The following is a 57,671-nucleotide window of genomic DNA, read 5'->3' on the forward strand; positions in this document are numbered from 1 at the left end:
CCTGTTACTCCGGTCGAGCCTGTTATTCCAGTTGAACCCGTTCCTCCGGTTGGGCCAGTTATTCCCGTCGAGCCTGTTGCTCCTATTGGACCGGTTATTCCCGTCGAGCCTGTTGCTCCAGTTAGACCAGTTATTCCTGTCGAACCAGTTACTCCTGTCGTGCCCGTTATTCCCGTCGGGCCAGTTATTCCTGTCGTGCCCGTTATTCCCGTCGAACCGGTTATTCCCGTCGAGCCCGTTATTCCAGTTGGACCAGTTGCTCCCGTTGTGCCAGTTATTCCCGTCGAACCAGTTTCTCCTGTTGAACCTGTTACTCCCGTCGAACCTGTTATTCCTGTCGAACCAGTTACCCCTGTCGGGCCGGTTACTCCCGTCGAACCTGTTATTCCTGTCGAGCCCGTTATTCCCGTCGGGCCAATTTCTCCCGTCGGACCTGTTACCCCAGTCGAGCCAGTTATTCCAGTTGGACCGGTTGCTCCCGTTGTGCCAGTTATTCCCGTCGAACCAGTTTCCCCTGTTGAACCTGTTACTCCGGTCGAGCCAGTTACTCCCGTCGAACCTGTTACTCCTGTCGATCCTGTTACCCCTGTTTCACCTGTTATTCCAGTTGAACCTGTTACTCCCGTAGGACCGGTTATTCCTGTCGAGCCGCTTATCCCTGTTGGACCGGTTGCTCCAGTCGGGCCCGTTATTCCCGCCGAACCGGTTGCTCCAGTCACTCCAGTAGAACCAGTTGGGCCAGTTATTCCTGTTACACCCGTTACGCCAGTGGGACCTGTGGGACCAGTTTTTTTAATCCCATTACAGGATAAACCATTACAAGAAAAACTATTACAGCAACTACATCTATTCGAATTAGAGTTTATTCCATTTAAATACGAATATAAAATTCCATTTTCTACTTTATTATTCACATTAAAAAACATGATTTTTCCTCATTTCATTACATAGTATCGTTCATTCAAAAAGTCATGAATAATACTATTTAGATAAAATGAAATATTACATTGAATATCTAACAGTAATACAAAACTCTCCTTCAACAGAGCCAGGTAATCCAGTAGTATCGACTTGAATTTCATCAAATAATTTTTCTGAAAATCCGACGCTGCTTTGCGGAGGAACATTTAGAGTGTCAATTACTGTTCCTCCTCTTAAAAAATTCACAACGATAATGTCTGTTCCAGTATCATTTTTAACATAACCAGTTGCTGATACGATTGAAGCTATGTTATTTGTATAAATCGTAATTACCCCTGGTGTATTAACTTGCCAGGTAGTACATACTTTATCTTGAAATATATTTTTAGTTGAACAACAACTTAAACCGTTACACATTTGCTTATCCCCTCATTTTCTTCATTTAAACTGAATAACGTGTCGTTATACAAAATTCACCTTGAAACAGAATATCTGCTCCAATAGGTATAATGGCTTGTATTACATCGAATCTTCTTATTGTAAACGCTAAGCTTGAACCTAATGTTACAGTTTCAGTATTAATCGTGCCCCCTGCAGAATTTAAAAAAACAATTTGTATTGGTAGCGTAGCTGAGCCAACCTCATACTTAACAAACCCAGTTCCAATAATATTTTGATTAATATTATTTTGAAATAAAGGAATGGTAACTGCCGTAGCGTCTCCAACTGCTTGCCATGGAGTACATACTTGGTCTTGTACAAAAATCTTTTCTGGACAGCAACTTAAAGTTGTTGTTGAACAATTACATGATGACATATATATTTAACTCCTCACTCTTTATTAAAAAAACATTATCTACATATATTAATCAGAAAGATATTAACCTGCTTGTACATTTGTCATCAAAAAAAGAATCTACCACTTTAAATTAAGTGATAGATTCCTTTTTTATATTTATTGATCTATCAACTCATCGATAGCCTTATATTACTTCGCCCATTTAGAACTGGTTTCCCCTATGAGGTCATTATTGAGATGGATCTAAAACAAAGTTTTACTAAAAAAATTCATACCTTAATAAAAAATGACGGAATTTATACTAAAAAACAAAATTCTAATTATATAATTGGATATACTTTAACTATAACTTACATACAAATTGTTTCATCAAACGGTGAATTCTAGTATAATAGATAGGATGTAAAAATTTTATTATGATCTTTGATTTAGAAAGGACTTTATAATAGATGGCAAATAAAGAATTAATGAATGAAGTTGCTAAGCGCCGTATTTTCGGAATTATTTCTCACCCGGATGCAGGTAAAACAACTTTAACTGAAAAATTACTACTTCACGGTGGAGCAATTCGTGAAGCTGGAACTGTAAAAGCTCAAAAAAATTCAAAATATGCAAAGTCTGACTGGATGGAAATCGAAAAGCAACGTGGAATTTCTGTAACATCTTCAGTTATGCAGTTTGAATACGATGAAAAAATGGTATCAATTATGGATACTCCTGGTCACAATGATTTTGGTGAAGATACATATCGTGTACTAACTTCTGTTGACTCTGCGGTAATGGTAATTGACGCTGCAAAAGGTATTGAAGCACAGACTAAAAAGCTTTTCCAAGTTTGTCGTATGCGTGGTATTCCTATTTTTACTTTTATGAATAAATTAGATCGCCAAGCTAAAGACCCTTTAGAATTAATGGAAGAATTAGAAGAAGTTCTAGGTATGCCTTCTGTAGCAGTTACTTGGCCAATTGGTAGTGGTATGCAATTTGAAGGAGTATATGATCGTCTAGAAAACGAAGTTCATCTTTTCCGTAAAGACGAAGTCATTAAACTAGGTTCAGAAGGCGTTCATGGTCCGGAATTAGAAGCTCGTTTAGAGCAATCCAATTTAGAAAATTTACGTGATGAAGTTGATTTATTAGAAGGTGCTGGTAATGAATTTAATTTAGATTTGGTTCAAGCTGGTGAATTGACTCCTGTGTTCTTTGGAACAGCATTAGTTGATTTTGGAGTTACACCATTTTTAAATCACTTCTTAGATATGTCACCATCTCCAGGACCACGTAAAACTGTAAACGGTGAAGTAAATCCGACTGATGAAGTATTTAGTGGATTTATTTTCAAGATTCAAGCTAATATGAATCCAGCGCATCGTGACCGTATTGCATTTTTACGAATTTGTTCAGGTGTATTTGAACGAGGTATGAACGTAACGCTTTCTCGTACAGGAAAACAAATTAAATTAAGTCAATCAACACAATTAATGGCAAATGATCGAGAAACAATCGACCGTGCATATGCTGGTGATGTAATCGGTATTTATGATTCTGGTACTTACCAAATTGGAGATACAATTACATCAGGTAAACAAAAATTATTCTTTGAACCATTACCAACTTTCCCACCTGAGCTTTTCTTACGTGTTAGCCCAGTTAACTCATTAAAATCTAAGCACTTCCATAAAGGCGTTGAGCAATTAGCCCAAGAAGGTGCGATTCAAGTTTATAAAAATGAATTTAATGAAGTTATTTTAGGTGCAGTTGGACAGCTTCAATTTGAAGTTTTCGAGTACCGTTTAAAAAATGAATATGGTTCTGATATCCGTAAAGACCATGTAGACTATAATATTGCTCGTTGGGTTAAAACTGATGATGTAAAAGGTCTAAAGAAATACCAAGATATGCGAAACATGCTAGTATACGACCGTTTCGAACGTCCTCTATTCTTATTTGCAAATGAATTTACTTTCAACCGCTTTAAAGAACGTCATGAGGAATTAGAATTAGTTGAAGCTCTTGATGTTAATAATGAGATACAAGTTGATTAATGTTATTTGAGGGTTAAAATACAGGGAGACAGGGGATAATTCCTCTGTCTTTTTTCTATAATTATTTCATACTTCCTTTTCACTTTATAAAATCGTTATGTAACTACCGCATTGCATTAGTTGAATTAGCATTAAAAAAATTGATTTCACCAAACAGTCTTTTTAGTACGCAAAAATCAATATTTTAGTTTAACAGAGCCATATTAAAAAAAAGAAACCCATAAGATGCGGTTTCTCTTTTTCATTTATTCTTTAATTTCTCCTGTTTTAATGCCTAAATCAATTAAATTCTTATTCATTTTATCAAAGTACGTTGATACATCTTTTATATTATTTTTACCCGTAGCGTCAGTCATTAATATAAAGTTATCATTCCATTCACTCACATACTTTTCTTGTTTCATACCTTTTACACTGTTAGCTAGTTCAAGATAGTGACTTGAAGCTTTGTTTTCTTTGTCTAATAATTTGGTATAGTCGTCTGGTGTTATTTCCTCATTGTTTGATTCTTTTACCATTAATTTTAGTATGGAAATTTTAATATCCTGCATGGCTTTATCCATTTCACTATAATTTTGATGAATTTTTTCCTTAGTTTCCGCAGTTACTTTGCCTTTATTATCATTTACACTCTGACAACCAGCTAGACCAGTTAACATTGCTATTGCTGAAATTGACACAATTAATTTTTTCAATTGGAATAACTCCTTTTAACATATCGTTTCTTAATAATGAATGGGCAATCGCTATTGCTTAGAAATAAACATGAAACCTCACCTTAAATCAAATGAATATTTTATACTCTAAAACAAATACTCTATAATGTAGGTCTTGCTTATTACAACCAATCTCTAGTATACCTCTACGACCTACCTATGTACACTCAACACCTGTCTTACTGACAGGTGTTTTTAATTTTAGACTATTTATTTATAAAATACACAGACTACGATAAGATGAGCCAGCTCTGCTCCTTTACTATCATCCCTGCAGAATAAATAACTCAACTATTTTTTCCCATAGTTAAAGATAAAACTTTTTTATACATCCTTCTTTTTTGAACTATTTTCCATTTCAGCAGACTTCATCGAATCCTTGTAGAGTAGTTTCACTAAGAATCGATACCTATCAACTATCCAGACTTCAATATACTTTTCCATAATTAACCCTCCCATTTAGTGTCCAGACATCTTGATATAATCTTGTATTCTCCCTCTCACCCCTAGTCCCCACTGTGTTTAATGGGTCGATATATGTGTAACATGTTAGTATATGACCGTTTCGAATGCCCTCTATTCCTATTTGCAAATGACTTTACTTTTAATCGTTTTAATGAACGTCATGAGGAATTAGAATTGGTTGAAGCTCTTGATGAGAATAATGAAAAACAAGTTGATTAATCAAAAAGCGAATGTTTTTACATCCACTTTTTTATATTGTTGAAAAAAATTTATAGGTGTTTAAAAACTCAAAAAAGCCGACTCTACTAAAATTAGTAAGTCGACTTTCTCCTAAATAATCTTAAAAGTTTTATTAGATTACATGTTTTTCTGAACTGATTTTATCATTTTTTTTGCTTGAAAATAAATTAGCTAATGCTTCTGGTAAGGCGATCATAGCCGGTAGGAAGATTGGTAGTAAAATAAAGCAAAGTACTACTAGACCTGTTATTACCGCTATAGCTAGTTCAAACAATAATAAAATCCCAGAAGGCATAAGTGTTGCAAATGTACCACCAAGTATGATTACTGCTGATATAATTACCCCACCTGTATGCTTAGACGCTAATACGATCGCTTCTTTTGCAGGCATATCACCATACTCTTTAAATCTCATCATTAAGAATATGCTGTAGTCTACTCCTAAAGCAACGATAATGATGAACGAGAAGAATGGGACAAATGAAGATATTCCTTCATAGCCTAGTAAGTTTATGAAAATATAATTAATCATAAACATTGCAGTATAGTATGCACCTAAAAGTGATGCTGTAATAAATACTGGTGTCCAGAATGATTTTATTACTAAGAACAATACAAGTAATACGCCAATAATTACAATTGTTGTTGTTTTATTTAGATCACTACTTAAAATATTGTTCATATCGTTTGTAGTTGCACTTGGTCCTGCAACTCCTGACTTAGCATGAGAAAGCTCTGTGCCCTTTAGTCCAGTTGAAACAGCTGTATCTATTTTCGTAATTGTATTCAAAGCTTTTTTAGAGTATGGGTCGTCTTTTAAAACGACAGTAAGCTTTGTGATTGTTCTATCTTTTGACATAAACATATCAAGTGATTGCTTAAAGTTCTTATCAGTCAATGCTTCTTTTGGAATAAAGAACGTTTTATTTGAGTTAAATTGTGTTAAGAAATCGTTTGTTTTCCCTAATCCATCAGAAATTTTTTGTAAGCCACCGTTTACATCAGACAGTTTTTGTCCAAAAGTACTAAAACCATTAATGCCAGCTACAAGTTGCTGCTGACCAGATTTCATTTGACCAAGTCCATCTGATACTTTATTCATATTTGTTACAATTTTTCCTAAACCTGATGAAGCATCACCTAAGCCACTTTCAATTCTTTTTAATCCATTAGACATTTGAGCTAAACCAGTGCTCATACTAGAAAGATTTTTGTTTGCAGTAGCAAAGCCTGAAGTGACAGCATTGTAGTTAGTATTTAATGCTTTTATCCCTTCTGGTGTGATTTGATTTAAAGCTGCAATTGTTTGATCAAGTGTTTGCTTCAATGCTTGATAATTACTGTCACTATTTGAATTAGCGTAACTAGTTCCTAATGCAGTTACCATTGATTGCATTTGTGAAAGTGCACCTTTCATACCAAGTAGCGCTTGAGCTACTTCTTGATAATGAGATCCAATTTCTTTATAACCTGCCTGCATTTTTTCGTAATTACTTGCTAATAGTGAAATACCATTACTCATTTTTAATAGATTCGTATCGATTGTCGCTAAACCATTGCTGATCGTTTGTGATTTACTTGAACCATCGTCGATCCCTGCTTGTATTTGTTTAATACCGCTACTTAAAGCTGTTACACCATTTTGTAGTTCAGTAGTACCATCTACCATCTGATTAACTTTTGAAAAATCTGCTGATCCAAGTTTATCTTGAGCTAAGCTTAATCCATCATGTATTTCGTTCACACCATCTTGTGTTTTCGAAATTCCATCTGTAACACTTCCCATTTGGCTATCAACATAAAAACTATCTATTTGCTTACCTTCTGGTTGTGTTACGGAAGAAACTTGCTTAACTCCTTTTATAGTTTTAAGCCTCTCAGTAACATTATCAATTACTGCAAGTGATTGATTGTTATCAAGTGCTTTGTTATTCTCAATGACAACTGTAGCAGGCATTGCCTGACCTTTACCAAAATGATCTGCTACTATATTGAAACCTTTTGATGAAGGATATTTATTTCCAAGTTCTCCAATGGTATCAAAGTTTAGTTTTTCTTTATGAAAATAAACCATAGGAGATAATATCAGTAAAATAACAAAAACCGTTATAATCGGTTTCTTAATAGCAAACGCAGACGAATTTCCAAAAAACTTGTTTTCCTTATGTCCGCCAACATTTTTAGAAGGCCAGAAAAGTTTTTTTCCTAAAACCTTCATGATAAAGGGTGTTAAAGTTAAAATTTCTAGTAATAATATACATACACCAATTACAACTACAACACCTGATTTATAAATTGGAGATTCAGCAAAAACAAGTGCAAGGAACGCGATAAATACAGTAAGAATACTATATGCGATCGTTTTACCTGCTGTTTTATATGTGTTTACAATTGAATCATCAACTGAATTACCTAGTGAAAGCTCTTCTCTAAAACGATTAAAAAGAAGGATATTATAATCCGTACCAACACCAAAAAGAATTAGTATTAATAGCATTTGAGTAAGACTAGTGATTGGAAATCCAGCTTTATCAATTAATTGAGCTGCAATCCCCATTGAGCAAAGATAAGAAAATGCAACTGCTATTAATGATACAAACGGTGTAACAATTGATCTAAACGCAATAATTAATACAACTAAAATAAATATAACTGTAAGTGCAGCACTTTTTTCTACACCTGATTGTGAAGCTTTTAAATAATCATTATTGATAAAGTCTTCACCGCTAAGATAATATTTAACCGGAACATTACTTAGCTTTTGATCTAGTTGTTTTTGGATATCATCTATTTCTCTTCCGTTTTTATCAAGTTTATAACTCACCATTAACGTTTTACCGTCTTTTGAAATTAATGAACTTTTTGCATTCGGAATACTAAATGGATCAATAATTTCCGATATTCTTAGTTCTTTACTACTATCGCGTACTGCTTTAACAGCATCGCCGATTTTTTCCATTTCATCATTGGAAATCTTGTTTTTATCATAAAAAACAATTAAGTTATTCGTCCCTTTTGTTGTATCCATTTTTTTAAGGATATTATCTGCCATAACGGAAGGAGAATTACTATTTGCCCCTTCTTGCCCTTTATTCCGTAGTATTGCATTAATGTCAGGCTGAATGACAGTCAGTACTACAGTCGCAATTAACCAGATTGAAAAAATGATCCAGCGACCTTTTATTATTTTTCGCATTTAATCCCCGCCCAATCTCTTTTTAACTTAACGATCTTTTTTTCCTTTTTCCTCATCAAGAAAATACAACACATCAAAGAATTCATAATTATCCATTCCATCTGATTCCATCTTTTTCTTAACAGCTGTAACTAATAATTTTAATCCCTGTTCTACAATTTCCTGATCACTCGTCTCCAAAAGACCTAATGCACTATTTATTGACTTGTTTGCAATTTCTGAAATACTGCCATTAATTTCATCTGCAATACCCTCAGGTAAGGAGATTTCAACAGATCGTTTATCGTTTGGATTTGGTGTTTTTAATAATAGTCCCTTTGTCGTTAACCGTTCAACAATATCCGAAACCGTACTTTGTGTCATTTTTAAATTTTTAGAAAGCTGTTTTATACTCATTGTTTTATGAGCATAAACTTCCCCAATTACTCTTGCTTGCGGAATTGTAACACCATGCTCTTCTGAATGTTTCTGTAGACTTTTCATTAAAAATCGTTGTAAAAAATCTATCGATTCACGAATAAATTCGGCTCTTTCTACCATTTAATCCCTCCTTTTAAATACTTCCCAAAAAATACATCTTATACGATGTATCGCATAAGATTTATATTAAAAGTCAGAGTCCAAATTGTCAATTTATATAATAGAAGATTCATGAAAAATATTGTTCTTTTAATCCTAAATGTTCACTTTTAAGATAAAAAATAAGGATGCCTAATTAGACATCCTTTTCCAAATTTGCAATTATCCTAAATTATGTAACGTTCGCTAGCGTTATTCTCTTAAACTCGAATCATTCTTTTTTTGATTTTTAAATTGTCTCCAACACATAATTGAGAAAGCACAACATCCAATAAAAAAAAATTAGCCACTAAACCAATTTTTATACTCATTTGGTATCATGTCGAGATATGGAATTGAAGGACTGAACTTAAAATAATCTATTACAAAGTGCCTTTTAATGATTTTATATAACGAAATGAGTAACCACCCAACAATTGTGGTAATTAAACTATCTCTAGTGATCGCGATGGAAATCTTGTAACCGTTGCCCTTATATATCTTCTCAAATAATTGCCGGGTTGAGTACAAAATAACAAAAACAAGAAACAAATGCATAAAATTATTATTTAGAAAATTAGATAGAGTCACATTCTCACACCTTTTTTAATTGTCTTACTAAAAATTATACCCACATAACTAGTATTTGTAATTTGGGGGAATTTCACCTTTTTTAAAGATTTTCAATTTTTATTTAGCTAGACTGCTTTTGACGAACGAAGTCTATCCCATAAATGCATCTGCAACCAGATTACTGAATTCCCTTAAATAATGGAGATAATTATTTCCACCATAGTTATATCTTTTGTTATACATTTTAGCAACAACAACATTATATTTAGGGATTACGAGAATAGTTGGACCTGTTATCCCTAATATTTGGTATGAACCTCGTGGTACTCGATCACCAATTTCACTATTTATTCTCGGAAAATCTTGAACATACCAAAACAATCCATTTTGTGGTAAATCTATATTCTTATTGTTAAAATTTTGAACTTGAGTTGCTATTTCAATAACTTCCTTCGGGAGAATCTGTTTTCCATTGATATTTCCTTTATTCAAATGAAGATTACCCCAATATGCAAATTCTCTTGTAGTGACATGTAAGTTAGACTCAGAACCATCACTTGAATATCCCAATTTAAATGATGCTTCTTTGTCCGGATTATCAATTACTTTCACTAAACGTTCATTTTCTTTCGTTTCCCAACTAGTTTCTTGTAATCCTAATGGTATCAAGACCCTTTCTTTTAGGAGTTCTGGAAAGCTTTTGTTATACAGATTTTTCATGAGATTTGTCATCATTAATATGTTAATACCGCGATATGCCCATCCTCGCCCTGGTTCAAATTCTCTATAAACGCTTCCGTTATCTGTCTCATTCAAACCATGGGAATGTGTAACTAAATGTCTTATAGTTGTTTTTCCAAGTAAACCTTCATCTAGTTCATCAAAATAATCAATTGCATAATCATCAAGGCTTTTAATTTTCCCTTCATATAATGCAAATGCAACTGCTAATCCTAAATAGCTTTTTCTTGAAGAGGCAACATTGAACTTTGAAGTACGGGTTACTGGTATAGAAATAGGAGAATTACAATGAAAACCATTATAATTTTCTAGTACAATCTTATTATCTTTCATGATTAGTAAAGCTGAAGCAGAACTTTGATTTCGAACTTTTATATCCTCTACCCAGTTTATTATTTCTTTAAATCGATTACTCATTTACTTTATCCACCTATATTTCTTTTTTTATCTATAAATTCAACAAATAATTAAGAGTCCCTTGTAAATTACATTTTATTCACTGATAATCATCTAATTTCCCAATGTGACATTGATTATTGATATAAACTCCATCTTTTTTACCAGCAAAATAAACTTCAATAAATCTATACACAAAGTTTACTAGGTTTTAATATTCAGATGATATGATTGGTTTAACTTCAAATGAGGGGGCAGAATAAATGAATGTACGTGCAGTTTTTATTGATATGGATGGGACCCTGCTAACAGTCTCAAACAACATTTCTCGCCGAAATATGGAAGCTATTAATAAACTCATTGATCAGGGAATTATGGTTTTTCTAGCAACTGGTCGACATTATGAGGTAACCGCTCCTTATCATAAAGAAATTGGATTAAAAACTCCGATGATCTGTTTGAACGGTGCGGCCATTCATGATGGAGAGACAGGAAGAATGCTTCAAAAGAATACAGTCAACGTGGATGAAGAATTACTCCATCATCTGACTGCTGAAAACCCTTGTAATGTTATTATCCATACAGCTAATGGACTTTACTGTAAGGAAATAAATGAAGAAATTGATTATTGGACAAAAATTGGGCAAATTCCACCAAGATACACTGGTGATTTAAGACAAGTTAATTATAGTGATGTTCTTAAATACAGTGTTCGAACAGGTGTACAAAATACTGAACTATCTTCTTTATTTAAAAAAGAAGCTGAAGTCATCGATTGGAACGACGGTTTTGAAATGGTAGCTCCAAATGTATCAAAATGGTCCGCAATCAAAAACTTACTTCATGCATATCAAATTAATCCAACTGAAGTCGTAGCAATCGGAGACGGACCAAATGATATTGAAATGCTTCGTCACGTTGGTACCGGTGTCGCTATGGGGAACGCTAGAGAAGAAGTTAAAGCAGTTGCTGACTTTGTAACTGGACATCATGAAAATGATGGATTAGCTGAATTTTTAGAACGTTATCTGCTTACATCAAAAGAAACATTTGCGATTTAGTAAGTAGGAGTAAATTCTAATTCCTCAATTAAAACAAAGGCTCAGAATAAACTCTGGGCCTTATTGGCATATTCGCATAATCCTTACTTATAAAAATAATTTTTATCACATTTTATTTACATGTTTCTGTTAAGCAATAAACTCATATATTAATTGACCATAAACTCTGAGTAATTTAAATTACACTCTTGATTGATTTCGTATTCTATCTCATTCCTTGATCTTCATCCACTTGGAGCAATAGTTTGTTCCCCTACTATTCATTCGTATTTTGATCATCAGACTACTTTCATACAATAAGAATGTTTTTTTATGCTTAATAATTACCAGACAGGTCTTAATCTCGCTGGTAATTTACCTCCATTTGCTTCATAAATTAATTTTGTTAAATCTTCTTTGAGTATTTGCATTCGTTTAGAACCTATGTTTTCCATCCAACGTTGCTCAATTTCAGTTAGTATTTCATCTTTTGCTTTCATTGCTGACCAACCGCGTTCGGTCAAAACAATAATTTTCCCTCTCTTATCAAAGGGATGATTTTGGCGTATTACATAACCACTTTTCTCCAGAAAATCCACCATTTTACTCACTGCTTGCTTTGTAATTCCTAAATAATCGGCTAGTTCTATACCTGTTGCTCCATCAGGAATAATACGTTTAAACAAAAAACCATGTGCAGATCGAATATCTCCAAATCCTAATTCACTCATTCTGTCATTTAGTTCATTAACCAATGTACTAAATGACATTGACAAAAGTGTTGTAAGATCCATTTCACTATTTTCTTGGTGATTCATATAGATAACCCTCTCTAGAAAAGTCAACCTAGTTGACTTTATTTTATACACATTGTACTATTTATTATATAGTCAATCAAGTTGACTTTATTTAAGTTCCGTTTTACCATGCATAATATAGTCAACCAAGTTGATTAAATTCCCTAATATTATAAGGAAATGAGATACCCATTTTTAATTAGTAAATAAAGAATATTATAAGAATAACTAGCAGGAGGAGAACAGAATGACAACAGTTTTATTTATAAAAGCAAACAATCGACCAGCAGACCAATCAGTGAGTGTTAAATTACATGAGGCTTTTTTAACGAGTTATAAAGAATCACATCCAAACGATACAGTTGTAAACCTTGATTTATATAACGAAGAATTGCCTTATGTAGGAGTAGATATGATTAACGGTACTTTTAAGGCTAGTAGGGGTCTTGATTTAACAGAAAAGGAAGCAGAAGCAGTAGCCATTTCTGATAAATATTTAGATCAATTCCTTGCAGCTGATAAAGTTGTATTTGGTTTCCCTTTATGGAATTTAACAATCCCAGCTGTACTACACACATATATTGATTACTTAAACCGAGCGGGCAAAACATTTAAATATACATCAGAAGGTCCAGTAGGTCTTATTGGAGATAAGAAAATTGTATTATTAAACGCAAGTGGCGGTGTATATTCTGAAGGCCCAAAAGCTGAAGTAGAAATGGCCGTTAAATATGTAGAATCTATGATGAGTTTCTTTGGTGCAAAAAACATCGAGAAAATAGTGATTGAAGGACACAATCAATTCCCAGATAAAGCAGAAGAACTTATTGCTGCGGGACTTGAAACGGCGGTTAACGTAGCAAGTAAGTTTTAATTAACAAGATATATTTCGTTATTACTTTGGAACCCTGGACCTAGTCTAGGGTTTTTGTTTCTACAAAAAAGCGATGCCTTTTATATGCATCGCCAAAATTATTTGAACTTATGATACTAGTAAATAAAGACACTGAATTTTTTTCACTGAAACCCTTTAATCTCCTCATTCTATTACATTTTCTACGGCCACCACAACCATCAAATCTTTGGATTTTGTATCATACAAAAATCAATCTTAAGTTTCATGCTTTTTTAGAGTCATATTGAAAAGTCGTTTTCTGTTTTGGTTCTTTTATAGATAAATAAACCGCAATAACAATAATAATACTTCCGACGAAAAAAGAAGGTTTAATTTCTTCATTTAATAAAAAGTAGCCAAAAATCGTACCAATCAATGGTTGTAAAAAGAAAAAGAGAGATCCCGTAGACGTGTCAATATATTCAAATCCTTTATTCCATAGATAAAATGCTCCAGCTGTAGAAATCGTTCCTAAAAATACTACCCCAAGCCAAATCCATAGATTAGTAGGTAAATCAGTCATGTGTTTCGATTGTTCTATTATTGAAATAGGTAAAGTAAAAACTACTCCAAAAACAGTTGCCCATGTTGTTACGGTTAAAGAAGAATATTTATTAGTCTGAACTTTACTTAAAACTGTATATAATGCCCAAGTTATTGCTGCACCTACTAAAATAAGATTTCCAAAATATGCTCCTATATTTGAATCACCTTTTGGAAAACCAATTACAACAACTACTCCAATAGTAGCTAATAATAATGAAATGATTTTACGACTATTAATCTTTTCTTTTAAGATAAAAAATGCAAAAAGAGATATTAATGCAGGTGAAGCTGATGTGATTAATGAGCCCATCGCCGCTCCAGATAGTTTAGTTCCAACAAATTGTAGTCCAATTGAGCCGGTGTAGCCTACCAATGCTATAATTGCCATTGGAAATAGATCTTTCTTACTTATTTTCCAGCTCTTTTGAAAAAAGCTAATGATTCCTAATGTTACTAGTGCTAGTAAAAATCTTATTTCTAATAATAGCCAAGGAGAAATGCTATCTAATACTACTTTACTGACGACATATGTCATCCCCCAAATACTAGCAGCTAACGATAAATATATTGCTCCTTTAAAGAAATTCAATTATTACTCATCTCCTAAATCATTCCATTCATTTTTTGAAAGTTCAAATATGATATCAGTTATATATCTCCCTTTAAAATAAGAGTTTTCAATTGTTCCAACCTGTTTAAAACCTAATTTCTTTATTAATTTAATTGAAGATGTATTTTGTTCGATTGCTGTTGCACTTATTTGCTCTTTATTTAATTCATTGAACAAATAAGCTAAAAGTGCTTTTAATGCTTCAGTAGCATAGCCCTTATTTTGAAACTCCGGCTCTAAAGTAAAGCCGATTTCAACTTGATTTGATTCAGTTAATGTATGTACTCCGATGTCACCTATTAATTCACCAGATTTTTTATTTTCAATCGCTACTTGAACCCATGAATCTGGAATATTCATAACAGCACATTTTTGTTTTTCTATAAAATCAGTTGCCTGCTCAACTGTATACTTTTCCCAACCTTGATAAATAGCCACATCCGGATTCGAACGATATTTATAAAAGTTGTTTAAGTCTTCATCTTTAAACCTTCTAAGCCTTAACCGACTCGTTTCAATCTCAAAAAATTTTGCTCTACTCATATTACACCTCAACTATTCACATATTACTAAATGTCTTACTATTATACTTTGAAATTTCAAAATAAACATAATTTTTTTCACTTGAATTTCTAATAGTGCATTGAATCAACTTGCTAAAACAATAAGTTTAATGCTCAAAAAAAGACAACTAAATAATCTATCAAGTCTTCCGTTATCAGATAAAAGTATTTCATTTTAATGATTGCGAAAAAAAATGATCCCAATGACTACAATTATTAATATCCAAGAAATTGGATTCGCCCAGTTAACCGTCCATCCTATTCCAAATGCTTTAGGTATTAAAAAATTAGAATCTTCCTTGTTAAAATAAAAGAAAGCTCCATTTTTCTTTCTATACTCATCTATTTCAGCAGTTGTCCACTTTCTCTTACTCAAAACCGCTCACATCCTATAAAGTTTATGTTTTTTTGTAAATTTCTTCTCACTATTTATTCATTTAATGAGAAATGCTGGTGACTAAATAAATTAACCAGCATCCTTCGATAATATCACAACATTTCCCTTCATTTTTTTATCAAATCTAATACGTGTTTTGTCTTTTAAACTAATGTAACATAATTTAAAGCAGAATCTTCAAGTTGAAGTTTTTCACAAAATAATTGATTAAATATAAGCTGATTGTTGATTTTCTTTTAAATGGCTGTTTAATGCAAAAAGAATTGTCTGAAATTCTACGTTAAAATTGCAAATTCCCCCAAGTTACTAATTACGACTAAGTTGGTAAAATTAAATTGTTATTCCTTTCAAAACTAAAGAACGCAATTATGGATTATGGCACTAATTCAATTTTTATGGTGCCAACACCGTTTTTTTTATATTGTATGTTATACTATTTCGAAGAATTGATATTAATAGGAGGTAAGCATTATGGCTGTTAAAAAACTCGAACATGTAGGGATACAAGTAAGAGATATAGATACATCGATTGAATTTTATACTAGAGTTGTAGGGTTAGTGTTTTTGGAAAAACAGGACCATTTCGATCCAAAAATTAAATTGGCGTTCTTAGGATTTGAGGATTCAATGGAACCGATTGTAGAATTAATTTCTGGTTATAACCCAGATTTACCAGCTGAAGGAAAAGTTCACCACCTTGCATTTGCAGTAGATAATATTGAAGCGGAGATCGCACGTGTTAAGGACCATCATGTAACATTTGTAGACGAGTCAGTCGCAACATTACCAAGTGGATCAAAATATATCTTCTTTTATGGACCAGACGGAGAGTGGATTGAATTTTTCCAGTCTTAATAATTAAAGTCTAACTTTTAGGATTTAATAACAATAAAACTAACATTTAAATATAACAGACCCAAAATAAAAAAGAGTGTAGAGAACTATTAAGGTTTCTCTACACTCTTTACGTCGAAAATATTAGCTAGTTTAAAAATATTAATATTGACTCAATTTATTTAATGGCGTTTGAATAATAAGCGGTTTTTTTGCGGGATCTAACCATTTTAAAATTGATACTACATTCGTTTTTGAAGTAGCTGTGCATCCAGCAGTATAGCCTGAAGTTCCTGCTATATGGAAAAATATTGCACTTCCTTTTCCTGGCGTTCTCGCTTGATTATAATTTATAACAAATCCATAATCATATTGTGAAATGTTCATTTTCTCTGCAGTTTTCCATCTACCATTATTAGCTGATGCTGATTGCCAAGTATTATACAATTTACTATTCGAATCATCGACCCATACATCATTGGACGTGATTTTTCGATACGTCATTTTAGTTCCTGGATTTGTATTTCTTCCAAAAGCTGTCGTTATTGTATATTTTCCTTCCGGTGTTTCGTAGTCACCTTCATGTTTATTACTAATCATGCCATTTTTACCGATCACACCTGTGTATGTATGTAACTTCTTCCACGTAGATCCACTTTTTTCAAAAGTCTCTATTAAAGCATTTCTCGTACTTTCATTGCTAGCTGAAACAACGATTAATTGTTTTGATGTACCTAAAGTTTTCATTTTGTTCACAGTCGCTGTCGAAACTGTTGTAGCGGATTTTTTTATGTATTTACTTGAAACCCATCCAGTCTTGCTTCCGCTAGTAATTTTATACCAAGTTCCACTTGTACTCGTAATTGAAACTTTTGCACCTTTTTTAAGTGTTCCAACAATTTTATTGCTCGTGCTCGGACCACTTCTAACATTTAATACAGTTGCAGTTACTGTACCATTAACTGTAGCAGCTTCCACTGTTTTAATCGCATTTGGAGTAATATTACTATAGAATAAACCTCCAGTTAAAATTGAAAGCGCCAAAGTTGTTTTGCAAATACTTTTAATCATTTAATCAGCTCCATTGTAAAGTAAATCGATCTTCATGAGCCTCTATTATACAGAACTAACCTTTACATAATAAGGACATTTTTATTACAATTCAACTTGTATTATAACATTTCTATAAAAATTGTAGAAACTATTAAAATTTGTCCGATTAGTACTAAATTATTTAATTTAGACTCACTGTTATACTATTTTTTTGATTTTTAAAAAGTTATTATGGATTATTTCAAAATTAAGTTCCCATATGATCGGCAATAAAATTTAAAAAAGCTAATAAAAAAACAGAAGCCATACTATTTCTAGGCTTCTGTTTTTAATTTATTAATGTCCTACCATCATTGAAGATTTTGATTCGTCAAGTTCAGCTTGAGACGCATCTGAGTCTTTCAATTTCGGTTTACGTAATATGATTGCTAATAATGCACCTGCTAATGCGATCCCTGCAGCAAGTAAGAATGTATCACCAAATGCTGAAATCATTGCATTTAAAGGATTCTTTGCTGTTGCCATATAATCTTTTGTGCTAGATGTTAAGAATCCAGCCATACCAGCTACAGCAAATGAAACCATAACTTGCTGTGCAGCAGCAGTTAAAGGCGTTACACGACTTACTAAATGTCTAGGTGCTGATTGTAATACATGTGTATTAATTGGCATCATTGATAAGCCCATTCCAGCGCCCATCATTGCAAGAGTTAACATGATGAATGCATTTGATGAATCAACTGAAATCTTAGAGAAAATGAAAAGTGCAGATGTAATGATTGTTAAACCAACTAGTGCCATCGGTCTAGCACCAACTTTATCATACATTTTACCACCGATTGGCATCATTAAAGCAGATGCTAAAGCTTGTGGTAACATGATTAAGCCTGTTTCAAACGCTCCATATTGCTTAACTGTTTGTAAAAATAATGGAACGATTAAGAACGAACCAAATAACGCAATTTGCATGATCCATGTGATTAAAATACTTCTAACAAAATCAGATGATTTAAATACACGTAATTCAAGTAGCGGTTGTTTTTGACGAAGCTCAACTACGATGAAAAGTAATAGTGCTACTCCACCAACGATTAAGCCTGTTAATGTTCCTTTAGAAGTCCAACTAGTTGCACTTTGGCTAACTCCGTATGCTAACATTGAAAAAGCGATTGGAGCAATAATAATCCCTAATCCATCAAGAGATGGTACTGATTTCGTTTCAAAATTCGGTAAGAATTTAAATCCGATGATCATCGCAATAATACCGATTGGTAGATTAATTAAGAAAATCCAGTGCCATGTAGAATATTCTACAAACCATCCTGAAATAACTGGACCTAATGCCGGAGCAAGTAACATTGGAATTCCTAGCATTCCCATAATTGATCCGATTTTTTCTGGAGGAGCTAATCTAAAGATGATTGCCATACCGATTGGAGCAACCATTCCTCCGCCTATTCCTTGAATAACACGGAATAAAATTAACTGTTCTGGTGTTTGTGCAACTGAGCAAAGTACTGAACCGATCGTGAAAAATAGAATCGTTAAAATGAAAATTCTCTTTGCACCAAATCGATCAGACATCCATCCTGCAAGTGGAATAACTGCTGATAATGCTAAAGTATATCCGGTAATCGTCCACTGCATTTTTGTTAAGTCAGACTTAAAGTATTCCGTAATCCCTGGTAATGCCACGTTTACTACGGTACTGTCTAAAATAACCATGATCATCCCTACGATTACTGCCATCATAGGACCGATAATCGTTTTTACGCTAAACGGCTTCTCAGCCGTATCATGCTGATTATTCATATTTTATCCCCATTTCTTCTATATATATTTTGAAAAACTTGTTCAAAATGCTCAAAAATTTAGTAGTCCAATAATCAAAAAATAATAACGGTGCAATTTGAACAGAATGTTTATCATACAAAAAACTAAACAAAATGTAAATGGTAAATGTTTCTACTTTAGAAACAGTATTCACAATAAGTACAGTATATTTGATGTTTTAGTCCATTTCAAGTTTAATTTTCATTAATATTTGTAGATTTTGTGTAAACAGAAAAAACTTCTAACGCAAAAAAAATAGCCTTTATGATTTTATTCACAAGGCTATTTTTTAATTACACTAATTTAGTTATTTGTTTTTAACGTACTTCATCATTAAGCCCGCAATAGTATGTTGCTCTTGTTCATCTGCAACATTCCAAAGGTCTTTTAAGATTTGTTCTTCTGCATTTTTAGGCTCTACTTCATTTGCTAAATAATTTCCTAAGCGAAAAGCCATTTCATTAATAGCGCCTTCTCCAACACCTTTTTCGCCCGTTGCATCTAAACGATCACCTAAAAAATCTTTCCATTGATCCCAGTTATCTAAAATTGACATTGCTTTCACCTCATAAAATTAAAGTTGAAGATTACATAAATACTATTTACTTCTTTCAAAGAAATTATGTATCAAAATTATCCTGGTATTACTTTTAGATGAATTAAAAAAAGAGCTATCTTCACCTTTATAATGAAATTTAGCTCTAATTTTATCTTATTGTTTGTTTTCATTCATAAAAAATATAGCCAATGTACCTGGACCTGCATGAGCACCAATTGCTGATCCAATTGAATTAATGACAAATTCCTTACATCCAAACGCTTCGGCCACTGCATTTTTTACCTCGATGGCTTTATCTAAATCGTCCCCATGAGATATACCAATAATTTGACCAGATAAATTTGTTCCTCTTGATTCCATAATTTCAAGAATTCTTTTCAACACTTTTTTAGAACCTCTAATTTTTTCAAGTGGAATTAGTTTCCCACCTTCAACGTGTAAGATCGGTTTAATATTTAATAAATTCCCAACAAATCCTGCAACTTTACTTAAGCGACCTCCACGCACTAAATACTGTAAGTCATCGACAGTGAAAATATGCTCAATATGTTGAATATTATTTTTTATATTCAAAACAACTTCTTCTTTCGTTGCACCGTTATTCGCTAGTTTTGCAGCATTAACAGCAATTAACCCTTGTCCAATCGAAGCACCTTTTGTATCATAAATCTCTAAATCAAAGTCAGGAAATTCTTCCTTCAGCTCATTTTTTACCATTACAGTTGATTGATATGTACCTGAAAGTTCAGACGAAAAAGCGATATATATACACGACGTATTTTCTTTTGCATATTTAATAAACGTATTATAAATATACTCATATGAAGGAAGTGAAGTTTTAAATACTTTTCCATTGCGCATTTCATTAAATAAAGTTTTTGAATCTAATGTTACACCATCAAAATATTCTTTTTCATCTTCCGAATAAACTCTTAGAGGAATCACATCAATATTGTATTCCTCAATTATTTCTTTAGGCAAATCAGCCGCACTATCTGTTATTATTTTTACATTCATATATTCTTACCTCGGTTTCAAAAATTAATTTATTCTATTTTCTCATATAATGTTATTACAGAAAAACAAAATGTTTTAATTTACTTTTAATAATTAGTAATTAGCTATTAAAAATAATATACCTTCTTTTTTTCATATTCTTCACAAAAAATTTATATATACCATTCAATTTTTTTATTTGGATAATATCCGTATCTATGTTCTGAATGATTTTCTTCTTCTTCTTTTTGCCTCTTTTTATTCGTCAGTGCATAAACAATTAATATTGCTCCAAAGACTTGAACCCAGCTTCCTACAAGTAAAAGTTGGTCTCCTAATATAGCTTTATCATTTAATAATGCCACATTCCCTACTCCATCAATTAGCGCTCCTAATCCAATTAATTCATTACCATAAGCTTCGATATTGGTTAGAAAAGTACCTTCCTCTAATGCACCAGTTGTTTCAATCTGAGCACCAATTGCTTGTATAATACTTCCAACTGTATTTAGCTTATGTCCTTCTACTTCTAAACCTTCACGTTCTATATTTGTGGCAATTGTATTTGTTATGTTACCTGCCGCTTGAGACCAAGCGCCAACCATTATTAATAACTCTGTTTGGTCTTGTTCCTTTTTATATAATTTTTCTCGTCCTATCGCTTGCAGGGAGTTGCCAAATGCTTCGATTGCATTTCCTTTTGCAAATAAGTCTCTTCCGAAATCTTCACTAACAATTTTTTTACTTGAAACGCCAACAGCAGAAGTTAATGTACCAAATATTAAAAAGTATCCACCGATCAAAACCAAATCTTCACCCGGATCGTTCATCTTGGCACCTCCCATTTTATTTGCATTTAAATCATTTTATTCAATTTTAATTTTAATTGACAATTATTATTGTTTTAATTAATATAATAACAATAAATATTTCGACATTTAAAAGCCATGAAGAGCAAAGTAGTAAAGCTAACATTATTTACAGAGAACTCCGGTAGCTGAAAAGGAGTAATAATATGCTTTATGAAAAAAAGACTTGGAGCTTCGTATGGAACTAAAGATTACTCTTTAGGGATGGTACGACGGGATCTCCCGTTATAGAGATAGGGTATAAGCATTATGCCGTACCCGATAAGATTGATATGGTAACGTATCAATAAACTGAGGTGGTACCACGAAGTTGACAAACTCTCGTCCTCAAGATGAATAATCTTGGGGGTGGGAGTTTTTTTTATTTTCTTTTTTTATTGATTCAACTAAATAAAACAAAAACTTTGAGGTGAAAAAACATGCATTGGGCATATAAAATCGCAAATGAAATAATTGAAAAATATCCAAATAAAGAAACCTATGTTTGTGCATCTGGCATTAGCCCATCTGGTTCCGTTCACATTGGAAATTTTCGTGAGATCATTACATCCTATTTTGTCGTTAAAGCATTAAAAAATTTAGGTAAAAAAACAAGATTTATCTTTTCTTGGGATGACTTTGATCGATTCAGAAAAGTCCCAAATAATATTGATCCCTCTTTTAGTAAATATATCGGACAATCGTATTCAAGTATTCCTGATCCATATGGGTGTCACTCTTCTTTTGCTGAACACTTTGAGAAAGAATTTGAAAATGCTTTGATTGATTTTGGAATTGAGATTGAGTTTATATACCAAAGTAAAGAATACAGTTCTGGGCGATATAAAGATGAAATTATTCACGCACTTGAAACAAGAAAAGAAATCTATGATATTTTAATGAAGTTCAAAACAAATGCTCCAACTGAACAAGAACGAAGTGAATTTTATCCAATCACACTTTATTGTGAAAATTGCGAGAAAGATGACACGAAGATTACTAACTATAATAGTAAAAGCAAAATTTTATCTTATTCATGTAGCTGTAGTTATTCAAATCTTTTAAATGTAAATGATGCACGGAATATTAAATTAAACTGGAAAATTGATTGGGCAATGAGATGGATGAAAGAAGATGTCGTTTTTGAACCCGGTGGTAGGGATCATTCGTCTGAGACGGGTAGCTATAATGTATCCAATGAAATAGCGAAAACAATTTTTAATTTTGACGCCCCCCACTATGCTCCTTACGAATTTATTGGCATTAAAGGGCAAAATAAAAAAATGTCAAGTTCGACTGGGAATCTGATTACACCAGCTGAATTGATGAAAGTTTATTTACCTGAAATAATCCTATTTATGTTTGCAAGATACAAACCAACTGCATCATTCAATATAGGACTTGATGAAGATGTTATTAAAAACTATTCTGAATTTGAAAGATATAAAGCGAATTTTATGAATCACACTTTACACGACCAAGATCTTCTTCAGTCCATTGAATTTGCACATAATAGTGCGATTGAGACCGAGCTACCTAAATTTAATCACATTGCAAGTATTCTACCTTTAGTGAATTATAATGTAGATTTATTACAAAATATTTTTGAAAATAATGGTGAACCTTATCCAATTGAAAAAATTCGTAAAATTAGTCAACGGGCTGAATATTGGATAAAAAAATATTATCCTCAAAAACATATTATTGTTAATCAACAACAAGAAACGGAATACTATCATTCTTTAACTAAACAACAACAAAATTGGTTAACTGTTTTATGTGATCAAATTTTTAAAAATGAAAGCACTGAGAATTTAATGAAAGAATTATATTCAATTTGCTACCATGAAGATAAAAAATTAATGAAAACAAACCAAAAACATTTTTTCACAATGATCTATCAATTAGTTTTAAATAGACCTAGCGGACCACCAATCCCTTTGTTATTTGAGGCAGTAAGTAAAAATGAACTAATTACTTTACTAAAATTTCATTAAGGTTAAATAATTAAAAATGGGACTCAAATTGATTATCTGAGTCCCATTTAATTATTCTATTGAATTCGATTTTTAAAAGCTTCTTCTGTTACGATATAATCTTCTTCACGATCTTCATGTTTACGGTCTTCTGGAGCAACTACTGACCCTTTCGGACTAGTTGGCGCATGACCTTTTTTCTTATGATTAAAGCTTTTCCCTCTTGCCATTTAAAATCCTCCTTAAACAAATCATCATTAATAATATGAGTATTTCAACTTTATCTTATAGATGGTAGATTATTACAAAGAGTTCATTTTTTAATTCTATTTTTGATGATATGATAAATGTAAACCAACTTAAAAAACAGAGGTATATGTATGAAGAAAGAATTTGCAATTGGCATTTCAAATCATATTAAAAACTGGATGGAGTTCAATCATTCGTTATTTGAAATAGAGGAAATTCCAACGACTTTCAATACTTTACAAAATTTTCAACAATGGGCAAATGGAAAACCGATCATTTCAGCTTTTCATTTAAAAAAAATAGAAGAAGAAAGCTACTATTTATTATTTATCGATTGGCATCGAAATGAGAATTATTATTTAGTAATATATGTTGAAAATAAATCAACAACTGCTGCTGAAATAAGGGAGCTTAAAGAAATTGATGGTAAATTTTCATTAGTATGGAAATATAACCCATTAAAGCGTGATGGAAAGAATGCCGAGCGTAAAGCTTATTTCAAACAGGTATTCGGATCTCTTCAAGTAGAAATACAAATACCTAGCACTTCTAATGAAGTTGAAGAGTTTTTTAATAATCTATACAAGCTTTGTAGAAATCGCCAAACAGCTGATCGAATAATTGATGTATTTGATTATTAAATCAATCTACATTTATTTAATTAAACAAAATAAAGGCTGCCGATTTTTTCGACAGCCAAACTTTTTAGTCAATATGAGGCTTTTCACCTTTTAACTCATCATAACAAATAACACAATTTTTCCCGGTTTGTTTCCCTACATACATTGCTTGATCTGCGCGACTGATACTTTCTGATACCCCTTTTTGCCGATCAAACTTTGATAATCCGAAAGTCATAGTTACGTGGATAGCATAATTCTCATAGTGATATTCAAATTCATCAATTGCATGTCTCAGTCTTTCTGCAATTTCCTTTGATTGATTGTATGGCGTGTTTGGTAATACAATTAAAAACTCTTCTCCACCCCAACGTCCAATATAGTCATTAGAACGAATTAATTCCTTAATAATTTTAGCACTTTGGCTTAATACAAAATCTCCCACATTATGGCCGTAATTATCATTTATTTTTTTAAATGAATCAATATCAAATAATAAAAATGAACAGTTATTTTCTGATGTTTTTATTTTTTCGAGGTCAGAAAGGATCAATTTGTGTAACCCTCTTCGATTTAATACCCCAGTTAACGGATCATTTAAAGAAAGCTCTTCTAATTCATTTTTCTTGTATTCTAAATCAATTACTAAATTTTTCAATTTTTTTTCAGCATCCATTCGTTTTTCGGCTATCCACGAAATCCATATTAAAAGAATTGTAATAAAGATTATTGGTAATATTTTTCCGCCAATTAACGAAATTTTATCTGAAGTTGGTAAAAAGTAATAAAACGTCCAATTTGTACCTGGTATTTCTCTTTTTATCGTATACATTCCATTGAGTATTTTAAGTTTATCTTTCGGTATCGTGTTCAATTGTTGAAGAATATTTCTAGAATAAGTTTTTCCAAGTATACTCATCTTAGTAATTTTATCATTCGATTGAAATTTTGCATTTGAGGAGGCAATAATATTTCCATTAGCATCTGCTAATACTGCATCAAAATCTTTATTTAACTTTTTACTTAAGTTTTTAAAGGTAATATCAATCGAAACTGAACCCACATACTTATTTTGAAAATCCACTGGAGAGGATACCGTAACCATCATCCCTTTTCCTGCACGGTCTAAATAAGGATGGCTCCAATACGATTTACGACTTGGATTTTTTTCAAATGTTCCAAGCGTTGTACTCTCTTCTTTTAAAACATCATTTGAAAATTTAAATTTATCTGAAGGAACAAAAGGATACAAATTATTAAATCCAGAGTTACTCGTGTAATAGATCCAAGAAATTTCTGGATAAGCATTGTACATTTCAGAGAAATAATTATTTAAGCAATCCGATAACAATATCTCTTTAAATTTAGTTGGATTATCGTTTGGCTTACCGACACCTGAAATATTGCCTTTATTAGTTTCTTGCAAATTCGCCTTGAGTGAATCACTGTTAAAGGTGTTGGTTTTAGCATCATAATGAATATAACTTAGATCTCCATTTCCATTCGTTACTTTGTCAGCTAAATATTCATTTGAATAGATTCTTAATATATCAGTGAATTCAGAGCCTACTTTTGAATAATCTTTAATTTTTTGATAGTCAATATCAAAACTATTTTCAAATTTTGTTTTTTCAGTTTTAGTAAAATAATATAAGGTGCTTCCTACAAATATGATTGAAACAATAATGACCAACAATAAACGAATACGTTTCAAAATCCTCCACTCCCGTTAAACCTTAGTTTTTTAGTTGGTCATGAAACTTCTTATCTAAATCTTCCACAGGTAAAGGTTTACTATAATAATATCCTTGTGCATATTTACAATTTTGAATTTGTAAAAATTCAACTTGAGTTTCAGTTTCAACACCTTCAGCAACCATGTCATATCCAAGCTTATTGCCTAAATCAATAATCGCGCTAACAATTGCTACTGAATTCGAAGATGCATTAATTTCATCAATAAATGCTTTATCAATTTTTAACTTATCAAATGGAAATTGTTGTAAATAACTAAAAGATGAATAACCAGTACCAAAGTCATCTATTGATAATCTAATCCCTAAAGCTTTTAGCTCGTTCATAATTTTAGTAGCTTCTATAATTTCTTGAGTGACACTTTCTGTAATTTCTAAGTCAAGATAGCTTGGTTCAAGGTTTGATTCGATTAAAGTTTGGTTAACAATATCGACAAACTCTTTATCTCTAAACTGTACACCAGACACATTGACTGCAATACTTTTAAGTGGAATCCCTTCATTTAACCAGTTCTTAAATTGATGGCACGCTGTTTTTAAAACCCATTTGCCTAATAAGTTAATTAGACCTGTTTCTTCCGCAACTGGTATAAACTCAATTGGCGGAATAAAACCATATTTAGGATGCTGCCATCTAATTAGTGCTTCTAACCCAATGATTTGATTAGATTCGAGATCGATTTGTGGTTGGTAGTGTATACTAAATTCATCATTTTCTAAAGCTTTACGAATCCCAATTTCAAGTTCCATTTTTCTGTCATTTGCTAACTTAACCTGTTCTGAGTAAAAATTATAACCATTTTTACCAGTTTCTTTTACTGTATTCATTGCCGTATCTGCATTTTGAAATAAAACTTCTACGGTTTCTCCATCGACTGGATACATACTAATACCAATACTGAAGGTAACATGTATATTGCGTTCATCAATCATTAATGATTTCGAAAACGATTCGTGAATCTTTTTTACTAATTCTCTAGGTTTTTTACTATCTGAGTTTTTTAATATAATGACAAAGCTATCTCCGTCAAAACGGAATAATTCACATTGATTACCAACTGAAAGCTTTAATCTTTCCGTTACTTTTTGAAGCATTTTATCACCAAAGCTATGACCGAACGTATCATTAATATTTTTAAAACGATCAAGGTCCATAAACATAATTGACATACTTTGATTTAATTCGTTACTTTCCCTCAAGGCAATATCAATTTGCTTGTATAATGCATTTTGATTCCCTATACCAGTTAATTGATCGTAATATGCAAGATATTCAAGCTTTTCAGCAGTTCTTTTTCGCTCTGTAATATCTCTTGCTACGACTTGTAAAGCATCTATACCTTGGAAAACTGTTAAATATGATAAGGCTTCTGTAAATATAATTGTCCCATCTTGTTTGAATAAACTATATTCATTCTCAATGATTTCTCCAGCTATTACTTTTTCTATATCTTTTTGCGCAGTTTCAATCGATTCTTTTGTTAAAAACTCAAAAACATATTTTCCAACTACTTGGTTTATGTTGTTTGAACCAACTAATTTTAATCCTGCACTATTGATATAAAGTATTTTTCCATCTAACCCATAAATTAAAGTAGTTTCTGGAGAATATTTAACTAATTTTTGATATCGTTCTTCACTTTCCATCAGTTTTCGTTCAGAGTGAGTTTGTAATGTAATATCTTGTGCAAAATACATTAAACGCTGAACTTCACCTTGATCATCTACGATTGGAATGCATTTGCTTTCTAAAACGACTTTATAACCATTTTTATGTTCAAATCTCACTTTAAACTGCGAAGTATCTTTAAATGTTTTCCGATTATGAAACTCTTCTTTCATTAATGAGACATCTTCTTCTAAAAATTCAAAGATTGATTTCCCTTCATATTCTGATTGCTCATACCCTAATAGTAGATGAACTGAAGGTGAGGTATATTCAATTACGCCTGAAAGATCTACAATGACTAAAATATCAGACGAATTCTCAACAAACATTCTATATCGGTCCTCTACAGAAGTAACCACTTTATTTTTTTTAATTAGGCTGTAATAAAAAAACATTGCAATAATGATGATAAAAATTAAACCTTTTAATATTACAACGCTAGAATCAATTCTACCCTTATAATGTTCAATTAACGAATCCGATAAAAAAATCCAAATAGTACTGAACAAGAGATAATAAAAAACTGCGTAAAACGATATTTTCTGCTGTCTTCCCCAGTTTTTTTGCATTCACAACACCTTTCTTATTTACATTCCACTTATTTGTTATTTTGAAATAGTAAACTTAACCTTATTCTAGCGTCGAGCTATACGATTCTCAACCTTTAAAATTTGGAAATAATAATTGAATCAACGTTAACTCTTAACTAATTTTCAAACAAAAAAACCTAGCTCAACTGAACTAGGTTTTTTTTATAAGTAACTTTATATGTAATTTAAACATTGACTGAATTTTGAAAGCTTGAGGCTTTATTTAACACGATAGGTGTTATTATAAAGCCAATAATCAGTCCTGATAAGTGGCCGGTTAGACTTGTCGATGGAATGATTAATGAAGAAAGTAATCCAATTCCTAAAAAAGTAATGACAAACTTGCGATCATCTGTAAATAGCATGTTTTTTCGAAATAAAGTAATAAATAAATACATTCCTAAAAACGCATATCCAACGCCAGATGCGCCAGTTTCAACTGTATTTGGCGTATAGAAAAAATTAATAATAAGACCCGTAATAATGACGGATGTTAAATAAAAAAGTAAAAACTTTACAGATCCTAATGCTCTTTCCAGTGGTCTGCCTAATATAATCATAAAAGTCATATTCATAAAAAAATGTGCGTAGCTACCGTGCATAAACGCATATGTAAAAAGTCGCCAAATTTCACCTTGCTCAACTAATTCGTGCTCATATCCACCTAAATTGATGATGTTTTGAATCGTATATCCTCCTGTAAGTGTCGTAATGATTACCAATATAGAACATATGCCAACCATAACTGTTGTTATTGGATATTTCTTAATAAATGTTTTGAAGTCTTCTGTCACTAAAAACATCAATCTCGTCCCTTCTGGAGCTATTATCAAAAAGTTGTATGACCCATTATTACTTAATTCGACATTTTTCAATAAAATCCTATTCTCAAATAAAAAAATCCCACAAATAATAGTGTAGAGAATAGGAATGGATCAATTTAGGGGAAAATAAATACGAAGCTGGACAAGAATTCCTTAACTTATGATGATTGAAAATACTTTTGGAAAATTTTTAATGGGACATTTGTTTCAATATATTTTGCACTCGTAAAAACAGCAACTAATTGTTGTTTTGGTGAAATAATGATACATTGCCCTCCATATCCCATAGCAAAATAAATAGAAGAATCAACTGCTTTTGGCTCATCATTTTCAGCTACCCACCAATGATATGCATATGAACCTACATGATGATATGTATGAAATTTCGCTTTTGTAGACTGTGATACCCAATCACTAGAAATAATCTGTTTATTATTCCATTTTCCATTTTGAAGCATTAAGATTCCAAGTTTTAGCATGTCATTCGGTTTTAAACTTAAACCAAACCCACCGATATTAATTCCGTTTGAATCCTCATGCCAAATAAATTCAGTTATTTCTAATGGTTCAAATAACATTTTTTTCGCGAAATTAGCTAATTTTTCTTTCGTTACAATTTGAATAATTGCACTAAGTACTTGTGAAGCTCCAGAGTCATAAATCATTTTCTCCCCAGGACTATTGACCATTTCTTTCTCTAAAACGTATTGTACCCAGTCTTCACTATTAATCATAGGGACTGGTCTACCACCCCATTCTCCCCATTCTTGCCAGTCATACCCCGCTGTCATTGTTAGAAAATGTTCAATTGTGAGCTCCTTTTTGTTTGGTTCTATATTTGGGAAGAATTCTGAAATTGGTGTCTTTACACTTTCAATAAAACCTTTATCAATTGCAATTCCTATTAACATAGATAAAACGCTCTTAGTCACTGAATTAACCTTAAATAATTTAGTTTCACTTTTCGTATTTTTATAATATTTATACTTAATTTCACCATTTTGATAGATGATGCATGTCGCGATACGCTCTTTTACTAGTTCATCTTCTAACTGTTCATAATTCATTGTATTTATTTTCAAGTAATTTCTCCTTATCGCACGTTTTCAAGTAGTTTTACTAATTTATGTATTAATCTTCCCATTAATCTAAAAAAAGCAAATAATCATTCATAAAAACAAAGCGAGCTGCAACAGCAACTCTAAATTTTTTGTCATTCGCAATATTTATCTATCTAGTATTTAATCAAACCATGTTTCTTTTAAAGGATTTTGATAGTATTCATACATTAACTCGATTTGAGCAGCGGTGTTACGGCTTAGTGAAAGCTCCGGTAATTCACTTACATCATAAAAATCAATTCCACTCGTTTCTATACCAGTAGTAGAATTCCCACCTACAATTTCACATTGGATAAATAGTTTGTAATAGTGATATAACTGAGGCGGATGAGCATGTTTGGTCATATCTAAAACTGCTAGTAGCTTCTTCACTTCTACTATATAACCAGATTCCTCAAAAATTTCTTTTACGACATTTTCAGAAGCTGATAAGCCTACATCACAAAATCCACCCGGTAAAGACCACTTATTCTCACTTTTTTCTCTTACTAATAAAATTTTCCCATCTTTAAAAACCACACCTCTAACATCAACTTTAGGCGTTGGATAACCTCGTTCATTAGCGAATAATTCCTCGATTTCATCGAATTGTAAGTTAGAGTATTGATTCAAAATATCCGCACTAATGTTTCTTAATTCTACATATCTTTCTTTATCAAAAGGATCTTTCGTAAAGGCCAATCCTGCTTGAGAAATTGCTTGGATTTGCTGTGCCCATTGTAGCCACTTTAAACTCATTGGAGCCATCCTTTCCAAAACATTTTTATTATTTTACTAAATTTCTATATAATTTGTCCTAATGTTAGTTTACGCACCAGTAACTCCTGTTGACATAATAATTGCCTAAAAGTAAAAAAGAAAGCTCTAAATACTAAGAACTTTCTTCTCAAATTAAATAATCGAATCCTTCATCGTCAACATAATCGGACAATGGTCACTGCCCATTATTTCGGCGTGTATTTCTGAGTTAATTAATTCAGTTTGAAGTCGATTTGAAATAATAAAATAATCAATACGCCATCCAATATTTCGCTCACGCACTTTTGCCATATAAGACCACCAACTATAAGAACCTTCTTTAGTTGGATTTAAAAATCTAAAACTATCTGTAAATCCATTCTCTAATAAAACGGTCATTTTCCCACGTTCTTCTTCAGTAAAGCCCGAATTTTTACGATTAGATTTTGGATTTGCCAAATCAATTTCATTATGTGCAACATTCAAGTCTCCACATAAAATGACTGGTTTTTGCTCATCAAGTTTCGTTAAATAATGTTTAAACTCATCTTCCCATTCTAATCTGATTGGTAATCTTGCCAAGTCTCGTTGCGAATTAGGCGTATAAACATTTACCATATAAAATTTTTCAAACTCTAAAGTTAATACTCTACCTTCTACATCTTCTTCCTTTCCATTAAATCCAAAGCTTACATTTAATGGTTGATGTTTCGTAAAAATTGCAGTTCCTGAATAACCTTTTCTAACTGCCGAATGCCAATATTGATAATAACCATCTAATTCCAATGCTATTTGATCTTCTTGACACTTCGTTTCTTGAATACAAAAAATATCTGCATTTTGTTCATTAAAATAATCTAAAAAACCTTTTTGTACACATGCTCGAATTCCATTTACATTCCATGATATTAATTTCATACTTTTTTCTCCAATTTACGTTTCGGTTTTGGTTTTACTAAAGATGAACGATAGTCAAACTGATGAATTTGTCCATGGTAAATTGAAGTTTTATCATATAACTCTTCAAAAGATGAGATTTCATATTTCTTCGTTAAATGTAGAAATATTTTTGCACATGCTTCTGCATCTGCTAATGCATGGTGATGGTGATCTAATAAAATACCGAGCTGGTTTGACAAAGTATCTAATGAGTAACGGGATTGTTTAGGCAATACCTTTTTAGCAAGCTGAAGTGAACATAATAAATTGTTTAAAGCTGAAGGTACTCCATATCTTGATAAATTATCTTTTAATGCATAACCATCAAACGGTAAATTATGTGCTACCAGTGTTTTCCCTTCAATTTTACTTTTAATTGTTTCATAAAATTCCGGGAAAAGAGGTGCATCCTGAACATCTCTTGGTCTAATTCCGTGCACAGAAATATTCATAGAATAAAAATCTTCTTCAGGATTAATAAGGGAATAAACTTGATCAACAATTACTCCATCTTCAACAAATACAAAACCGGCAGCGCAAATGCTATGGCGATTGTAATTTGCTGTTTCAAAATCAAACGCTACAAATGAATTCATATTATTTAACTTCCTCTGTTTTTATGATAATTCTATTATAAACTTTTTTAATAAAAGATGCATTTTTATAATAACGAAAAAAATTCACATTTTCGCCACAATTTGTTGTACAATATGTAGATTAATAATCACATAGTTAGTAAGATTCAAAGGATGTTGATCATGAAATTTGTACAATTGATTGTTCAAATAAGTTTTTTATACTTATTATTTTTTATCGGAAATTTAATACAGAAATACTTTCATTTAATGATTCCTGGAAGTATTATTGGTATGTTTTTACTATTCGGTATACTATTTATTCCTTTTTTTAATGAAAAATGGATACAAAATGGAAGCAATTTTCTAAGTAAGCACTTAACTCTTTTATTTATTCCAGCAACAGTAGGAATCATGAGATATCCTTCCATCTTAAACTTACATGGATTCATCTCTATTATTATTGTATTAGTCAGTACTGCAGTTGTATTTAGTACTTCAGCTTATATTAGTTCGTATCTTTCAACGAGAACCCGTAAAAAGCAAACGGAAGATCTAGTGATTGGGAGGGATACGAATGAAGGACTTTAAGAGTTTGCTATTTATTCTATTAACCATTTTATGTTATATCCTGGCTAAAAAAATGTACGCTAAATTTACTTTTCCGCTATTAATTCCGATTGTAACCTCAACTACAGTTATTATCTTACTTCTTCTAAAACTTCATATTACTTATGAATCGTACATGCTTGGTGGTAAATGGATTAATTTGCTTTTAGGACCTGCAGTTGTTTCCTTTGCCTATCCATTATTTGAACACCGAGCAACTTTAAAGAAATACGGTATGTCTGTGTTTATTAGTGTATTCGCTGGAACAGTCGTTGGATTATTATCAGGTGTCTACTTATCATTGTGGCTCGGAGTAAAAAAAGTCATTATCCTTTCTTTAGCTGCAAAATCAGTTACTACCCCACTAGCTATGGGGATTACTTCAATGATTGGTGGCATTCCGTCTTTAACTGTTGTATATGTAATGATTGCAGGTATATCTGGTACGATGTTTGGCCCATTTATTCTATCAAAGCTCAAAATAGACCACCCAGTTTCAATTGGACTATCATATGGTATTGCATCTCATGGTGTTGGTACTGCTAAAGCCGCAGAATACGGGAAGTTACATCAAGCAATCAGTTCAATAGCAATGACATTAAGTGCAATTTTAGCTTCTTTACTGATTCCTTTTATAATCAAAATCATTATAAAATAAAAAGAAAAAAGCCACATAAAAAATGTGGCTTTTATTGTTTTTTAGTTTACCAAGGTCTTCCACAACATGGGCCATATCCGCCCCATGGACGATAGTAACCCCACGGTCTTCCCCATCCCCAAGGTCCAAATGCCGCTGCTCCAAATAAAAATGGGAAGAAGAATGGGAAAAATCTTTCATCCTCATTTTGCTGCACTTGTGAATATTGGTAATAAGGTTGCTCAATTTGATGACGATAATCATACATTTTGTATCACCTCCATACTAACTATTGTACGGAGTTTAGCTCATTTAGGAGCAAGGTCAAGTATATAGGCATAAGTACAAAAATGAGATGTAACTTGCTTAATTTGATATGATTGTGGAAGTCGTAATGAATTAAAAGCAGCATTGTATGACTTATCTCATTTTGGATTATTCATTACCAAAAATAATCGTCTCGAAGTAATTATTGATTGTGTTTTTAGTTTATCTCCCATATATTAAATTTCTTTCATTTAACATACTACCAACAACTGAGTCTTGTTCTGCTGTCATTAGTATCTGTGATATAGGATACGTTCCCATAATTATTTTTTAGTGCGTTCACATGCAATTTTTCTATTAAATTCAGGTCTTTACAATAGATCTCTGTATAAATGCAATCAACTATTAATAAACATAATTGGCAATCACTACTTAAAAATTCTTCGTATGTTTTTATATCAATTGATTTTGTATTTTTTGGAAAAGCTTTTAAATCTACAAATAGTAGATAGTATTCATGATTTTTTAGTACTTCATCAAGTTCTTGACCATTGTAGACTTTGATTTCTTCTGGAAAGAGATGTTCTCCCAATTCTTCTTCCACAACTAAATAAGACTCTTCACCCGTAATAAACCAGTTAAAATCATTAATGTACACTGGTTTTAAAATTTCAGCTAAAAATTGTCCATACTGATTTGGAATCTCGAAACTTATGCCTCTCTTCAAAATATAATTCTCCTTTAACATTTTTTGTAGAATAATAATTTATTAAACTAAAACATGCTTGAGTAGCCCCAGCTAGTAAATATATCCCAATATTCGAACCTTTCAATACAAATTCCTAATTTAAATGTAGATTCAAATACTACAAAATCAAAATCACCCTTAGAATACCCGCTAAAGTTAACAATCCAATTAATATCACTAAAAATATCTTTAACATTAAACTGATTGCGCCTGTTTCACGGTAATTCAAATGAAATAAAATTACTTCCATTTCTAGAAGATGGGTGGGAATTTTCTTATATAACAAATCAAGTTCTTTAACTGCTTTAGATCAACTATGGTCAAACTTGAGTTCTTCTTTATTTTCACCTAACTTATCTATTTCGTTGTAAAAATTAATAAGTAATTTTCTAGAATATTCAGGATCTACGAAAGAACTAAATGTTAGATGAATGTCTTTAGATATCAATTGTTTAATTATGTTATTTCTCTTATTTTTCATTTGAAGTAATTTAATCTTTTCTTTTCGATCATCAAGATCCACTTAAATATTCTCCTCTCATTAATGGATATATTAGCTCTATTTTAACAAAAAGTTATATCGCACCTATAATCTGTAGCCATTTTGTCAAATAAGAATTTTATAAATACCACAACAAAAATAGAGATGCGAATTGCATCTCCAAACTATACTTTATTTATTGTTTCACCACTGAACCGAATTTTGTTAATCCTAGTCTATATCAATTTATACATCTCATATTGAGCTATTTTTTCTCTCTTAAATTCTAATTTATTCATAAATCCTTCTAAGCTATTATTATTTGGGATTGATGTTGAGATCGCTTTTAAATTTAGTTCAGTAGCTGCATATTGTAATAAGTTAGTTGCTATTTTTTGATGACGGTATGCTTTATCCACCATTAGGAAGCTTATTCTGCCATTTGCATTTATAGCCAACGCTCCTATGTTTTCATTGTTAACTTTTGCTAAATAGTAGCTAAAATTAGTTAGTTTTTCTAAATAATCAATATCATTTTGCCAGTTTATATGGAAATCCCATTTATTAAACGTTTCCTTAAAATGATGAAAATCGACTTTATTGATTTCTGCATTTGCTTGCCTTTGTAATTGTTGCAAGTTAGTTAAATCAGATTTTGAGAAATAAGAAAGATCATAGATTTTTTCATATCCTAGTTTTTTATAGAAATTAATCGCGCGGTCATTTCCAACAATTACTTCAAGGAAAAGTTGTTTACATCCATTTTTTACTGCTTCTTCTTTGTGTAGTTCAATTAACTTTTGACTGACACCTACTCCTCTATAATCTGGACTAATTGCCAATGTCCCGCATCGCATAGTTTTAATATTTTCATAGGTTTTAATACCACCTAATATAACTCCAACAGCTTCATTTTCATGAATAGCTACAAACGAGTGCTCAAGTTTGTTCCCTTCTGCTCCGAAAAACACATTAACAAATTGTTCCTTTGAGTACTCAAATTTAACCATGTAATCTGAAAAGCCAATTGAAAATGCTTGAAATGCTAAATCAATATCCACTTCGCTACATCTGAAAAAATTTATTTTCTCTAGTTCTATACTATTTTTCAAATTTGTTTCCATGCAGTCACGTCCCTTGTCAATTATTATTTAGAAACCATAATTTCATTTTCAGTATTTTGAATAGAATCATAGTTAAAATTGATTTTTCTCTTAATTAGTAAGTAACCGGTTACAGACATAATCATTATGATTAAGCTTCCATGAAACAGCCAGACTAGATGTGGCATAGTTATAAATGATAATAATGGTGATGCCGCTACAAAACCAATTGTAAAACCAACTCTATTTAATAAATTTGCTACACCGAAGATTCTTCCTCTTATTGAATTTTCAGTTTTTTGAATCATTGTTGAAAAGTAAGTTCCGGCTGCATTATCAAAAAAGCCTGTGAAAAATGCAAATAAGAATACAATCCATAAAATTTGATTAGATAAAAATAAAATGAATCCTAAAGATGTTAAAACTGATGCTCCGTAATACATAAATAAATAATGCTGTTTTAACCATGATACTTTTGGGATTAACCAAGTCGAGATGATTCCTCCAATACCCCAGGTTCCCCAAATTAATCCTTGATAAAATGTTGCATGTTCTGAACTTATTTTTTCTGCTAATATTGGTACTCCAACATTATGAGAACTGGCTGAAAATGTTTGAAACAAAAAGACCATGAACACTAATAATAATAGTGGTTTTACCAGTACGTAAGTTTTCACTTCTTTTAAATCATCAAACAACTGTCGCCAATGTTTATTCCCATTATTTTTAACCGTATTTTCCCATTTATAAAAGATTAAAACAAAAGCCGACATGAAATATGATATAGCATCAATTCCAATAATCACTCGATAATTTACTACAGTTGATAAGAAAGCTGATCCTAAAAATCCAATAACCATGCTAATTGCAGCAAGCCGAGAAATAAATGCATTAATTTTTAAAATATTTTCTTCACCAAATATTTGTGGTAAATCAGCACTAAAGCTGACTGAAAAAAAGCTTCCCAATGCACCTATAACAAACGCTGCAATCGCAATCATAGTAGGCGAAGGGAAAATACATAAAAATAAGATACTAATACCCCTAGTAATATCACTAAATATCATTAGCTTTCTTCGATTATATCGATCTGCAATTACGCCAGAGAATAAACTTGTTAAAATCCCGCCACAAACACGAAGTGCTAGAACTGCTGCAAGCCATGTTGTGCTTTTCGTCATCGAATAGATTACTGCATTCATGATAACCAATTCCATCATACTACCTATATCTGAGAATGCTTTTGTATATAAAAAGTAAACCTTCTTTCCCACAATAATCCCTTCAATCTACCAAAATTATAAAACAAATTGCATTAGCAAAACATAGACAAGTAAATAAGTCTAATTTGGACTGAATTCATTGTTATTCCTCCCTTCAAATCAAAACTGACTATTAAGTTTATTTTATTGTATGAATAGTGTATGTTGTTTGCTTTATTTTTAACATAAAAAAATTTCAGAATTTTTTTTAGGTAGGAAAGTATTGACCTTCACTACCTAAAATTTATTTACTAATTAAAATATAAGACATAATCATTTCTTCAATTGCTTTAAATTGCGCCTTGTAGATTTCATCATCTTCTACAACCGAGTAATGCAAACAGATGCCATCAACATTAGCCCAAAACAAACTTGAAATAATATCAGGATCGATATTATTCTTAAATTCACCTGATGCTATTCCTTGTTTAATAATTTCACTTAAAAATAAGCGATATTGATTTTTATATCTTTCAATCATGATCGCTTGTAAGTTTTCATGCCTAGCCGAATTAATCCAAAACTCCAATTGTACTCTAATCATATTACGCCATATTTCCGTTAAAGTAATTTCACTATACATTAGAAATAGCTCTTTCAACTTATCTTTTGGCGAACTAATATTTTGAAATCGTTGATTAATTTTTTCAAATGTTTGAATTGTTCTTTCTTGCATCAAAGTTAGATACAGCTCTTCCTTACTTTTAAAGTAATTATAAATTAACCCTTTACTCGTTTTAGAATATGCAACAATATCATCCATTGTTGTCGTATGATATCCCTTTTCTCCAAAACATTTTAATGCACTTTCTAGAAGACTCTCTCTTTTGCGTTCTTTGTAATCATCTGAGACTTTTGGCATTGAACACATTCCTTTACTCTTTATATATATTTAAACTGACTATTTAGTTTAGTTTATCAACTAAAATATGGAATTTCAATAGAATATTCAAAATAATCACGCGATTATTTTCATCCTGATAAAAAAAGTGACTAAAAGTCATAAGACCTAGTCACTTCATCCAGACATAATTAGTTTTGTTCAAGTTTTGCTTTAACAGAAGCTAATTTACCTTCCATTGTGCTCTTCTTGTCACGACGATCATCAATTCGAATAGTCGTTGCAACTCTTGAAATTCCATTTGCAAATGGAACCTCATGCATCTCTTGAACAACTTTTAATAATACTGGTAATTCACCTTCAATAATTGTATTCATAGGTGTGAGTTGGTATTTAACTTCACCTTCATACTTTTCTAAAACTTTATGTATATTTGCTACATAAGCACTCACACTAGGTGTTTCAGTGCCAATTGGTACGATTGAAACGTCAATAATTGCCATTTTTAAATTTGCTCCTTTTATCATCAATTTCTTACATGTTATATCCTACCATGTTTATGAAAAAAATGAAAAATTTAACCATTAAATGATGGGCTAGTTTTAGATATGATTAATAACCTTTGTCAATCTTAACTATATTTCTTAGTTGTTCATTATTTTCTAATTTTGAAAGTGTGTCCACAAAACACTTAACTCCATCATTTGGTAAAGTAACCGCTGAAATATGAGGTGTTATTTTAACATTAGGCATTTGCCATAATTCTGAATCCGCTGGAAGTGGCTCAACCGCAAAAACGTCTAAAATAGCTTTTCTTATTTTTCCACTTTTCAAAGCTTCTTTTAAAGAATCTTCACATACAGTTGCTCCTCTACCAACATTTATGAATCCTACATTGTTTAAATGTTTAAACGTATCCATATTTAATATATTTTTCGTTTCATTTGTTGATGGAAGAACACTTACAATCCAATCCGCATTGTCTAAAATTGTGGATGCTTCCACGAATGGTACTATTTTTTCGAAGTATGGCTTATCGTTCCCACTCATCGAGACACCAAACACCTTCATGCCTAGGTTTGATAAAACCTTTCCGATGTATCCTCCAATTTCACCTGTACCATAAATGACTACTTTTTGATCCTCTAATGATTTCGGTATGTGAAATTCCCACTTATTTTCAGACTGTAAACTTGAAAATTGTTCGTGTAATTGTGAATCCTGGAGTATGTAACTTAAACAATATTGGCTCATCTTTGGACCAAAAACGTCAATAGTTCTTGTTAAGAGCACATCATTTTTCCAGTTTATTTTCATAAAACTATCAACACCTGCAGCTAATGAATGAACCCATTTGATGTTTCCAAACTCAAAATTTGGCGTCGGACGAAAACCAACATATGTATCAGCCCACTCATAATCCTCTTTCGTTACTTCATCTTCCGATAAAAAACGGAATTCCTTTGTTAGATTGTATGAATCAATAATGTCTTTAAGTTTATGTTGGATTCTGCTAGTTACTAATATTTTTTGACTGTTCATCGTTCTCTACTCCTTTATTTTTGCTACTTAAATTTTAACATAATATTTCGAAAACAATAAAAAGAAAGACCTTAGAAATTTACTATTACATTGAGGGTGACCTATAAGTCTATCAAATGGAAAACAAATTTGTGGAATTGAAAATTAAAATGCAGAGGACTCATCTGCATAAAGCTTGTGAGTAGTGCAAATAAGTTTGTCAGAACGGCAAATATGTAGTTCATGATCGCAAATAAATATGGATTCGTTGCAAATAAAGTACTAACTGCAATTAAATGTCTAAAATCGCAAATAAAACTAGTATATTTGCAATTAAAACATCAATAATTGCAAATAAACGGATGTTATATCCCTACCGGTAATGGTATTTTGCCTAAATGTAGACTCTTTTCAAATGCCAAACTAGCAAACTAGCTTTAATTTTTTTTAATCTTGTAGAAATCAATCATTTTTCTATAAAAATGATTGATAAATCCACTTCATTAAAAAAAACGCCGGATATACCCAATAGATATCACCGGCGTTTTCAGTTTACTTTCTTCCTTATAATACTTTACTTAAAAAGCTTTTCGTACGTTCATGCTTTGGAAAGTCAAATATTTGACCTGGATCGTTTTCTTCAACAATATAACCTTGATCCATAAAAATTACGCGGTCACCAACTTCTCGTGCAAAGCCCATTTCGTGCGTTACAATGACCATTGTCATTCCTTCTCTAGCTAATTGCTTCATAACTTCTAATACTTCTCCGACCATTTCAGGGTCAAGGGCAGATGTTGGTTCGTCAAACAACATAATTTTAGGTTCCATCGCCAGCGCTCTCGCAATTGCAACACGTTGCTTTTGACCACCAGATAGTGAGTCAGGATACACATTTGCCTTATCTGAAAGACCGACCTTTTTTAGTAGTTCTAATGCTTTTGTTCTAGCAATATCATTCGGTTTATTTCTAACCTTTTTAGGAGCTAGAATAATATTTTCTAAAACTGTTAAATGTGGGAATAAATTAAAATGTTGAAATACCATTCCTACTTCGGTACGAACTTTATTTATATTAGTCTTTTTATCTGTAAGATCGACATTCTCGATAAATACTTTTCCCGCAGTAATTGTTTCTAACATATTTAAACATCGCAGAAAGGTTGATTTTCCCGAACCAGAAGGACCAATCACAACGCATACTTCTCGTGGTTGAATTGTAATGTTGATATCCTTTAATACTTCAAGCGAACCAAATGATTTTTTTAGTTTTTCTACTTTAATCATCCTGTTGTCAACCTTCTTTCGATACGATTTAATACAAAGCTTAATGACAATGTCAGTACTAGATAGATAGCAGCGGCTGAAAAGTAAGGCTCCCAAACTTTATAATATTGCCCTTGCATAGCTCTACTCCAATACATAATTTCAGGTGCTGCAATGATGGCTGCTATTGAAGATTCTTTAATTAATACGATAAATTCATTTCCAAGTGGAGGAATCATACGTTTAACAGCTTGAGGCAAAATAACATTTCTCATTGCTTGTCCATGTGTCATTCCAAGCGAGCGTGAAGCCTCCATTTGCCCTTTATCGATTGATTGAATTCCAGCGCGGAAAATTTCAGCAATATACGCTGCTGCATTTAATGAAAGTGCGATGATTGAAGCTGCAATTGCATTTGTCTCACCTATGAAATACGGAACTACACCGAAATGTATAAGCAAAATTTGTACAAATAAGGGTGTACCTCTAAAGAAATTGATATACCATTTAAATGGAAGTGCTAACCATTTATTATTTAGCATTTTACCTAATCCAATAAATAATCCAATTATTGTACCAAAGAAGATCCCTGCAAAAGATAAACCAATTGTTAATGCAGTTCCTTTAAGGAAAAACGGTATGTACTCTTTTATAATGCCAAAATCAAATCCCATTTCTTTTCCCCCATTTAGATAAAATTGCGTAACACAAATTTTGCGTTACGCAATTTTTAATTTACTATTTATTTTCTTCTGCTTTTAATGTCGCAAGATCTGGCTCTGATCCAAAATGCTTTTTATAAATTTCTTCATAAGTTCCATTGTTTACGACTTCCTTAATCGCTTTATCTAGTTTACCTTTTAATTTACTTCCATCTTGAAGTAATAAGCCATAGTATTCAGGTTCAAAACTATTTTTATCATCAATAACTACTAACTTTTTATCAGGGTTATTTTTTGCATAAGCTTCAAGTACCCCATTATCAGCAACTACAGCATCAGCTCCGTGGTTAAGAAGTTCTAAAATTGCTAAATTGTTATTTTCGAATTTTTTTAGATTTTTATTGTTCTTTCCAAATATTTTTTCAACTGCTGCTTGGCCTGTTGTACCATTTTGTACTGCAACAACTTTCCCTTTTAAATCTGCAGCTGATTTAATACTACTACCTTCAGGAACTAAGATTTTATTAATTGAAAGAAAATATGGAGTCGTAAAATCATATGTTTTCTCACGATCTGCGTCAATTGAGATTGAAGACATACCAATGTCTGCAGTCTTTCCACCAATTTCAGCAAATAAAGGATCCCAACCCGTATTAACAATTTTTATTTTCAATCCAGCCTCTTTAGCTACGGCATTCGTAAAATCAACATCAAAACCAACTATTTTTCCATTTTCAAGATATTCAAATGGTGCATATGCAGCATCAGTAACAACTCTTAATGGTTTGTCCGCTGATCCATTCGTTTTGGCATCCTTTCCACATCCCGTTAAAGTTAGAGCTGTTGTAACTGCAAGTGCAAACGATAGTGTCTTAAACTTTTTCATTTAAATACCCCCAATTAGTTTAAATATGTAATTTAGCTTTTGATTAGATTGAATATATTGAAAATTTAATATATTTAGATTTTTTATAATTATATCTATTCTTGTTTAAATATGCAATACTATGTCAAATATTGTTAAATCCCTCCAATACCCAGTTAGTTTACAAAGTTTAACTATCAATTTTATTACTTGTCTCCTATTACATATATATTTCATTTTATAAAACTTATTTGTAAAATTAATAAACCGGAAACAAACATCTTGTTTCCGGCTTCATTTCATATTATTTAATTAAAATTGAGATCTCCGAATAACCTTTATTCGTCTTATGAACTTCAATTACTGCTGGCATTGCATCCTTCACATCTTGCACATGGGAAATAACGCCAATTAAACGACCTGATTTTTGAAGCTGAATTAGTGTATCTATTGCTTTTGACAATAATTCATCATCTAGCGAACCAAACCCTTCATCTATAAACAGCGTATCAATCGATACACCACCTTTATGTGCTTGAATGATATCTGCCATTCCTAAAGCTAAACAAAGCGATGCGTTAAACTGTTCACCCCCAGATAATGTTTTTACATCTCTGGCTAAACCTGTATACGAATCGTAAACTTCTAATCCTAATCCACTTTGTTTTCTTCCTTTTTCAACTGCATCTTTTCGTTGTAATTGAAATTGGCCATTTGATAAATGATCAAGTCGAATATTTGCTGATTCAATGATTTGTTCAAAATAATCCAATAAAACATATCGTTCAAACGAAATCATTTTATCATTATCGCCTTTTGTTACTTTATATAAATCAGTTAAACCAGCTAAATCTTTTTCGGTTTTTACAAACTCCTCTTGATAAATATTCAAATCAACTTTCAACTGATTTAATCGTTTAGTTGATTCTTGAATACGAATCATTTCATTAACGATTCCATCTATATTTTGCGTAATTTCTTGTACTTTGCTTCTAAGATCACTCTCATCTATTTTTTCGTTCGATTGCACTTGTTGCTCAAGTAACCCTTTTTCGGTAGTTAATCTTTGCAGATTCTCTTCGAATGTCGATAAATCGTTACGATATTGATCAATATACTGAATATATTCAATTGCGCTTATAAAATCTGATTCAATTATAAACTGATGCTCAGATAATTTTTCTTGATACGTTATCGAAACTTTTTCAATTTCTTGCTTTATTTTTAGAACATCATTTTCAAGATGCGAACACGTTGTCTCTTTCACTGTTTTCTGCTCAGTTAAGAATTTGTGCTCTTCTTGAATTTTGGAGATTTTCGCTTTTAATGTAGCAATTTGTTTTTCTAAATCATTTTTTTCCGTTTGCCATTGCTCAAGTGTTCTAAGCTGTTCAGGTAATCTCGATTCAATTTGAACAACAACTAATTTTAATTCATTTATTTCATTAGTCAGCTTATTCATTACTTCTGATTTCTCAGTAACTTTTATCATTAACTCACTAACTAATTGTTCTTTTATTTTTATTAATTTATTAACTTGTTCAAATGTAGCCTTTTTCTCTGTAAGCTCTTTTAGTATTGTTTCATTATCATTAAACTCTTTTACTAGACCTTTTAAACCTTCATTTGAAAAGTCAAATTGACCATACTCTTCTAAAAAGGCCTCTTCATCCCTTATCACGGTGTTTTCAATGCTTCGAATGCCACCTTGGATTGTAGCAAGTTCAGTCTGAAGTGCATTCACTTGTTGTTTCAGCTTTTCTACATCTTCTTCGTTTACTGTCCCGTTAAATTTAGCAAGAGAAGGATGATGAGTGCTTCCACATACCGGACACTGCTCTTGATCTTTTAAATCTTTCGCTAGAAATGCAGCCTTTTGTTGAATCATTTCATGTTCAATTCGGTCTAATTCATTTTTAAATTTACTATGCTCGACTTCTTTATTACGATAGTCAATTACTTTTTGCTCTAAGTCTCTTTTTGCAAACACGATCCGTTTTGCAGCTCCGCCTTTTTGTGAAATTTCTTTACTTAATAAGGAAATTTTAGCCCACTCTTCATGGATTCCTTCTAGGTCAATTAAACTCATTTTTAATTTGTTTAATTCTTCGGTTTCTTTTTTTAATTCAATTTGTAATGATTGTTCTTCTCTTTCAGCTTTGATTAGATTTTTCGACTTATGATCGAACTCGATTTTTAGATTTTGAAATTGATTAATATCATCTTTTAGAGCTACTAAATTACTTAATTGGCTTTCAAAACTTACTAATTTTTTATGTTCTTCAGGAAGAGTTTCTACTTCTGCTGAAATTTGTTCAATTTTCGAAAGTGTTCCTTTTAAACTTTCAATTTCAACTAACAATTTATCATTCGTAACTTGAAGTGCATTATTTAGCTTTTCAAGTTCAGTTTTTACAGGCAATACTTTCTCAGCATTTGTAGCTAATTTTATTTTCACTTTTTTATCTTCAATTTCTAACTCTTGGTCTTTCAACAACGCTAATAATTCAATGATTTCACGCAAGCGATCAATGTTTTTATTATGCGTTTGTGCTGAGAATAATTTTTGTTGATGAACCTCTAATTGTGATTTTTGAAGTTTTTCTGTTTCTTCAAGTCTTTTTAAATCTTCTATCATACTTGAAATATGTTCAGTCAAAATATCATTTACTAAATGCAGGTTAATTTGAGAATCGTCAGCTAGTTGAATGCCTTTTTCACTTAAGATTTTTTCAATCACTTCTAATTTAATCATTATTTTTTGTTTTAAATTATTAAAGTGACTTTCCTTATTTTTTCTAGCTGAATTCAAATCTTCAGCTACTTTTTCATATAATTCAGTTCTGAAAATCTTACGTAAAATTTCTTCTTTTTCTTTCGTATCGGATACTAATAATTTTCTAAATTCACCTTGAGGAAGTAATACGATTTGTTTAAATTGATCGGCATTAATTCCTAATAACTCTTCAACTTTTTTATTTACAATAGAAGTTTTATTAAATTCTTGGCAATATGGTACCTTTTCCTCATTTTCAATTTTATAGAACTCTATTTTGTCGCCAGTTATTCCTTTATTTTGCTTTTTCTGATGCCCTTTTTGCCTAAAAATATTGTAATGATTCCCTTTTAATTCAAAAGTCAGTTCTACACTTGTATATAAGTCATCATCTGCAAAGTGGCTTCGAAGTAAAGCTTGATCATTTCTATTTTCACCGCTCGCTTCTCCAAATAAAGCAAAACAGATTCCATCAAAAATCGTTGTTTTACCTGCACCAGTTGGACCAGTAATCGCAAATAAGCCTTTTTCATTTAATTTACTAAAGTCAACATTCACCTTATCTTTGTAAGGTCCAAACGCATGAAGTACTACTTTTAATGGCTTCAATTCTATTCCTCCCTTACAAAAATCCCATGAATTATTTCTTTCATAAATTGTTCATCTTCAATTTTTAAATCTTCATTTTTCATTTCTTTATAAAATGCTTGAAACAGTTCAAGTTGATTTTTTGATTGTTTATCTACTAAACTTAATTGATTTTTGTTATCTAATTGTAATGCTGAACGCTTTCGACTAACATGCATTGCGTTTGGATAAACGGTTCTAATTTGCTCCATCGGTTGTACAACCATATGATCATCAGTTAATTTTACAAACACATAGTCATTATTTACTTGATGTTGTCTTATTTCCTCAATTGTTCCTTCAATTGATCTTAAATCTCGAATTGGATGAAACTCTCTCTTTTCAACAGTTAACTCGCCATTACCTTGTATTTCAACAATGAAACAACCTTTTTTATGATTTTCTTCTGATAAAGAATATTTTAGAGGAGAACCTGAGTATCGAATTGATTTATTGCCTACATAATGCGCGCGATGCAAATGCCCTAAAGCAGTATAATTAAAATGCTTGAAATTATGATGAGATACATATTCAGCCCCACCAATCGAAAGTGTACGCTCTCCCTCAGTCTCTTCATCTGAAGGCTCACCATTATTCGTTACGAATGCATGTCCAACAAAAACATTACGGACAGACGTGTCTAATTCTTCATCTCTAATTTTATTAATGATTGCTCTCATTGCATCATCATGCGAATGGATATCGTCGTTCTGTAATATATAGCGAACAATACTCGGCTCTGCATAAGGAATTAAATAAAAATGCACTTCACCTTCAGCATCATTCAAAATCACTTTCTTAAAAGGAGTTTGAAATTTCCCAACTAAATAAATACCTTCTTTTTCCATAAAACGACTACCAAATTCAATTCGTTCAGCACTATCATGATTTCCAGCAATAGCAAGAATCGGCGTATTGCACTCAATGACAATCTTATGGAACACATCATTTAATAGTTCAATTGCTTCAGTCGGAGAAACACTTTTATCATATAAATCACCTGCAATTACTACTGCATCAGGCTTTTCTTCTTTAATTATTGATATAAATTCATCTAAAATAGATCGTTGGTCTTCTGTCATATGTACACCATGTACAATTTTACCAAGGTGCCAATCTGCAGTATGAATAAACTTCATTTAATACACCTCATTAATTTTATTGGCCGTTTTCTTGTATCGAAACTACAGCTTTTATTTAATTATATTTTACATCAACATACGAACATTTGTATCCTTTTTAAATGAATAAATTAAAAAATGCATTATTAAGCTAAAATAATTGAAATACTACTAAATATGATACAAAATATAGCTATAAAAGCTTAGGAGGCAATTATGGAAAAATTAGTAGATGTAAAAAAGTATGAAGAAGTTATAAATAGTGAAAAGCCAGTAGTCGTTAAATTCTTTGCAACTTGGTGTCCTGATTGTACACGTTTAGATGCATTTATTGGAGAGGTGATCGAAGAGCATCCTTCATTTACTTGGTACACAATGGATCGTGATGAGTTTCCAGAAATCGCTAGTGAACAACAAGTAATGGGTATTCCAAGTTTATTAGTATATAAAAACGGTGAAAAAATTGGTCATTTACATAGTGCGAACGCAAAAACGCCAGAATCAGTAGAAGAATTCTTATCTACTTTTGAATAATAAAAGTAGATAAGAATTATAAAACCACAAGGCAACAATTATTGAATTAGTAATATAACTAATGATAATTGGTATTAAATAAATGCAAAAGAGGCATTGCTTGAGCAATGCCTTTTGTTGTTATTGTATTAACTATCGAATGCGCTTAGTTGGATATAGATATATAGTATGTAAGCAGGTTGAGAAATTCAATTTACTTCTTTTTCTTTCTTCTCTCCAATGAAAAAGTAATATATTAACCAAATGACAATAAAAAAACAAATGACAAATGATACATAATCTTTAGAAATGAAATTAAGTATAGTTACAAAAATCATCGCAACTAAGGGGATCAAACGTGAAAAAAATTCTCCCATAAATCGATTCCTTTCCATACTTTACGCGATGCGTGACTGAAATACCTTTTTAAAATTATACTTTCATAACATATATTTGTAACTTTGGAAAATTTTGGCTTTTTCCCCCATGATATTTGGATAATCCTTTTTGCAATTAACTAAAAAGACTACATGATCGATTTATACAAAACGCTAGCTCAATCAGCTTAATAAATATGGGAACTACGATGACAGATTAAAATTAATGAAGCGCTTTAAGTTTATCTGATTCTACTAAAACCAAGAAATCTAGAACCTTGAAATGCAAGTTCTCCATTATCACCTTCAACAATCATTCCGTATTCAGCATCTTTTACCTGAAATTCTATTCGATCTCCACTTTCTACTTCAAACGTTACAAAATAACTACTATATGACCTATTTTCCCCTCCACCCCGTACGGCTGTTCTTTTAGCTATAGCTTTGGCTTTTACATATAATTTTGGTGAGTTGTTATTTTTATTCCATTGTGAAATTCCCTTTATGATTGAGAATACAATTATGGATAGAACTATTACAAACATGATTCCAATAAAAATGGGACCGAACGTAAATAAAAAATCTCCGCCTTCAAACATTTAATTTTACCCCTCCTAAAATCCTTTTCCTATATTTTTGCGCGCTTTTTTATATAAGCTTTTTTATGATGTATACGCTATCTAAATTCTTTTTCCTAAATGAAAACATTTAAATTCTTTATGGAAAATTAATGAATTTCTTAGTCAATTTTAACAAATATACATTTCAAATTACCATAGTAAATTTGCCTATTTTTCTACAATATTATTAAACTCCCCAGTAATTTACTTAAAAAAATAGCTACCGAAGCAGCTTAAAGTTTGTTAAACAAAAGTGGCGTTAATACACTCTAATTATTTAGTAGTGTAATCTTTCCAACCACTTTTTGATTGAATTTGAGTTATTTTTCCTTCGCCCGAGATGAAAGCTACTGTTTTCCCATCAACCTTGTAATTGGTTACAGTAAATGAAATTTCAACTGAATCATATTCAGAATGATCATACATAAAGTCATAGTTAAACTCGATCATTGCTGCACCTGTATTAATTTCTTTAGACAGCCATTCATTTTTTTCTCAAATTTAGTAGCTAAAATTCTTTGATTTCGTTCAAGATTTATAAATTTCGTCTTTTGTAAGTGTTTTTGAAGAGATAGTAATGGTCTTAGTTCTTTGAATACTAAGTTTGTTATATGTATTTTGGATTGTAGGAAAAAATAAAGCTCCTATTCCAATCACAAAAACGAATAAAATCACAAGACCTACTATACGGCTTTTCTCTTCTCTTTTAATAACAGGAATATTTATAAACACTCCTTATAATTCGAGTATTGTTATTCGACCTTATTATTTTATTTAGATTAATTTCAATAAATCTTTTTCTTACATCATGCCATTATGACATATACATCTCTTGAGGTGATAAATTGTGATTAACTTCATTGAAGATGTTGTTCGTTTTCCAGAAGCACTTACAGGTGGAAGAACGATTTCTCGGTTATTTCGAACATATCCCTTTAGAGTTTTAAGTGCAAGTAGTGTTTTAAGCGGAATTGATTATGGTTTTTCTGATCAAGAAGGTATGTTCTTTAGAACAACGATTGATACTAGTGCTCATATTATTTCTCCTTACGAAGTAGTCGTAAATATTACTTATGGCTTTCGTTCTCGGGAATTCGATAAACGTACGGATGCTACAATTAAATATACATTATTCTTAAATCAGTTATATTGGCCAACTTGATTGATAGGTAAAGAATATAAAAAAAATACACCTATAATATAGATCAAATCTACATTATCAAGGTGTATTTTTTTATTTAAACCTGTCTTCTTTCATGTAAAAAAATAAATATATTTTTACAAATACTATACCAAGCGTATCCAACTAACCAACCAGCAATAATATCAGAGAAATGATGTACATGTAAGTATATTCTGCTCATCGAAATTAAAAAAATAAATAAAAGTACGATAAATTGAATTACTCTTTTATGCTTCATTAGAGAAGGTTGAAGCACAATTAAAATGAATCCTAAAGTTAGAAAAAAAGTTGTTGCCATAACAGCATGTCCACTTGGGAAACTAAATCCACTTTCAACATAATACATTGAAGTTGGACGTGGTCTTTCATATATATCTTTTAAAAATGAAACAACTACTCTAGCAGTTAAGAGTGTAACAATTAAAGAAATGCCAGTCCATATACGCTTACGAATAATTGAATAGATTAAGATGATGACTGCGAATGTCAAATACATCTTTGAAGAACCAAAATCTCTTAAGAAATAGCAAAATGAATCCAACGCATCAGTCCGAATGAATTCAAAGAACTTAAATGCTGATTGATCCAGGTTATGAATCATTTTCGAATCATAAATAAGTCCTAAAATAATAAATAGAAAGATAGAAGTTATAATTAGTATCCAATTATTTTTTTTCATAAATTCCTCCAAATCTAATTTACCGTTATGTCTGCTTGTACTTTGGATACACAGAGAAAAACGACGAGATTACCCGTCGCCACTTTCATGACTATTCATCTTCTTCATCAATTTCATCAATCATACATTTTTCCAGTAAGTACTCAAAAGTAATATCCGCTAATTCTTCAATTTCCTCTTCCTCAGGAACATATCCTCGTTGAATGAGCTGTTGATAGAAAAATTCTGCTATTTCTTCCGTATCAATAACTACCTCAATTTCTTTCACTAGCATCACCCCTTACTAGTTAATATGTGAAAAATGAGAAAATATGAAAAAAACCTTACTAAGCACAAAAAATATTAATATGTAACCTTTAGCATAATACAACATTGACAAGCATATATTCAATTAAAACATGTTAAGGGAGCGAGATTACCAATGATAAAAATGGACAAGCTAGCTAATTTAAAAGAAATTATGGTTAATGATGACAAGTTTGAAGAAGCTGCTGAAAAACTGACGACAGTTGCATTTTTTATTTTATTAGGGATAGGCATACCTTTTATGATTCATATAATTCTACAATTATTGTAGAATATCCTCTCTCTCAATTCGTTTTCTTCTCTGAGAATTTATTTAAATTTTTAAGCACAAGATCCATCACAATTTTATATTCTTCATCTTGGAAGATTGAATATAAAACAGCATAATCATTGTATATATCTAATAATCCATCGATTATTTCTTGTTTTGTTGTTTTATTTCTATTTTTATTAAAATCATTCATTGAGCGCAGTTTTTCTAAGTCTAATTTAGTAATGCCATTTTTATCATTTCTTAATTTCTTCAAGATTGCATTTGCAGTTTGTGCTGATGCAATTAACGTTAAATCTGTTTCATCGGCTTCTAACCATTCTCCATCAGTAATGCGCGCTAATTCATAAATTGTATCTTCCCAAGCGTCATTTTTATATCGCCAAACTTCTGTACGGTATCCAACAATACGAAAAATTTCTTTTTCATATCCGTTAACTTGAACGAGATCCCCGAAAGAAAATGAATAATTAACTTCGATCCATTCTTTTTCAAGTTTTTTCCCGTCATATTCGTTGAGAAGTTGAAGAGTATTCTCTACATAAAGTCCGTCATGATTATTGACCTCATATACAAAAACGCCATCCATCAATTTAATATTTGTTATCTTACCTACAGTTCCATATAACGTTATCACGACAATATCATCTACGTTATACTTCGGTTGTTTTTTCTTTGTCATACTTCTTACCTCCTTCTCCATTCGTCGTGACTAATACGTTTTTACTGTATACTATGCAGCCAATACATAATTGTCTGTCATTTTCAGAGTAAATAAAAAAAGGGATTAGCCTATTTTATAGGGCAGAAGTTTAAAGCTAGTTCAAAGTGCGATCTGTACAAAATATAAATAGAAGGACTAACATAGGTTTTTATAAATAAAAAAAGATGCAACTTAGGTTAAACTAAGTCACATCTATCTATCGATCTTCTTCATATAAGTTCCATGCTTCATCGAAAACGCTCATAGATTGTAAAAAAGTACCATCCAATTCTAAATATGAGCTAATTTCGTCATAGCTTGAAGATTGTTTTGGAAACGAGTGATCATTAAAAAGATGATCTGCTAATATTCCAATATCAGTAGGAATTTTATAGTTTCTATGTTTCATCATATAATGGTAAAATGACTTTCTCATGATTCTCCCTCAGCTTTATTTATTTTTTTATATTATATACCCGCTTACAAAAAACTAGATAAGCGAAACTATTTTATAATTTAAAAATACTAGTTCTATGACGAGAAGTCAAAATAATTTCTTTTTAACAACCTTGGTTGCTTCATTAATTCATCAAATGACACCGCAACTGGAAGTAGTTTTGTTGAAATAAGAAATAACTGATTTTCTATTTCCTTAACCATCTCTTCCTTCTGATAAGTGAAATTACATTGATTACAATGAAATGATGGTACATTTGTAATTGTGATTGCGCGTGAGCCATCAGGTAATTCCCAATGTACAACAGCTTTTGTTTCTATTGCATTTTCCTCTCCACACCAATCACACTTTAATGGATTACTCATCTTTCTTTTCACTTCCATCCATTTTTTGAATTTGAGCTTGAAATTTTTTCTCCTTTAGTTCATCCCTTTTTTCCCTTTTATTCTTTAATGAATTATGTGTTGGATCTGTTTGATATAGCTCCCTCTTCTTCATTCTTTCTAAATCTGCTGGAATTAAGCTTTGTACTTGATCATTCATAATACTAGCAATACCAACTTTAGCAGCTTTATTTAAATAATCCGGATAAACAAGTGAAAAATATTCCTCAGCAGTATCTTCTTGATAGTTCTCAGGCTCTGGATAAGAAGTTATAACACCTTCAAAATTTCTAAGCACGGTTTTTTTACTACTTTGAGAGACGATATAGTTTGGTTGAAGTGAAATTTTCCCTCCACCACCTGGTGCATCTACTACAAAAGTAGGTACTGCATTTTTTACATAATGTACTTTAACAATAAAAAAAAACGGACTACTTTTTTACTGTAGTACCGTTTTTAAAAGCGATCATTACACTTTTCGCTATTAAATTAATATTGGGTTTATTTCGTAGAATAACTGTGCCAACGGGTTTATTTTGAGCTGATGTAGCACTGTTATTCTTTGAATCATCGTTTACCATGCTACCCCGCCCTTCCCTTTTGTATAATTCTTCCGGTGTTATCAGGGCGGTTACGTGCTTTCGCACATACCGTATTAAATTATATGTACCACGTGCTTGACTGTGTGCCTATGTACATGCATATCATCTCATCTTGTTACTTTCGGATTATAATAAACTGTTTTTGTTAAATTTAAATGTTGATTTTTGAACTAAAAAAGGTTGTCAAATTGACAACCTTAGGAACACTTGTACAAGAATAAATATCATAAATATCCAATTTCATCTAAGGCATTTAAATAGTTTATGAATTTGATGTTATCTAATTTCTGGTTCTCCATCTCTATTCCTATAAAAACTACTAATTCTTTTTCTATATAATCACACCTACAACCTTGTATCGTATAACCACTAATTCGTTTACCGTCTTTACTTTCTAAAATAATATTAATTATTTTTTGATCCTTTAATTTAAATTCTTCATCTGGATAGGTATTTAATAAAAATTCATAAAACTCTTGTTGTGATTCCTTTTCTTCCTCACTAGATAAATTATTTAAAACAGTTTCATCATCGATTTGATAACACTTGATTATATTAGTGAAATCTACATGTGAATCCTCTTTTAATTCTAAGAAATCTTCTATTGCTAATTCTTTAATTTTATATTTTTCTTTATAAATTCGGTCAATGTCATCAATTAAAAAATAATTTGGTATTTTTTTAGATTGAAATTTTGCGTTTAGTTCTTTAATTTGCAATTCTTTTCCCTCCATACTCATCTCTTTTCTACTTTATTCAACTAACGCACTACGTTTAGTTATATATCACTATAGTCTTAAACCATCGTTTCAACCATATAAAGTTCTATCTTAATTAACACTATTTTGGCAATATCAATTTATATTTCCCTAGTTTCAGCCTTTAGCCATTCTCTCTCTTCTTCATTTAAATAAGGACTCAGCTTTGTATATACCTCTTGATGATAATTGTTTAACCATTGCTTTTCACTCTCTGTTAACATATCTTTATTTATACCTGTTAAATCAATAGGGCAATAAGTGATTGCTTCAAACTTCATAAATTGGCCAAACTCTGTTTTCTCGTCTTCAACTACTAACATCATATTTTCAATTCTAATTCCATATTTACCCTCGAGGTATATTCCCGGTTCATTCGTAATAACCATACCTCTTTCTAAAATAACATTATTATCATTCCTTATGCTTTGTGGTCCTTCATGAACATTTAAGAAAAAACCTACCCCATGTCCAGTCCCGCATTTATAGTCCAAACCATACTGCCAAATTGGTTGTCTTGCTAAAACATCTAAGTTAGAGCCTGTTGCTCCGTATAAATATTTTACTGAGCTTAATGCAATAAACCCTTTTAACACCAAAGTAAAATCTCTTTTTTGTTCATCGGTAAGTTTTCCTAAAACAATCGTTCTTGTAACATCAGTTGTTCCATCATAGTACTGTCCACCTGAATCAATTAAAAATAGACCTTCATTCTTGAGCGTATATTGGGTTTCTTTATTAGCTTTATAATGCATCATCGCAGCGTGTTCATTATAACCTGCTATCGTATCAAAGCTAGGTCCAACAAACCCTTCCTGCTCCCTTCTGAAATCTTCTAATCTTTCTTCCGCAGTAATCTCTGTAATTTCTGTATTATCTACAGAATTTTTTAGCCATTTTATAAATTTCACCATAGCTAAACCATCTTTTATTTCACACCATTTTAAATTTTTTATCTCAACTTCATTTTTAATAGCTTTTAAATTAGTTGTGATGTTAGGGCTTTCAATTTTCTTTGTATTGCTGTTAATGGCATTGTATAATCTGATATTTGTTTTATTTGTATCTAGAATAACTGCATCTCGGTCTAAAAGATTTTCTAATAATGTTTGAATTTCATCACTCGCTTTTAACTCGATTCCATCAGCTTCCAGTTCTAATTTAACCAATGGGGAAACCTTGCAAGAATCAATAAATAAATAACATTTATGTTCTGCTACGATTACATTAGCTATTAAAATGGGATTGTTAGGCACATCTTCTCCTCTTATATTCAAAAGCCATGCAATGTCATCAAGAGAAGTTAATATATAATAATTTGCTCCTTTATTTTTCATGTCTTCTCTTACTTCATTTAATTTTTCTACTCGTGATTTTCCTGCATATTTTACGTCATAAGTAAAAATTTGTCCTCTAGGAATTTCCGGTCTACCTTCCCATATACCATCAATTAAATCTTGATTCATTTTTAATACTATTCTCTTTGCTTTTAGATCTTTTTCCATCTTTTTAACCATATTAATTGAAAAAACATTTCCATCAAAGCCCACAATACTTCCTTCTTTAAGGATATCTGCTAGCCATTCTGTATAAAATGGTACCTCTGGATCCATCATTCTAAACAATCTAATCCCTGAGCTCTCAAGCTGCTTTTCAGCTTGAATATAGTATCTGCCATCTGTCCATAACCCAGCATCCTCTAATGTAATAACTACAGTACCCGCAGACCCTGTAAATCCTGATATCCATTGTCTACATTTCCAATGTTCCGCTACATATTCACTCTGATGTGCATCAAAACTTGGAATTATATAAGCATCCACTTGATTTTCTTTCATTAGCTGCCTTAACTTTTCGACTCTATCTCTGATGTTCATTACTAATACCTCCATTTTCTTTAAGACTAAATTCTTTATTTTCACGTTCATACAGCCAAACAGCTAGTACTATACTAATGATTCCAGCTGTAAGCTTTGATATGATAAATGCGCCTATCATTTCTGGTGCTACTCCTGAAACAAATCCTAGTTGACCACCAAATACAAATGCTCCACTTACACCAAAGGCAGTACATACCATTTTTCCTTTAGGATTCATTTCCTTAAATGCTCCAAATATCAACAAATTACTAGCTAAGCTTCCTAAAATACCTGCTACTGACACTGAATTAATTCCAAACTTCTCCCCTATTTTTTCAAAGCTATTTTTAAAGATTTGATTAATAAGTGCTAACATGGGATATGCTCCACCTAAAACAAGTGCAATCTTGACCACTATAATAGTAGATTCAGAAAGTGGTGCTAATCCTGAGACAAGCCTCGCACCAAATATCACATTTATACCTTGTAAAAGTAATCCAACAGTACTCAAACTTACTATAAGCTTTCCAAATACATTAAAAACTTTTATAAAAACATGCGGAAATTTTAATAATCCTGCCCCTAAAATAATGGCGAAAATAAATATAGGGACCAGATTAAAAATTAATAGATTGATATTTATTTTTTGCCATAAGCCTGCTGACAGACATCCTATTGGTATAGTAATAATTCCAACCAACACACCTTTAGAAAAATATTTTTCATCCTCTTTAGAAAGCATCCCTAACGCGACAGGTATTGAAAAACTAATTGTGGCTCCTAAAGTAGATGCAATTATAATTCCAGAAAATGATCCCATTTCTTCTGACAATGCTAATTTATTAGCCATTTGATAGCCACCCATATCTAAAGCTAAAAATGTTGCTGGAACTATAGAGGGATCTAGATGAAAAACTCTACAGATTGGAATAATCACAACAGATAAAAAATTTGTAAATATAGGAACTAAAGAAATTATTCCTATCATTCCAAGCCCTAAAGTCCCCATGGTCTTTATGCCTTCCTCAAATTTCCCACCCAGTTTCAAATGATTTCCGGTAATATAATCAATAGCTCCAATTACAAAAAAAGAACCAATTAGATACAATATTAATTTATCCATTGTTATTATCACTTTCTATTAATTTATAATAATGTCTTTACTAGTCAGCATCTTTATTGTCAAATCCTCTATTGTAGAGATAATTAGGCGTATTAACAGCTATAAGTTTGACTTTTTTATTCGTGTAATTAGCCCAATTATGTGCAATATTTGAGTCCATATGAATGCTGTCACCAGGATATACTTCATGCCTCGTATCATTTATGTAAACTGTTAAAATACCCTCTAAAACATATACGAACTCTTCTCCCTCATGCTTATAGGATAATATTTCTTCATCTTTCTTTTGAGGAAGAATTTCTATAAGCCTTGGAACAAGTTGTTTATTTTCCAAATCTGTACTTAAACTATACTTAATAAAACCTCCTTCTACCG

62 protein-coding genes, 1 pseudogene and 1 other annotated feature (1 of these 64 running past the window's edge) are annotated in these 57,671 nt (G+C 31.5%); of the genes and pseudogenes, 12 read left to right on the forward strand and 51 right to left on the reverse strand.

What is annotated here, in order from left to right; all coding sequences use genetic code 11:
* The 3 genes from CN692_RS27000 to CN692_RS03735 all read right to left on the reverse strand — a co-directional run.
* Positions 1 to 926: collagen-like protein (locus tag CN692_RS27000; protein ID WP_142317486.1), on the reverse strand; the 926-nt coding region annotated here is incomplete at its 3' end.
* Positions 927 to 1,002: 76 nt separating this feature from the next.
* Entirely contained in the window at positions 1,003 to 1,338 is a 336-nt protein-coding gene (locus CN692_RS03730; protein ID WP_098117785.1) for a DUF3992 domain-containing protein, read from the reverse strand.
* Positions 1,339 to 1,363: 25 nt separating this feature from the next.
* Positions 1,364 to 1,738 (reverse strand): DUF3992 domain-containing protein, encoded by a 375-nt coding sequence (locus CN692_RS03735; RefSeq protein ID WP_098117786.1) that lies wholly within the window; start codon positions 1,736 to 1,738, stop codon positions 1,364 to 1,366.
* A 431-nt stretch (positions 1,739 to 2,169) separates the two neighbouring features.
* Here CN692_RS03735 and CN692_RS03740 point away from each other — a divergent pair, with 431 nt between their 5' ends.
* On the forward strand, positions 2,170 to 3,765 hold the full coding sequence (locus CN692_RS03740; RefSeq protein WP_098117788.1) for a peptide chain release factor 3: 1,596 nt from the start codon (positions 2,170 to 2,172) through the stop codon (positions 3,763 to 3,765).
* A gap of 245 nt (positions 3,766 to 4,010) precedes the next feature.
* Here CN692_RS03740 and CN692_RS03745 read toward each other — a convergent pair whose 3' ends face one another.
* Complete coding sequence (locus CN692_RS03745; RefSeq protein ID WP_098117789.1) at positions 4,011 to 4,460, reverse strand: hypothetical protein; 450 nt, start codon at positions 4,458 to 4,460, stop codon at positions 4,011 to 4,013.
* A 558-nt stretch (positions 4,461 to 5,018) separates the two neighbouring features.
* Here CN692_RS03745 and CN692_RS25980 point away from each other — a divergent pair.
* Positions 5,019 to 5,165 (forward strand): hypothetical protein, encoded by a 147-nt coding sequence (locus tag CN692_RS25980; RefSeq protein ID WP_179865633.1) that lies wholly within the window; start codon positions 5,019 to 5,021, stop codon positions 5,163 to 5,165.
* Positions 5,166 to 5,298: 133 nt separating this feature from the next.
* Here the strand turns inward: CN692_RS25980 and CN692_RS03750 are convergent, their stop codons facing one another.
* From CN692_RS03750 to CN692_RS03760, 3 genes are all read right to left on the reverse strand, one after another.
* Positions 5,299 to 8,382 carry an MMPL family transporter gene (locus CN692_RS03750; RefSeq protein ID WP_098117791.1) on the reverse strand — a complete coding sequence of 1,028 codons (3,084 nt, stop codon included), beginning with the start codon at positions 8,380 to 8,382 and terminating at the stop codon, positions 5,299 to 5,301.
* A 27-nt stretch (positions 8,383 to 8,409) separates the two neighbouring features.
* On the reverse strand, positions 8,410 to 8,922 hold the full coding sequence (locus tag CN692_RS03755) for a MarR family winged helix-turn-helix transcriptional regulator (RefSeq protein ID WP_098117792.1): 513 nt from the start codon (positions 8,920 to 8,922) through the stop codon (positions 8,410 to 8,412).
* Between the two features lie 741 nt (positions 8,923 to 9,663).
* Positions 9,664 to 10,671 (reverse strand): serine hydrolase domain-containing protein, encoded by a 1,008-nt coding sequence (locus tag CN692_RS03760; RefSeq protein WP_098117793.1) that lies wholly within the window; start codon positions 10,669 to 10,671, stop codon positions 9,664 to 9,666.
* 242 nt (positions 10,672 to 10,913) lie between these two features.
* Between CN692_RS03760 and CN692_RS03765 the strand changes: the two genes are divergently transcribed.
* Positions 10,914 to 11,711, forward strand: a complete 798-nt coding sequence (locus tag CN692_RS03765) for an HAD family hydrolase (protein ID WP_098117794.1) — start codon at positions 10,914 to 10,916, stop codon at positions 11,709 to 11,711.
* A 323-nt stretch (positions 11,712 to 12,034) separates the two neighbouring features.
* Here the strand turns inward: CN692_RS03765 and CN692_RS03770 are convergent, their stop codons facing one another.
* On the reverse strand, positions 12,035 to 12,508 hold the full coding sequence (locus CN692_RS03770; RefSeq protein ID WP_098117796.1) for a MarR family winged helix-turn-helix transcriptional regulator: 474 nt from the start codon (positions 12,506 to 12,508) through the stop codon (positions 12,035 to 12,037).
* Positions 12,509 to 12,734: 226 nt separating this feature from the next.
* On the opposite strand from CN692_RS03770, the gene CN692_RS03775 reads away from it, so the two are divergent.
* The gene (locus CN692_RS03775) at positions 12,735 to 13,361 is read left to right on the forward strand and encodes an FMN-dependent NADH-azoreductase (protein ID WP_098117798.1); all 627 of its coding nucleotides are present in this window, start codon (positions 12,735 to 12,737) and stop codon (positions 13,359 to 13,361) included.
* Between the two features lie 244 nt (positions 13,362 to 13,605).
* Here the strand turns inward: CN692_RS03775 and CN692_RS03780 are convergent, their stop codons facing one another.
* From CN692_RS03780 to CN692_RS03790, 3 genes are all read right to left on the reverse strand, one after another.
* Positions 13,606 to 14,517, reverse strand: a complete 912-nt coding sequence (locus tag CN692_RS03780) for a DMT family transporter (protein ID WP_257143960.1) — start codon at positions 14,515 to 14,517, stop codon at positions 13,606 to 13,608.
* Between the two features lie 3 nt (positions 14,518 to 14,520).
* Complete coding sequence (locus CN692_RS03785) at positions 14,521 to 15,081, reverse strand: GNAT family N-acetyltransferase (RefSeq protein WP_098117799.1); 561 nt, start codon at positions 15,079 to 15,081, stop codon at positions 14,521 to 14,523.
* 195 nt (positions 15,082 to 15,276) lie between these two features.
* Positions 15,277 to 15,477 carry a DUF5808 domain-containing protein gene (locus CN692_RS03790; protein WP_098117800.1) on the reverse strand — a complete coding sequence of 67 codons (201 nt, stop codon included), beginning with the start codon at positions 15,475 to 15,477 and terminating at the stop codon, positions 15,277 to 15,279.
* Between the two features lie 492 nt (positions 15,478 to 15,969).
* On the opposite strand from CN692_RS03790, the gene CN692_RS03795 reads away from it, so the two are divergent.
* The gene (locus CN692_RS03795; protein ID WP_098117802.1) at positions 15,970 to 16,353 is read left to right on the forward strand and encodes a VOC family protein; all 384 of its coding nucleotides are present in this window, start codon (positions 15,970 to 15,972) and stop codon (positions 16,351 to 16,353) included.
* Positions 16,354 to 16,494: 141 nt separating this feature from the next.
* Here the strand turns inward: CN692_RS03795 and CN692_RS03800 are convergent, their stop codons facing one another.
* The 5 genes from CN692_RS03800 to CN692_RS03820 all read right to left on the reverse strand — a co-directional run bounded on the left by CN692_RS03800 (position 16,495) and on the right by CN692_RS03820 (position 21,603).
* Positions 16,495 to 17,403 carry an SH3 domain-containing protein gene (locus CN692_RS03800; protein WP_098117803.1) on the reverse strand — a complete coding sequence of 303 codons (909 nt, stop codon included), beginning with the start codon at positions 17,401 to 17,403 and terminating at the stop codon, positions 16,495 to 16,497.
* 318 nt (positions 17,404 to 17,721) lie between these two features.
* Entirely contained in the window at positions 17,722 to 19,197 is a 1,476-nt protein-coding gene (locus CN692_RS03805) for a DHA2 family efflux MFS transporter permease subunit (RefSeq protein WP_098117804.1), read from the reverse strand.
* 328 nt (positions 19,198 to 19,525) lie between these two features.
* Entirely contained in the window at positions 19,526 to 19,774 is a 249-nt protein-coding gene (locus CN692_RS03810; RefSeq protein WP_098117805.1) for a DUF3243 domain-containing protein, read from the reverse strand.
* Positions 19,775 to 19,930: 156 nt separating this feature from the next.
* Complete coding sequence (locus tag CN692_RS03815; protein WP_098117807.1) at positions 19,931 to 20,794, reverse strand: DegV family protein; 864 nt, start codon at positions 20,792 to 20,794, stop codon at positions 19,931 to 19,933.
* 152 nt (positions 20,795 to 20,946) lie between these two features.
* Positions 20,947 to 21,603: a DUF6944 family repetitive protein gene (locus CN692_RS03820; protein WP_098117808.1), complete on the reverse strand. Its 657-nt coding sequence runs from the start codon at positions 21,601 to 21,603 to the stop codon at positions 20,947 to 20,949.
* A gap of 108 nt (positions 21,604 to 21,711) precedes the next feature.
* Positions 21,712 to 21,974, forward strand: a binding site (T-box leader).
* Positions 21,975 to 22,061: 87 nt separating this feature from the next.
* Between CN692_RS03820 and lysS the strand changes: the two genes are divergently transcribed.
* Positions 22,062 to 23,618 carry a lysine--tRNA ligase gene (gene lysS, locus CN692_RS03825; protein WP_098117809.1) on the forward strand — a complete coding sequence of 519 codons (1,557 nt, stop codon included), beginning with the start codon at positions 22,062 to 22,064 and terminating at the stop codon, positions 23,616 to 23,618.
* Between the two features lie 56 nt (positions 23,619 to 23,674).
* On the opposite strand, the gene CN692_RS25985 is transcribed toward lysS, so the two are convergent.
* Positions 23,675 to 23,827 (reverse strand): hypothetical protein, encoded by a 153-nt coding sequence (locus CN692_RS25985; RefSeq protein ID WP_179874362.1) that lies wholly within the window; start codon positions 23,825 to 23,827, stop codon positions 23,675 to 23,677.
* 150 nt (positions 23,828 to 23,977) lie between these two features.
* Here CN692_RS25985 and CN692_RS03830 point away from each other — a divergent pair, with 150 nt between their 5' ends.
* Positions 23,978 to 24,487: a hypothetical protein gene (locus CN692_RS03830; protein WP_098117810.1), complete on the forward strand. Its 510-nt coding sequence runs from the start codon at positions 23,978 to 23,980 to the stop codon at positions 24,485 to 24,487.
* Positions 24,488 to 24,551: 64 nt separating this feature from the next.
* On the opposite strand, the gene CN692_RS03835 is transcribed toward CN692_RS03830, so the two are convergent.
* The 7 genes from CN692_RS03835 to CN692_RS03865 form a co-directional block, all read right to left on the reverse strand.
* Complete coding sequence (locus CN692_RS03835; RefSeq protein WP_098117812.1) at positions 24,552 to 26,180, reverse strand: sensor domain-containing diguanylate cyclase; 1,629 nt, start codon at positions 26,178 to 26,180, stop codon at positions 24,552 to 24,554.
* Positions 26,181 to 26,202: 22 nt separating this feature from the next.
* Positions 26,203 to 28,458 carry a sensor domain-containing protein gene (locus CN692_RS03840; protein WP_098117813.1) on the reverse strand — a complete coding sequence of 752 codons (2,256 nt, stop codon included), beginning with the start codon at positions 28,456 to 28,458 and terminating at the stop codon, positions 26,203 to 26,205.
* 206 nt (positions 28,459 to 28,664) lie between these two features.
* A complete protein-coding gene (locus CN692_RS03845) occupies positions 28,665 to 29,282 on the reverse strand; it encodes a rhomboid family intramembrane serine protease (protein ID WP_098117814.1) in 618 nt (205 codons plus the stop codon).
* Between the two features lie 179 nt (positions 29,283 to 29,461).
* A complete protein-coding gene (locus CN692_RS03850; protein ID WP_098117816.1) occupies positions 29,462 to 30,385 on the reverse strand; it encodes a serine hydrolase domain-containing protein in 924 nt (307 codons plus the stop codon).
* Between the two features lie 159 nt (positions 30,386 to 30,544).
* On the reverse strand, positions 30,545 to 31,162 hold the full coding sequence (locus tag CN692_RS03855; protein ID WP_098117817.1) for an NUDIX hydrolase: 618 nt from the start codon (positions 31,160 to 31,162) through the stop codon (positions 30,545 to 30,547).
* Positions 31,163 to 31,315: 153 nt separating this feature from the next.
* Complete coding sequence (locus tag CN692_RS03860) at positions 31,316 to 32,080, reverse strand: exodeoxyribonuclease III (RefSeq protein ID WP_098117818.1); 765 nt, start codon at positions 32,078 to 32,080, stop codon at positions 31,316 to 31,318.
* Positions 32,077 to 32,697, reverse strand: coding sequence for a 3'-5' exonuclease (locus CN692_RS03865; RefSeq protein WP_142317488.1), 621 nt, complete (start codon positions 32,695 to 32,697; stop codon positions 32,077 to 32,079). The genes CN692_RS03860 and CN692_RS03865 overlap by 4 nt, the downstream gene beginning before the upstream one ends.
* A gap of 162 nt (positions 32,698 to 32,859) precedes the next feature.
* On the opposite strand from CN692_RS03865, the gene CN692_RS03870 reads away from it, so the two are divergent.
* Positions 32,860 to 33,267, forward strand: a complete 408-nt coding sequence (locus CN692_RS03870; RefSeq protein ID WP_179865631.1) for a CidA/LrgA family protein — start codon at positions 32,860 to 32,862, stop codon at positions 33,265 to 33,267.
* On the forward strand, positions 33,254 to 33,943 hold the full coding sequence (locus tag CN692_RS03875; protein WP_098117821.1) for an LrgB family protein: 690 nt from the start codon (positions 33,254 to 33,256) through the stop codon (positions 33,941 to 33,943). Before CN692_RS03870 ends, CN692_RS03875 begins: the two co-directional genes overlap by 14 nt.
* A gap of 46 nt (positions 33,944 to 33,989) precedes the next feature.
* Here CN692_RS03875 and CN692_RS25990 read toward each other — a convergent pair whose 3' ends face one another.
* The 14 genes and pseudogenes from CN692_RS25990 to CN692_RS03940 form a co-directional block, all read right to left on the reverse strand.
* On the reverse strand, positions 33,990 to 34,190 hold the full coding sequence (locus CN692_RS25990; RefSeq protein ID WP_098117822.1) for a hypothetical protein: 201 nt from the start codon (positions 34,188 to 34,190) through the stop codon (positions 33,990 to 33,992).
* A gap of 258 nt (positions 34,191 to 34,448) precedes the next feature.
* On the reverse strand, positions 34,449 to 34,916 hold the full coding sequence (locus tag CN692_RS03885) for a DUF2691 family protein (protein WP_098117824.1): 468 nt from the start codon (positions 34,914 to 34,916) through the stop codon (positions 34,449 to 34,451).
* Between the two features lie 47 nt (positions 34,917 to 34,963).
* Positions 34,964 to 35,232, reverse strand: a pseudogene (locus tag CN692_RS27305) (YxiF family protein); the annotation flags it as partial.
* 15 nt (positions 35,233 to 35,247) lie between these two features.
* The gene (locus CN692_RS03890) at positions 35,248 to 35,460 is read right to left on the reverse strand and encodes a hypothetical protein (RefSeq protein ID WP_098117826.1); all 213 of its coding nucleotides are present in this window, start codon (positions 35,458 to 35,460) and stop codon (positions 35,248 to 35,250) included.
* Positions 35,461 to 35,654: 194 nt separating this feature from the next.
* Positions 35,655 to 36,542 (reverse strand): GNAT family N-acetyltransferase, encoded by an 888-nt coding sequence (locus CN692_RS03895; protein WP_098117827.1) that lies wholly within the window; start codon positions 36,540 to 36,542, stop codon positions 35,655 to 35,657.
* Positions 36,543 to 36,565: 23 nt separating this feature from the next.
* Complete coding sequence (locus CN692_RS03900; RefSeq protein ID WP_098117829.1) at positions 36,566 to 37,795, reverse strand: MFS transporter; 1,230 nt, start codon at positions 37,793 to 37,795, stop codon at positions 36,566 to 36,568.
* 232 nt (positions 37,796 to 38,027) lie between these two features.
* The gene (locus CN692_RS03905; protein ID WP_179874363.1) at positions 38,028 to 38,645 is read right to left on the reverse strand and encodes a TetR/AcrR family transcriptional regulator; all 618 of its coding nucleotides are present in this window, start codon (positions 38,643 to 38,645) and stop codon (positions 38,028 to 38,030) included.
* A gap of 170 nt (positions 38,646 to 38,815) precedes the next feature.
* Positions 38,816 to 39,127, reverse strand: a complete 312-nt coding sequence (locus CN692_RS03910; RefSeq protein ID WP_098117833.1) for an MTH1187 family thiamine-binding protein — start codon at positions 39,125 to 39,127, stop codon at positions 38,816 to 38,818.
* Positions 39,128 to 39,236: 109 nt separating this feature from the next.
* Positions 39,237 to 40,166, reverse strand: coding sequence for a D-2-hydroxyacid dehydrogenase (locus CN692_RS03915; protein WP_098117834.1), 930 nt, complete (start codon positions 40,164 to 40,166; stop codon positions 39,237 to 39,239).
* 543 nt (positions 40,167 to 40,709) lie between these two features.
* Positions 40,710 to 41,432 (reverse strand): amino acid ABC transporter ATP-binding protein, encoded by a 723-nt coding sequence (locus CN692_RS03920; protein ID WP_098117836.1) that lies wholly within the window; start codon positions 41,430 to 41,432, stop codon positions 40,710 to 40,712.
* Positions 41,429 to 42,085, reverse strand: a complete 657-nt coding sequence (locus CN692_RS03925; protein WP_098117837.1) for an amino acid ABC transporter permease — start codon at positions 42,083 to 42,085, stop codon at positions 41,429 to 41,431. The genes CN692_RS03920 and CN692_RS03925 overlap by 4 nt, the downstream gene beginning before the upstream one ends.
* Positions 42,086 to 42,149: 64 nt before the next feature.
* Positions 42,150 to 42,959, reverse strand: a complete 810-nt coding sequence (locus tag CN692_RS03930; protein WP_098117839.1) for a basic amino acid ABC transporter substrate-binding protein — start codon at positions 42,957 to 42,959, stop codon at positions 42,150 to 42,152.
* 283 nt (positions 42,960 to 43,242) lie between these two features.
* The gene (locus tag CN692_RS03935; protein WP_098117840.1) at positions 43,243 to 46,323 is read right to left on the reverse strand and encodes an AAA family ATPase; all 3,081 of its coding nucleotides are present in this window, start codon (positions 46,321 to 46,323) and stop codon (positions 43,243 to 43,245) included.
* A 2-nt stretch (positions 46,324 to 46,325) separates the two neighbouring features.
* Complete coding sequence (locus CN692_RS03940) at positions 46,326 to 47,480, reverse strand: exonuclease SbcCD subunit D (RefSeq protein ID WP_098117842.1); 1,155 nt, start codon at positions 47,478 to 47,480, stop codon at positions 46,326 to 46,328.
* Between the two features lie 198 nt (positions 47,481 to 47,678).
* Here CN692_RS03940 and CN692_RS03945 point away from each other — a divergent pair, with 198 nt between their 5' ends.
* Complete coding sequence (locus CN692_RS03945) at positions 47,679 to 47,996, forward strand: thioredoxin family protein (RefSeq protein ID WP_098117844.1); 318 nt, start codon at positions 47,679 to 47,681, stop codon at positions 47,994 to 47,996.
* A 598-nt stretch (positions 47,997 to 48,594) separates the two neighbouring features.
* Here the strand turns inward: CN692_RS03945 and CN692_RS03950 are convergent.
* Together CN692_RS03950 and CN692_RS25995 are read right to left on the reverse strand one after the other, a co-directional pair.
* Complete coding sequence (locus CN692_RS03950) at positions 48,595 to 48,951, reverse strand: DUF2500 domain-containing protein (protein WP_098117846.1); 357 nt, start codon at positions 48,949 to 48,951, stop codon at positions 48,595 to 48,597.
* A 294-nt stretch (positions 48,952 to 49,245) separates the two neighbouring features.
* The gene (locus CN692_RS25995) at positions 49,246 to 49,422 is read right to left on the reverse strand and encodes a hypothetical protein (RefSeq protein WP_179874364.1); all 177 of its coding nucleotides are present in this window, start codon (positions 49,420 to 49,422) and stop codon (positions 49,246 to 49,248) included.
* Positions 49,423 to 49,819: 397 nt separating this feature from the next.
* Between CN692_RS25995 and CN692_RS03955 the strand changes: the two genes are divergently transcribed.
* Positions 49,820 to 50,134 carry a hypothetical protein gene (locus tag CN692_RS03955; RefSeq protein WP_098117847.1) on the forward strand — a complete coding sequence of 105 codons (315 nt, stop codon included), beginning with the start codon at positions 49,820 to 49,822 and terminating at the stop codon, positions 50,132 to 50,134.
* A 76-nt stretch (positions 50,135 to 50,210) separates the two neighbouring features.
* Here the strand turns inward: CN692_RS03955 and CN692_RS03960 are convergent, their stop codons facing one another.
* Both CN692_RS03960 and CN692_RS03965 read right to left on the reverse strand, forming a co-directional pair.
* Complete coding sequence (locus tag CN692_RS03960) at positions 50,211 to 50,834, reverse strand: phosphatase PAP2 family protein (protein ID WP_098117848.1); 624 nt, start codon at positions 50,832 to 50,834, stop codon at positions 50,211 to 50,213.
* A gap of 91 nt (positions 50,835 to 50,925) precedes the next feature.
* On the reverse strand, positions 50,926 to 51,102 hold the full coding sequence (locus CN692_RS03965; RefSeq protein ID WP_087997714.1) for a YozD family protein: 177 nt from the start codon (positions 51,100 to 51,102) through the stop codon (positions 50,926 to 50,928).
* Between the two features lie 153 nt (positions 51,103 to 51,255).
* Between CN692_RS03965 and CN692_RS26000 the strand changes: the two genes are divergently transcribed.
* Entirely contained in the window at positions 51,256 to 51,411 is a 156-nt protein-coding gene (locus CN692_RS26000) for a hypothetical protein (RefSeq protein WP_179865364.1), read from the forward strand.
* A 13-nt stretch (positions 51,412 to 51,424) separates the two neighbouring features.
* On the opposite strand, the gene CN692_RS03970 is transcribed toward CN692_RS26000, so the two are convergent.
* The 9 genes from CN692_RS03970 to CN692_RS04005 form a co-directional block, all read right to left on the reverse strand.
* Positions 51,425 to 52,093 carry a hypothetical protein gene (locus tag CN692_RS03970; RefSeq protein ID WP_056466277.1) on the reverse strand — a complete coding sequence of 223 codons (669 nt, stop codon included), beginning with the start codon at positions 52,091 to 52,093 and terminating at the stop codon, positions 51,425 to 51,427.
* A 238-nt stretch (positions 52,094 to 52,331) separates the two neighbouring features.
* Positions 52,332 to 52,550 carry a YozE family protein gene (locus CN692_RS03975; protein WP_098117850.1) on the reverse strand — a complete coding sequence of 73 codons (219 nt, stop codon included), beginning with the start codon at positions 52,548 to 52,550 and terminating at the stop codon, positions 52,332 to 52,334.
* Positions 52,551 to 52,645: 95 nt separating this feature from the next.
* Positions 52,646 to 52,936 carry a YokU family protein gene (locus CN692_RS03980; protein ID WP_098117879.1) on the reverse strand — a complete coding sequence of 97 codons (291 nt, stop codon included), beginning with the start codon at positions 52,934 to 52,936 and terminating at the stop codon, positions 52,646 to 52,648.
* Entirely contained in the window at positions 52,929 to 53,372 is a 444-nt protein-coding gene (locus tag CN692_RS03985) for a lysine 2,3-aminomutase (protein WP_098117851.1), read from the reverse strand. Before CN692_RS03985 ends, CN692_RS03980 begins: the two co-directional genes overlap by 8 nt.
* Before the next feature lie 13 nt (positions 53,373 to 53,385).
* Complete coding sequence (locus CN692_RS26005; protein WP_179874365.1) at positions 53,386 to 53,535, reverse strand: hypothetical protein; 150 nt, start codon at positions 53,533 to 53,535, stop codon at positions 53,386 to 53,388.
* A 245-nt stretch (positions 53,536 to 53,780) separates the two neighbouring features.
* On the reverse strand, positions 53,781 to 54,275 hold the full coding sequence (locus CN692_RS03990) for a hypothetical protein (protein WP_098117852.1): 495 nt from the start codon (positions 54,273 to 54,275) through the stop codon (positions 53,781 to 53,783).
* A 140-nt stretch (positions 54,276 to 54,415) separates the two neighbouring features.
* Entirely contained in the window at positions 54,416 to 56,191 is a 1,776-nt protein-coding gene (locus CN692_RS03995; protein WP_098117854.1) for an aminopeptidase P family protein, read from the reverse strand.
* Positions 56,175 to 57,296 carry an ethanolamine utilization protein EutH gene (eutH, locus tag CN692_RS04000; RefSeq protein ID WP_098117856.1) on the reverse strand — a complete coding sequence of 374 codons (1,122 nt, stop codon included), beginning with the start codon at positions 57,294 to 57,296 and terminating at the stop codon, positions 56,175 to 56,177. Before eutH ends, CN692_RS03995 begins: the two co-directional genes overlap by 17 nt.
* A gap of 40 nt (positions 57,297 to 57,336) precedes the next feature.
* A protein-coding gene (locus tag CN692_RS04005; RefSeq protein WP_098117857.1) for a helix-turn-helix domain-containing protein crosses the window boundary here: on the reverse strand, positions 57,337 to 57,671 show its 3' portion. The gene runs 247 nt beyond the window's last position; the window shows 335 of its 582 coding nt (coding positions 248–582); its start codon lies beyond the right edge, outside the window; its stop codon occupies positions 57,337 to 57,339.

The sequence above is a fragment of the Bacillus sp. AFS002410 genome, assembly GCF_002556365.1.
GTDB lineage: Bacteria > Bacillota > Bacilli > Bacillales > Bacillaceae_G > Gottfriedia.

Excerpts from the sequence above, each read along its gene's own strand:
- CN692_RS03765 (WP_098117794.1), top strand. The coding sequence starts at position 10,914 with ATGAATGTACGTGCAGTTTTTATTGATATGGATGGGACCCTGCTAACA.
- CN692_RS03895 (WP_098117827.1), bottom strand. The coding sequence starts at position 36,542 with ATGGAAACAAATTTGAAAAATAGTATAGAACTAGAGAAAATAAATTTT.
- CN692_RS03750 (WP_098117791.1), bottom strand. The coding sequence starts at position 8,382 with ATGCGAAAAATAATAAAAGGTCGCTGGATCATTTTTTCAATCTGGTTA.
- CN692_RS03855 (WP_098117817.1), bottom strand. The coding sequence starts at position 31,162 with ATGAGTTTAAAGTGGCTACAATGGGCACAGCAAATCCAAGCAATTTCT.
- CN692_RS25995 (WP_179874364.1), bottom strand. The coding sequence starts at position 49,422 with ATGATCGAGTTTAACTATGACTTTATGTATGATCATTCTGAATATGAT.
- CN692_RS03760 (WP_098117793.1), bottom strand. The coding sequence starts at position 10,671 with ATGAGTAATCGATTTAAAGAAATAATAAACTGGGTAGAGGATATAAAA.
- CN692_RS03845 (WP_098117814.1), bottom strand. The coding sequence starts at position 29,282 with ATGTTTTTAGTGACAGAAGACTTCAAAACATTTATTAAGAAATATCCA.
- lysS (WP_098117809.1), top strand. The coding sequence starts at position 22,062 with ATGCATTGGGCATATAAAATCGCAAATGAAATAATTGAAAAATATCCA.
- CN692_RS03785 (WP_098117799.1), bottom strand. The coding sequence starts at position 15,081 with ATGAGTAGAGCAAAATTTTTTGAGATTGAAACGAGTCGGTTAAGGCTT.
- CN692_RS03830 (WP_098117810.1), top strand. The coding sequence starts at position 23,978 with ATGAAGAAAGAATTTGCAATTGGCATTTCAAATCATATTAAAAACTGG.
- CN692_RS03950 (WP_098117846.1), bottom strand. The coding sequence starts at position 48,951 with ATGTTTGAAGGCGGAGATTTTTTATTTACGTTCGGTCCCATTTTTATT.
- CN692_RS03930 (WP_098117839.1), bottom strand. The coding sequence starts at position 42,959 with ATGAAAAAGTTTAAGACACTATCGTTTGCACTTGCAGTTACAACAGCT.
- CN692_RS03800 (WP_098117803.1), bottom strand. The coding sequence starts at position 17,403 with ATGATTAAAAGTATTTGCAAAACAACTTTGGCGCTTTCAATTTTAACT.
- eutH (WP_098117856.1), bottom strand. The coding sequence starts at position 57,296 with ATGGATAAATTAATATTGTATCTAATTGGTTCTTTTTTTGTAATTGGA.
- CN692_RS03795 (WP_098117802.1), top strand. The coding sequence starts at position 15,970 with ATGGCTGTTAAAAAACTCGAACATGTAGGGATACAAGTAAGAGATATA.
- CN692_RS03740 (WP_098117788.1), top strand. The coding sequence starts at position 2,170 with ATGGCAAATAAAGAATTAATGAATGAAGTTGCTAAGCGCCGTATTTTC.
- CN692_RS03975 (WP_098117850.1), bottom strand. The coding sequence starts at position 52,550 with ATGAGAAAGTCATTTTACCATTATATGATGAAACATAGAAACTATAAA.
- CN692_RS25990 (WP_098117822.1), bottom strand. The coding sequence starts at position 34,190 with ATGTATGATTATCGTCATCAAATTGAGCAACCTTATTACCAATATTCA.
- CN692_RS03995 (WP_098117854.1), bottom strand. The coding sequence starts at position 56,191 with ATGAACATCAGAGATAGAGTCGAAAAGTTAAGGCAGCTAATGAAAGAA.
- CN692_RS03945 (WP_098117844.1), top strand. The coding sequence starts at position 47,679 with ATGGAAAAATTAGTAGATGTAAAAAAGTATGAAGAAGTTATAAATAGT.
- CN692_RS03730 (WP_098117785.1), bottom strand. The coding sequence starts at position 1,338 with ATGTGTAACGGTTTAAGTTGTTGTTCAACTAAAAATATATTTCAAGAT.
- CN692_RS03810 (WP_098117805.1), bottom strand. The coding sequence starts at position 19,774 with ATGTCAATTTTAGATAACTGGGATCAATGGAAAGATTTTTTAGGTGAT.
- CN692_RS03925 (WP_098117837.1), bottom strand. The coding sequence starts at position 42,085 with ATGGGATTTGATTTTGGCATTATAAAAGAGTACATACCGTTTTTCCTT.
- CN692_RS03960 (WP_098117848.1), bottom strand. The coding sequence starts at position 50,834 with ATGAAAAAAAATAATTGGATACTAATTATAACTTCTATCTTTCTATTT.
- CN692_RS25985 (WP_179874362.1), bottom strand. The coding sequence starts at position 23,827 with ATGGCAAGAGGGAAAAGCTTTAATCATAAGAAAAAAGGTCATGCGCCA.
- CN692_RS03860 (WP_098117818.1), bottom strand. The coding sequence starts at position 32,080 with ATGAAATTAATATCATGGAATGTAAATGGAATTCGAGCATGTGTACAA.
- CN692_RS26000 (WP_179865364.1), top strand. The coding sequence starts at position 51,256 with ATGATAAAAATGGACAAGCTAGCTAATTTAAAAGAAATTATGGTTAAT.
- CN692_RS03865 (WP_142317488.1), bottom strand. The coding sequence starts at position 32,697 with ATGAATTCATTTGTAGCGTTTGATTTTGAAACAGCAAATTACAATCGC.
- CN692_RS03920 (WP_098117836.1), bottom strand. The coding sequence starts at position 41,432 with ATGATTAAAGTAGAAAAACTAAAAAAATCATTTGGTTCGCTTGAAGTA.
- CN692_RS03875 (WP_098117821.1), top strand. The coding sequence starts at position 33,254 with ATGAAGGACTTTAAGAGTTTGCTATTTATTCTATTAACCATTTTATGT.
- CN692_RS03805 (WP_098117804.1), bottom strand. The coding sequence starts at position 19,197 with ATGAATAATCAGCATGATACGGCTGAGAAGCCGTTTAGCGTAAAAACG.
- CN692_RS26005 (WP_179874365.1), bottom strand. The coding sequence starts at position 53,535 with ATGGTAAACGATGATTCAAAGAATAACAGTGCTACATCAGCTCAAAAT.
- CN692_RS03970 (WP_056466277.1), bottom strand. The coding sequence starts at position 52,093 with ATGACAAAGAAAAAACAACCGAAGTATAACGTAGATGATATTGTCGTG.
- CN692_RS03770 (WP_098117796.1), bottom strand. The coding sequence starts at position 12,508 with ATGAATCACCAAGAAAATAGTGAAATGGATCTTACAACACTTTTGTCA.
- CN692_RS25980 (WP_179865633.1), top strand. The coding sequence starts at position 5,019 with ATGTGTAACATGTTAGTATATGACCGTTTCGAATGCCCTCTATTCCTA.
- CN692_RS03840 (WP_098117813.1), bottom strand. The coding sequence starts at position 28,458 with ATGCAAAAAAACTGGGGAAGACAGCAGAAAATATCGTTTTACGCAGTT.
- CN692_RS03870 (WP_179865631.1), top strand. The coding sequence starts at position 32,860 with ATGAAATTTGTACAATTGATTGTTCAAATAAGTTTTTTATACTTATTA.
- CN692_RS03980 (WP_098117879.1), bottom strand. The coding sequence starts at position 52,936 with ATGAGTAATCCATTAAAGTGTGATTGGTGTGGAGAGGAAAATGCAATA.
- CN692_RS03755 (WP_098117792.1), bottom strand. The coding sequence starts at position 8,922 with ATGGTAGAAAGAGCCGAATTTATTCGTGAATCGATAGATTTTTTACAA.
- CN692_RS03775 (WP_098117798.1), top strand. The coding sequence starts at position 12,735 with ATGACAACAGTTTTATTTATAAAAGCAAACAATCGACCAGCAGACCAA.
- CN692_RS03905 (WP_179874363.1), bottom strand. The coding sequence starts at position 38,645 with ATGCCAAAAGTCTCAGATGATTACAAAGAACGCAAAAGAGAGAGTCTT.
- CN692_RS03820 (WP_098117808.1), bottom strand. The coding sequence starts at position 21,603 with ATGAACGATCCGGGTGAAGATTTGGTTTTGATCGGTGGATACTTTTTA.
- CN692_RS03910 (WP_098117833.1), bottom strand. The coding sequence starts at position 39,127 with ATGGCAATTATTGACGTTTCAATCGTACCAATTGGCACTGAAACACCT.
- CN692_RS03815 (WP_098117807.1), bottom strand. The coding sequence starts at position 20,794 with ATGAATGTAAAAATAATAACAGATAGTGCGGCTGATTTGCCTAAAGAA.
- CN692_RS03940 (WP_098117842.1), bottom strand. The coding sequence starts at position 47,480 with ATGAAGTTTATTCATACTGCAGATTGGCACCTTGGTAAAATTGTACAT.
- CN692_RS03915 (WP_098117834.1), bottom strand. The coding sequence starts at position 40,166 with ATGAACAGTCAAAAAATATTAGTAACTAGCAGAATCCAACATAAACTT.
- CN692_RS03735 (WP_098117786.1), bottom strand. The coding sequence starts at position 1,738 with ATGTCATCATGTAATTGTTCAACAACAACTTTAAGTTGCTGTCCAGAA.